The sequence below is a fragment of the Micromonospora sp. NPDC005203 genome, assembly GCF_042872705.1.
Classification (GTDB): Bacteria; Actinomycetota; Actinomycetes; order Mycobacteriales; family Micromonosporaceae; genus Micromonospora.
In genome coordinates, this window is the sequence record NZ_JBIAKV010000002.1 from 55,495 (window position 1) to 96,699 (window position 41,205).

At 71.5% G+C, this 41,205-nt stretch carries 36 protein-coding genes and 1 tRNA gene; 17 read left to right on the forward strand and 20 right to left on the reverse strand.

The genetic code is table 11. The annotated features are described in order from the left end of the window. Positions 1-729: 729 nt before the first annotated feature. Positions 730-2,013, reverse strand: coding sequence for an MFS transporter (locus ACFYPM_RS05465; RefSeq protein WP_387191572.1), 1,284 nt, complete (start codon positions 2,011-2,013; stop codon positions 730-732). A gap of 151 nt (positions 2,014-2,164) precedes the next feature. Between ACFYPM_RS05465 and ACFYPM_RS05470 the strand changes: the two genes are divergently transcribed. Then, positions 2,165-2,638, forward strand: coding sequence for a hypothetical protein (locus ACFYPM_RS05470; protein ID WP_387191574.1), 474 nt, complete (start codon positions 2,165-2,167; stop codon positions 2,636-2,638). Positions 2,639-2,707: 69 nt separating this feature from the next. Here ACFYPM_RS05470 and ACFYPM_RS05475 read toward each other — a convergent pair whose 3' ends face one another. From ACFYPM_RS05475 to ACFYPM_RS05485, 3 genes are all read right to left on the reverse strand, one after another. Further along, complete coding sequence (locus ACFYPM_RS05475) at positions 2,708-3,532, reverse strand: class I SAM-dependent methyltransferase (protein ID WP_387191575.1); 825 nt, start codon at positions 3,530-3,532, stop codon at positions 2,708-2,710. A 110-nt stretch (positions 3,533-3,642) separates the two neighbouring features. Further along, positions 3,643-5,103 carry a hypothetical protein gene (locus ACFYPM_RS05480; RefSeq protein WP_387191577.1) on the reverse strand — a complete coding sequence of 487 codons (1,461 nt, stop codon included), beginning with the start codon at positions 5,101-5,103 and terminating at the stop codon, positions 3,643-3,645. After that, entirely contained in the window at positions 5,100-5,666 is a 567-nt protein-coding gene (locus ACFYPM_RS05485; RefSeq protein ID WP_387191579.1) for a SigE family RNA polymerase sigma factor, read from the reverse strand. Before ACFYPM_RS05485 ends, ACFYPM_RS05480 begins: the two co-directional genes overlap by 4 nt. 260 nt (positions 5,667-5,926) lie before the next feature. Between ACFYPM_RS05485 and ACFYPM_RS05490 the strand changes: the two genes are divergently transcribed. Beyond that, positions 5,927-6,685, forward strand: a complete 759-nt coding sequence (locus tag ACFYPM_RS05490; RefSeq protein ID WP_387191581.1) for a DUF2071 domain-containing protein — start codon at positions 5,927-5,929, stop codon at positions 6,683-6,685. Then, a complete protein-coding gene (locus ACFYPM_RS05495; protein ID WP_387191582.1) occupies positions 6,682-7,596 on the forward strand; it encodes a TIGR01777 family oxidoreductase in 915 nt (304 codons plus the stop codon). The genes ACFYPM_RS05490 and ACFYPM_RS05495 overlap by 4 nt, the downstream gene beginning before the upstream one ends. A 118-nt stretch (positions 7,597-7,714) precedes the next feature. Here the strand turns inward: ACFYPM_RS05495 and ACFYPM_RS05500 are convergent, their stop codons facing one another. The 3 genes from ACFYPM_RS05500 to ACFYPM_RS05510 form a co-directional block, all read right to left on the reverse strand. Further along, on the reverse strand, positions 7,715-8,647 hold the full coding sequence (locus ACFYPM_RS05500) for a GNAT family N-acetyltransferase (RefSeq protein ID WP_387191584.1): 933 nt from the start codon (positions 8,645-8,647) through the stop codon (positions 7,715-7,717). Between the two features lie 174 nt (positions 8,648-8,821). Then, a tRNA-Pro gene (locus ACFYPM_RS05505) sits at positions 8,822-8,895 on the reverse strand. Between the two features lie 102 nt (positions 8,896-8,997). Continuing rightward, on the reverse strand, positions 8,998-9,891 hold the full coding sequence (locus ACFYPM_RS05510; protein ID WP_387191586.1) for a metallophosphoesterase: 894 nt from the start codon (positions 9,889-9,891) through the stop codon (positions 8,998-9,000). Between the two features lie 25 nt (positions 9,892-9,916). Between ACFYPM_RS05510 and ACFYPM_RS05515 the strand changes: the two genes are divergently transcribed. Beyond that, on the forward strand, positions 9,917-10,372 hold the full coding sequence (locus ACFYPM_RS05515) for a GatB/YqeY domain-containing protein (protein WP_387191588.1): 456 nt from the start codon (positions 9,917-9,919) through the stop codon (positions 10,370-10,372). Between the two features lie 693 nt (positions 10,373-11,065). Then, positions 11,066-11,380, forward strand: a complete 315-nt coding sequence (locus ACFYPM_RS05520; protein ID WP_387191590.1) for a hypothetical protein — start codon at positions 11,066-11,068, stop codon at positions 11,378-11,380. A 179-nt stretch (positions 11,381-11,559) separates the two neighbouring features. Here the strand turns inward: ACFYPM_RS05520 and ACFYPM_RS05525 are convergent, their stop codons facing one another. Beyond that, positions 11,560-13,989, reverse strand: a complete 2,430-nt coding sequence (locus ACFYPM_RS05525; protein WP_387191592.1) for a penicillin-binding protein — start codon at positions 13,987-13,989, stop codon at positions 11,560-11,562. A 406-nt stretch (positions 13,990-14,395) separates the two neighbouring features. Here ACFYPM_RS05525 and ACFYPM_RS05530 point away from each other — a divergent pair, with 406 nt between their 5' ends. Further along, positions 14,396-14,716 (forward strand): WhiB family transcriptional regulator, encoded by a 321-nt coding sequence (locus tag ACFYPM_RS05530; RefSeq protein WP_357253003.1) that lies wholly within the window; start codon positions 14,396-14,398, stop codon positions 14,714-14,716. Between the two features lie 6 nt (positions 14,717-14,722). Here the strand turns inward: ACFYPM_RS05530 and ACFYPM_RS05535 are convergent, their stop codons facing one another. Genes ACFYPM_RS05535 through ACFYPM_RS05545 form a run of 3 tightly spaced genes read right to left on the reverse strand, consistent with a single transcriptional unit; the run spans position 14,723 to position 17,702 of the window. Continuing rightward, positions 14,723-15,871, reverse strand: a complete 1,149-nt coding sequence (locus ACFYPM_RS05535) for an ArsA family ATPase (RefSeq protein ID WP_387191595.1) — start codon at positions 15,869-15,871, stop codon at positions 14,723-14,725. Between the two features lie 56 nt (positions 15,872-15,927). Further along, the gene (locus tag ACFYPM_RS05540) at positions 15,928-16,905 is read right to left on the reverse strand and encodes an ArsA-related P-loop ATPase (protein WP_387191597.1); all 978 of its coding nucleotides are present in this window, start codon (positions 16,903-16,905) and stop codon (positions 15,928-15,930) included. 26 nt (positions 16,906-16,931) lie between these two features. Continuing rightward, positions 16,932-17,702: a hypothetical protein gene (locus tag ACFYPM_RS05545; protein WP_387191599.1), complete on the reverse strand. Its 771-nt coding sequence runs from the start codon at positions 17,700-17,702 to the stop codon at positions 16,932-16,934. 354 nt (positions 17,703-18,056) lie between these two features. Here ACFYPM_RS05545 and ACFYPM_RS05550 point away from each other — a divergent pair, with 354 nt between their 5' ends. The 7 genes from ACFYPM_RS05550 to ACFYPM_RS05580 all read left to right on the forward strand — a co-directional run bounded on the left by ACFYPM_RS05550 (position 18,057) and on the right by ACFYPM_RS05580 (position 25,988). Continuing rightward, positions 18,057-18,539 (forward strand): hypothetical protein, encoded by a 483-nt coding sequence (locus tag ACFYPM_RS05550; RefSeq protein ID WP_387191601.1) that lies wholly within the window; start codon positions 18,057-18,059, stop codon positions 18,537-18,539. A gap of 45 nt (positions 18,540-18,584) precedes the next feature. Beyond that, positions 18,585-18,740 (forward strand): DUF4177 domain-containing protein, encoded by a 156-nt coding sequence (locus tag ACFYPM_RS05555; protein WP_007466198.1) that lies wholly within the window; start codon positions 18,585-18,587, stop codon positions 18,738-18,740. Further along, on the forward strand, positions 18,737-19,198 hold the full coding sequence (locus ACFYPM_RS05560; RefSeq protein WP_357252990.1) for a RidA family protein: 462 nt from the start codon (positions 18,737-18,739) through the stop codon (positions 19,196-19,198). Before ACFYPM_RS05555 ends, ACFYPM_RS05560 begins: the two co-directional genes overlap by 4 nt. A 122-nt stretch (positions 19,199-19,320) precedes the next feature. Continuing rightward, positions 19,321-20,157: an MBL fold metallo-hydrolase gene (locus ACFYPM_RS05565; RefSeq protein ID WP_387191603.1), complete on the forward strand. Its 837-nt coding sequence runs from the start codon at positions 19,321-19,323 to the stop codon at positions 20,155-20,157. Then, on the forward strand, positions 20,154-23,789 hold the full coding sequence (locus ACFYPM_RS05570) for an adenylate/guanylate cyclase domain-containing protein (RefSeq protein ID WP_387191605.1): 3,636 nt from the start codon (positions 20,154-20,156) through the stop codon (positions 23,787-23,789). Before ACFYPM_RS05565 ends, ACFYPM_RS05570 begins: the two co-directional genes overlap by 4 nt. Before the next feature lie 168 nt (positions 23,790-23,957). Then, complete coding sequence (locus ACFYPM_RS05575; protein WP_387191606.1) at positions 23,958-24,461, forward strand: hypothetical protein; 504 nt, start codon at positions 23,958-23,960, stop codon at positions 24,459-24,461. 30 nt (positions 24,462-24,491) lie between these two features. Continuing rightward, positions 24,492-25,988, forward strand: a complete 1,497-nt coding sequence (locus tag ACFYPM_RS05580) for a serine/threonine-protein kinase (RefSeq protein ID WP_387191608.1) — start codon at positions 24,492-24,494, stop codon at positions 25,986-25,988. On the opposite strand, the gene ACFYPM_RS05585 is transcribed toward ACFYPM_RS05580, so the two are convergent. From ACFYPM_RS05585 to ACFYPM_RS05605, 5 genes are all read right to left on the reverse strand, one after another. Continuing rightward, entirely contained in the window at positions 25,975-26,316 is a 342-nt protein-coding gene (locus tag ACFYPM_RS05585; RefSeq protein ID WP_387191610.1) for a hypothetical protein, read from the reverse strand. The two genes, ACFYPM_RS05580 and ACFYPM_RS05585, sit on opposite strands and share 14 nt — an antisense overlap. Before the next feature lie 103 nt (positions 26,317-26,419). Next, complete coding sequence (locus ACFYPM_RS05590) at positions 26,420-27,064, reverse strand: response regulator (protein ID WP_387191612.1); 645 nt, start codon at positions 27,062-27,064, stop codon at positions 26,420-26,422. After that, entirely contained in the window at positions 27,064-28,281 is a 1,218-nt protein-coding gene (locus ACFYPM_RS05595; protein WP_387191614.1) for a sensor histidine kinase, read from the reverse strand. The genes ACFYPM_RS05590 and ACFYPM_RS05595 overlap by 1 nt, the downstream gene beginning before the upstream one ends. Positions 28,282-28,391: 110 nt before the next feature. Then, positions 28,392-30,932 carry an ABC transporter permease gene (locus tag ACFYPM_RS05600; protein ID WP_387191616.1) on the reverse strand — a complete coding sequence of 847 codons (2,541 nt, stop codon included), beginning with the start codon at positions 30,930-30,932 and terminating at the stop codon, positions 28,392-28,394. Further along, positions 30,929-31,684 carry an ABC transporter ATP-binding protein gene (locus ACFYPM_RS05605; RefSeq protein ID WP_387191618.1) on the reverse strand — a complete coding sequence of 252 codons (756 nt, stop codon included), beginning with the start codon at positions 31,682-31,684 and terminating at the stop codon, positions 30,929-30,931. The genes ACFYPM_RS05600 and ACFYPM_RS05605 overlap by 4 nt, the downstream gene beginning before the upstream one ends. A 153-nt stretch (positions 31,685-31,837) precedes the next feature. Here ACFYPM_RS05605 and ACFYPM_RS05610 point away from each other — a divergent pair, with 153 nt between their 5' ends. Beyond that, positions 31,838-32,779, forward strand: coding sequence for a transporter substrate-binding domain-containing protein (locus tag ACFYPM_RS05610; RefSeq protein WP_387191620.1), 942 nt, complete (start codon positions 31,838-31,840; stop codon positions 32,777-32,779). A gap of 122 nt (positions 32,780-32,901) precedes the next feature. After that, on the forward strand, positions 32,902-33,969 hold the full coding sequence (locus tag ACFYPM_RS05615) for a hypothetical protein (RefSeq protein ID WP_387191622.1): 1,068 nt from the start codon (positions 32,902-32,904) through the stop codon (positions 33,967-33,969). Between the two features lie 23 nt (positions 33,970-33,992). On the opposite strand, the gene ACFYPM_RS05620 is transcribed toward ACFYPM_RS05615, so the two are convergent. Continuing rightward, positions 33,993-34,685: a hypothetical protein gene (locus tag ACFYPM_RS05620; RefSeq protein ID WP_387191624.1), complete on the reverse strand. Its 693-nt coding sequence runs from the start codon at positions 34,683-34,685 to the stop codon at positions 33,993-33,995. Between the two features lie 70 nt (positions 34,686-34,755). Between ACFYPM_RS05620 and ACFYPM_RS05625 the strand changes: the two genes are divergently transcribed. Together ACFYPM_RS05625 and ACFYPM_RS05630 are read left to right on the forward strand one after the other, a co-directional pair. Then, positions 34,756-35,103, forward strand: a complete 348-nt coding sequence (locus ACFYPM_RS05625) for a PadR family transcriptional regulator (RefSeq protein WP_387191626.1) — start codon at positions 34,756-34,758, stop codon at positions 35,101-35,103. Beyond that, a complete protein-coding gene (locus ACFYPM_RS05630) occupies positions 35,100-36,119 on the forward strand; it encodes a hypothetical protein (RefSeq protein WP_387191627.1) in 1,020 nt (339 codons plus the stop codon). Before ACFYPM_RS05625 ends, ACFYPM_RS05630 begins: the two co-directional genes overlap by 4 nt. A gap of 191 nt (positions 36,120-36,310) precedes the next feature. On the opposite strand, the gene ACFYPM_RS05635 is transcribed toward ACFYPM_RS05630, so the two are convergent. From ACFYPM_RS05635 to ACFYPM_RS05645, 3 genes are all read right to left on the reverse strand, one after another. After that, on the reverse strand, positions 36,311-37,501 hold the full coding sequence (locus ACFYPM_RS05635; RefSeq protein WP_387191629.1) for an acyl-CoA dehydrogenase family protein: 1,191 nt from the start codon (positions 37,499-37,501) through the stop codon (positions 36,311-36,313). Next, positions 37,498-39,498, reverse strand: coding sequence for an acetyl/propionyl/methylcrotonyl-CoA carboxylase subunit alpha (locus tag ACFYPM_RS05640; protein ID WP_387191631.1), 2,001 nt, complete (start codon positions 39,496-39,498; stop codon positions 37,498-37,500). The genes ACFYPM_RS05635 and ACFYPM_RS05640 overlap by 4 nt, the downstream gene beginning before the upstream one ends. A gap of 73 nt (positions 39,499-39,571) precedes the next feature. Next, on the reverse strand, positions 39,572-41,173 hold the full coding sequence (locus ACFYPM_RS05645) for an acyl-CoA carboxylase subunit beta (RefSeq protein ID WP_387193340.1): 1,602 nt from the start codon (positions 41,171-41,173) through the stop codon (positions 39,572-39,574). Positions 41,174-41,205 lie beyond the last annotated feature (32 nt).

The following is a 41,205-nucleotide window of genomic DNA, read 5'->3' on the forward strand; positions in this document are numbered from 1 at the left end:
GCTCGTCCGCGTGCCCTCGTCCGCGCGTGCCTGTTCCCGACGTCCCCTGCGCGTGCCCGTTCCGGGTTCCGCGTCTACTTGCGCCTGGGCTACCCGCGCCCGCACCGGACAAGATCCCGCTCGAACATGGATGTAGTGGCATCGACGCTCGGGGATGCCACTACATCGTGGATCCAGCACGATCTTGGTCCGCGACGAGATCAACGCTGGCTCAACTCGACGCCCTAACGACCGCAACGAAGATCGCGGAGTGGTGTTGCAACCACCGGCTGAGCCCGCCCGATGGGAGATCCGCGCAACATCAGGGATATTGCTGCCTTCCGCGCGCCCGAGGCAGCAATACCCCTGATGTTGGGAGGATCTTGGTGCGGGGTGCGGGGTGCGGGGTGCGGGGTGCGGGGTGCGGGGTGCGGGGTGCGGGGTGCGGGGTGCGGGGTGCGGGGTGCGGGGTGCGGGGTGCGGGGGCGCCGGCATGCCGAAGCGCTTGCCGCACGGCGGGCCGATGCGGGGTGCTTGGTAAGGCGTGGGCGTGTCACGGAGGCGGTGGCCGACCTGCTTGCTGCGACCCGGCTGCCGTGCTTGGTGCGGCGCGGGGGGAGAGGGCGGGGCCTTGGGCCTTGAGGGCTTGGGCTTCGGCCTTGGGGCTTCGGCCTTCGGGCTTGGGCCTCGGCCTTGGGGCTTGAGGGCTCGGCCTCGGCCTTGGGGCTTGAGGGCTTGAGGGCTTGGGGGTCAGGCGGCGACGGGGGTCGGGCCGGGAGACACCGCGGCGGCTGTCGCGCGGCCGTCCTGCTCCGCGCTGAGCAGTCGGCGCAGGGAGAGCGCGATCAACGAGGCGACCAGGCAACCGCCGACCACCGTTGCCACCCAGACCCTGCCGTCGGCGGCGCCGATGAGCGGTCCCGCGGTCACCGGGCCGATCACACCGCTGACTCCGAAGATCATCGAACTCATCGCGTTGTACCGACCACGAAGCTCGTCCGTCGCCAGGGCGTTCGTCAGGGCGGGCATCACCGGCGACAGCATCGTCTCACCGAACCCGAAGATCGCCGAGCAGGCCACCACGCACAGGGCAGCCAACACGGCGCTCTCCCCGGTGACCAGGCCGGCCGCGCCGAGGACCAACCAGGCGGCGGCGAACACCGCCCCCACCACCGCCAGTGCCCGGGTACGGCTGCGCCCCTCGATCCGGCGGATCACCAGCAGTTGCGCGAGCACGATCATCACGGTGTTGGCCGCGAGCGCCCAGGCCACCACGCGGGGGTTCACCTCGACCACCCGCATGGCGTACGCGGCGAAGCCCACCTCGATCTGCGCGTACCCGCAGGTGGTGAGAACCAGCCCGAAGATCACCAGCCGCCGGAACGGGCGGTCCCGCAGCACGGTCAGGTAGCCACCGGGCGACGGGTCGTCGACCCCTCGACGGTTGCCGAGGCGGTGGCCCACTCTGGGCAGGGTGAGCAGGATCAACGCCGGCAGCAGGTACGTCACCGCGTCCAGCAGGTAGATCGTCTGGAAGGTGCCGGGTCGGGCGGTGTCGACGATCGCGCCGGAGGTCATGCCGCCGACGCCGATACCGAGGTTGAGCAGGGCGAAGTTCAGCCCGAACACGCGTTGCCGCTCGTCGTCGTCGGTCAACGACGCGAGGATCGTGTTCTGCCCGGACCAGATCGCCGAGCTGCCGATGGCGATCACCGTCATCACCAGCAGAGCCGAACCGGTCGAGTGGACCAGCGCGAGCGAACCCGTGCCGATCGCCTCCAGCAGCAGGCAGGGCACCACCACCCAGCGGGCGCCGAATCGGTCTATGAGCGTCCCGCCCAGCGGTGACAGCGCCAGGGTGACCGCGCCGTACCAGCCGATCACGAGCCCGGCGCGGGCGTCGGTGAGCCCGCGTACGTCGGTCAGGTAGATGAACAGGAACGGCAGGGTCAGACCGCGCCCGATCGCCGACAGCAGAGTGCCGAGCATGATCCGGCGGGCGTCCGCTCGGCGGGGCAGGGCACGACGCAGCATGTCCGGCATTCTGATCCCCGGGTGTGACACCGCGCGAACCGTTTTGGCGGCGCTCCGCCGTCTCCGGGGCGCTCGGGTGACCAATCCCACGATGATCCACTGGTCTCGGTGGCGGTCGGTCGTTGTCCGCCGGGTCTGCGATGCTGGCCCGATGACCGGCACCTGGCGACATCTGCCCGCTACCGCCCGCGCCATCGCGGTGACCGCCACCGCGGCGGTCGTCGCCGCGCAGGCACGCGACGGTCAGGCGTACGACGAGGTCGTCGGTGGCCTCGCCGCCGACGAGCGATCCGGCCTGGTGCTCGGCGCGGTGGTCCGGCTGCTGCTGGAGGAGAGCCATCCGGAAGGGCTGGCCGGCGACGACATCCGCCAGGTGTTGACCCGATGCGTGCAGAGCGCGACGCGGTGGCGGTCGGACGTGGACCCGCACGTGGTGCTCGTTCTGCTGGCCGGCGCGCTCGGCGTGTACGACCCCGAGGGCGACGAGTCCCCGCCGGACGCGTCGGCGCTGGCCCGGCATGCCCCGCTCCTGGTGGCCGACCTGTTGGTGACGACAGGCGTGTCGTTTGACGACTATCTGGCCGCCGCCTTCGCCGAGATCGAGCGCACCGAACGACAGGACTGACCGGCGGGGCGGCCACCTCGGTGTGGTGGCCGCCCCGGTGGCGTACGGCAGAGGCCGGCAGTTGTCGTGTCAGTACGAGTTGGTGAGCCGTTGCGCCACGACCTCCAGGTACTCGGCCGGGATCCGTACCGTGCCGTCGCTGGCTCGGTTGTGCGTACGCGCCAGCTCGACCAGGTCGGCGTGCAGGTGCGGTCGCCGTTCCTCGGGCAGCGCCTCGAACGCCTTGAGCGTGGGCCCGTAGTTCGCCCGGAAGAAGTTGGCGAACTCCTCGGGTGTGCCGAAGCGGAAGACGAACTCCCGGCGTACCGTCCGCAGGTCGCCCACCGCCTCGCCGAGCAGCTCGCGGACCCGGGCCTCGTCGCCCCACTCGACGGGCGGGCGCAGCCCCGGCGGCGGGGGCACATGCCGGGCCACCGTGCGGAACAACTCGCCGATGAACCCCTGCGGCGTCCACGAGGCCAGCCCCACCGTGCCGCCGGGGCGGCAGACCCGGACCAGCTCGGCCGCCGCCCGCTGCTGGTCCGGGGCGAACATCACGCCCACGACGGAGAGCACCGCGTCGAAGGAACCGTCGGGGTGCGCCAGGCGCTCCGCGTCCCCGGTCACGAAGGTGACCGCGAGCCGTTCGGCCGCCGCCCGCTGGCGGCCCCGTTCCAACAGCTCGGGTACGTAGTCGACGCCGGTCACGACGCAGCCGCAGCGGGCGGCGGCGATGGCGGCGTTGCCGGAGCCGGTCGCGACGTCCAGCACGCGGGCACCGGCCGACAGGTCGGCCGCCGTCACCAGCAATTCGGAGATCGGATGGATGAGTGCGGCGACCGCGCCGTAATCGCCGCTGGCCCACGTCACCTGCTGGCGTGTCTTCACGGCGTCGAAGTCGAGTGCGATGCTCATGGGCGTCCCCCTCGGACGGTAGTGGTGCTGTTGACGCTAGGTGACCCACCGCCTCGGGGGATCGGCTGAAGTACGTATGTTGGCGGCGGTTTCCGCAGGCAGCGCCACTATCAGTCCTGGTTCCAGGTATCCGTCTCAAGTGTCATTGGCGCACCGTCGGTGGCCACCTGACCGGTGGCGAGCGTCCGGCCGGACGCGTCGAGCGCCTCGACGACGAGGTCCGTCATGGCGGGGGGCACACGCACCACCGCCCCCGAGCCGCTCACCGCAGCCGTCGCCACCTCGCGCCCGTTCTGCGCCACCCGTACCTGGGTGGCTGCCGCAGGCGTCACCACGAGCAGGGACCGTTGGGCTCCTTCGCCGATGACGCCGTTGTCGATCGACACCGCCAGGACGCCTGCGGGGTCGGTCGGGTCCGCTGCGACGCTGAAGGAGGTGCCGGTGCCGACCACGCCGTTGGACCGTGGTTGATCGAGGTCAATCGTCACCTCGCCGAGCCAGCCGCCGCCGGCCGCGGGAGCGGCCACGATCATCGTTTTGCCGCTCTCCACCGTGGGCCCGCCGGTCGGCGGCGAGCCGTCGTCGGAACGCACGGGAAGGAGACTGGCGTGCCCGCCCCACACCACGCTCGGCAGGGCGGTCAGTTGGTATCCCGCCGACTGGGCGTACTGCGACACCAACAGTCGGGCACGCGGTTCCGGGACACTACCGCGTACGCGGGACATCGCGGTCGCGAGCTGCGCGTCGGTGATCGGCTCCGACGCCAGCGAACCCGGTCCCGCGGTGATCTTGCGCGTCACCCCGCCGCAGTCGACCCGCCACCACTCGGGCCGCTGGGTCTTCGGGGTGCGGATCAGGTAGGACCCGGTCGGCTCCGGCGCCCACTGGAACGCCCTGCCGTTGGGCAACGGTGAAGTGAGGAAGACACACCCGGCGGGTGCGATCGCCACGTGGATATTTTTTTCCGGGCCGGACGGGTCTTCCACGGCGCGGCTCTCGTAGGGTTCCAGCCCGTCGCCGACGCCCCGATCGGCGGCGGTGCTGGTCAGCTTCTCGGCGCTGGCACCCGCCTCGGCGGCCAGCCAGATCGCGGCGCTCGGCCAGCCGGTGCCCGGATCGGGCTGCTCGCGGACGAAGGCGGCGAGGGCGATCCGCTGGCCCCCGACGTCGTCGACGAACAGCACCTTCACCGCGGTCACCGACACCCTCAGCTGGGGAAAGTCTCCTCGGCGCTGCGCGGCCAACAGGAGTTCGGAGAGCTGGCGGACGTACCCGCTGTCCTGGCTGACGACGCCGCGCGGTGGCGACTGGAGGAGCTTGTTCGACCAGGCCAGCACAGGCGCGATGGATTCCGTCGCGTCTGCGGGTGGTGGTTGGGTGGTCCGGTCCTGGTCGGCGATCGCGAAGGCGGTTCCGCCCAGGGAGAGCACCAGAGCGAGGGCCAGTCCGCCGAGGCGTCGCTGCCGGTCCCGTCGGTAACGCGCCCTGGCCCGACCGTACGGATCCGGTTGTGGGGTCAGGGTCCTGCTCAGCTCGGCCAGCGCCCGACCCACTTCCTCGTCGGCAGTCATGGTGTTACCCCCGTCATCGTCGTCGTCCCGGTCGGTGCTGGATCGGTTGCCGCTGGGGTCGTCGTCGGCACCTGGTTCGGCGTCGGCGCGTCCGACGCCAGCGCCAGACGCAGGCGAGCCAGTCCTCTCGACGCGCGGCTCTTGACCGACCCCACGGAGCAGCCGAGAGTGGCCGCGACCGCCACCTCCGGCAGGTCGACCACGTACCGGAGCACGATCACGGCCCGGGTTCGGGGCGTCAGCTCCCGCATCGCCTCGTACAGGGCGTGCCGTTCCGTCACCGCCTCCGTCATGTCCCGACCGGACCGGTCCGGCAGGAACGACGTCACCACCTCGTGCACCCGGTGGCGACGCCAACCGCTGATGTGGTGGTTGATCATGACCCGTCGCAGGTACGCCATCGGATCGTCGACCCGACGCCACCGACGCATCACCTTGACCAGCGCCGTCTGCACCAGATCCTCGGCATCCTGCGCCGACCCGGTGAGGTGGTACGCCACGCGCAGAAGATCCACGTAGCGCGTCTCGACGAACTCGCGAAAATGCTCGTCGTCAACTGCCATAAGCCCCCGCCTCGATTGGTTACCCATCACGACTCTGGCGGGGCGGTGAAGGTTGAAGGCTTGCGGGTGGCAATCCGCACACGACGCGGGCGATGGTGACCATCACCCCCCGCGCGAATCCGACACCGGAGTCGTAAGCTTCAGTTTGAGCGACCGCTCAACTCGGCCGAACGGGTGCGCCCGGCCAGGTGTCACTCCGGCATGTCAGCGGCGCGTCGGAGCAAGGCGTTCCGGCACGCCGCAACAGGGAAGGCGACCAGATGAGAGCCCCCCGATTGGTGAGCGTCGTCCAGCGCCGCCTCCTCGTGAACTACCGCACGGACCCTGAGGTCACCGCACGGCTGCTGCCCGCCCCGCTGCGACCGCAGGTCGTCAACGGGTGGGCCGTGTCGGGCATCTGCCTGATCCGGTTGAGCGGAGTCCGTCTCCCCTCCGTGCCCGCACCCTTCGGCCTGTCTAGCGAGAATGGCGCGCACCGGATCGCGGTTGAGTGGGACACACCTGACGGCGTCGCACAGGGCGTCTACATCCCACGCCGTGACACCGGTTCCCGGCTCAACTCCTGGGTCGGCGGCAGGCTCTTTCCGGGGCGGCACCACCTCAGCCGCTTCGACATCAGAGAAAGCGCGGACGAACTGCGGATCGCCCTCTCCGATCCGGTCGACAAGGTATGCGTCGGTGTCCACGTTCGCGTGGCAGCCGCCCTGTCGGGCAGCCACCTGTTCGATGACGTCGACCAGGCCTCGGAGTTCTTCCGGCGCGGTGCCACCGGCTTCTCGACCACCCCCGATCCGAGCCACCTCGACGGAGTGGAGCTGCTCACCCAGGGCTGGCAGGTCACGCCGGTGGACCTGGCCGCGGTGCAGTCCACGTTCTTCGACGACCCGGTCCGGTTCCCTCCGGGATCCGCGATACCCGACTGCGGGCTGCTGATGCGCAACGTCCCCGCCACGTGGAATCCGCTGCCATCGATGGCGGTGCGGCCCACCGGCGGCCCGGTCGCCAGCCGCAGCCGGTGAAGGTCGTCATCGCCGGCGGTTCCGGGGCGCTCGGGCAACGGATCGCCCGCGACCTGACCGCTCGCGGCGACGACGTGGTGGTGCTGAGCCGTTCGGCAACCCGGGTCCGGTGGGGCCGGCAGGTGCACTGGGACGGTCGGACCGTCGGCCCCTGGGCATCCGAACTGTCCGACGCCGCCCTGGTGAACCTTTGCGGCGAACTGGTGTTCCGGCGGCCAACACCGGCCAACGTCGTGTTGCTCACACGTTCCCGGACGGAACCCACCCGGGCGCTCGCCCACGCGTGCACCGGTCTGGACCGGCCGTTGCGGGTGCTCGTACAGATGAGCACGCTGGCCATCTACGGCGACGCCGGCGAGGCGGTGCTCGACGAGTCGGCCCCGCTCGCCAGCCATCCACCGCAGATGGCCGGTGTCGCACGGGCGTGGGAAGAAGCCGCGGCGGAGATCACCGCGGCGCGCCACGTCACGCTGCGTACGAGCATCGTGTTCGACCGCGACACCCCGGCCTTCGATCGACTGACCGGATTCGTGCGGTGGGGTCTCGGTGGCCGCATGGGCAGCGGCCGACAGTGGATCAGTTGGTTGCACATCGACGACCTGTGCGCGATCGTGCGCCACTGCACGGACGACCCCATGCTGTCGGGGATCGTTCATGCGACCTCCCCCAACCCCGTACGCAACAGCGATCTCATGGCCGCGCTCCGCCGGGCGATGGGTCGTACCGTCGGTGTTCCCACCCCTGCGCCTCTGGTCCGGGTCGGATCGGTGTTCCTGCGCGCCGATCCGCTGTTGGTGCTGACCGGCCGTCGGTGCGTCCCGAAGCGGCTCCGCGATGCTGGTTTCGAGTTCACCTATCCAGAGCTGGGACCCGCGGTCGCCGACCTGGTCAGCGAGGCAACCCGCCGATGACCGCATCCGTGGGCCCGACTGGGCAGGATTCGGCGAACAGGCCAGACCATCTGATCCACAGCTTCGGCGAGGCGGTCCGGACTCGTGCGTTGCAATGTCGGCACCGGCCTTTCCTCGTCTAGGGCTGGACGTCGTTGGAAAGGTTGATCCGGATTTCCGTGTTGCGGTATCCGGCGCGACCGAAAGCGGCCGCCATAGGCGCGTTGCCCATATCGGTGGTGGCGGTGATGCGCGACTCCCCGTTGGTCGCGTGAAGCCGGGTGATCTCGGCGAGCACCTCGTCCACGTAGCCGCGCCCGCGGAACTCCGGCACCACCCCGAGATAGCCGACGTTCACGTTGTACGGGGTCGCGGAGGGAATCGCCATGCCCGCCACCTCGCCCTCGCGCGTGTAGGCGATCCGCCACCACTCCCGCTTGCCCGGCGCCCCGAGATAGAAGTCCATCTCCTCACGCGCGGTCGCGTCCACGCCCTTGGCGGCCAGGCTCGCACGGGTCTGGGCATCCAGGCTGCCCTCGGCGATTCTCCTGAACACCGCGAGGAACTCCTCGTCGGAGGCCTCGCGGAACCGCAACCTGCCGGCTGCGGTGGGCACCCCGTCGGCGGGTGCCCACTCGAACTGCAGCCGCTCCACCTCGCGAGTGAGGCCCGCGGCATGCGCCGCCGCCCGCCGCCACTGCACGGCCGCCGAGGTGGCCGGATCGTCACGCCAGCCACCGGTGACCTTGATCATGTACTCCACCGGCTCCGGGAACCCGGCCAGCGCGGCCGTGATCAGCTCGGTGGCGACGGTGGCACGGTCGCCTACCGCCGGATCCACGTCGAGGCAGTCGAGCGCGACCGGATGCGGGCTGCTCTTCGGCCCCCACCACAATGCCCGCCCCACGACCTGGCCGTCGTGCTCGGCGATCCAGGTCCACTCCGGCCGGTACATGTCCTCGGCCAGTTCGGCCAGGTAACGGTCGGCGGGGATCCACCCGACGGGCTCGGTCACGATCCACGGGGTCACGCGGTCGAGGTCCGCAGGGGCGGTAGCGCGGTAGGAGATCACGGGCAGAGGCTAGCGAACCTCAGCACCATGATCCGTGCGGGCGAAGGGCTCCCCAGCGGCTCATTCGCTGACTTTCCGCTGACTTTCGAGGCCCGCGCCGGGGTTCGGAAGATCACTGCTGTACGGAAACACCAGAGGGCACATCCATCGAGTGGATGTGCCCTCTGACCTCGGTCGGGGTGGCCGGATTCGAACCGACGACCTCTTCGTCCCGAACGAAGCGCGCTACCAAGCTGCGCCACACCCCGAGGCGTGCCGACAAATAGTAGCCCACCCGCCCGGATGGTCAAACTCGGTACCCCGCCGCCCGGCCCCGCCCCGACCCATCACCAGGCGGGCGGGGGAGCCGGTCAGCGGGGGATGAGGGTGAGGATGCTGGCCTCCGGGGGGCAGGCGAAGCGGACCGGGGCGGTCGGGTGGGTGCCGAGGCCGGCGGAGACGTGCAACCAGGAGTCCGAACCGGGCCAGCGGTGCAGGCCACGCGCCATCGACCGGGGCAGACCGCAGTTGGTCACCAGCGCTCCGTAGCCCGGTACGCAGACCTGACCACCGTGGGTGTGCCCGGCGAGCAGCAGCCCGAAGCCGTCCGCGGCCATCTGGTCGAGCACCCGCGGCTCCGGGGAGTGCGTCAGCGCGATGGACAGGTCCGCCGAGGACGAGACCGCGCCGGCCACGGTGGGGTAGTCGTCCCGCTCGATGTGGGGGTCGTCCACGCCGACCAGGTCGAGCTGCCGACCGCCGGCCTTCAGCGTGGTCCGGGCGTTGTTCAGATCCGCCCAGCCGGCGCCGGTGAACACCTGTCGCAGCTCCTCGTAGGGCAACTCGACGCCCTCGGTGTACTCCCGGTCGGGCAGGAAGTAGGTGAACGGGTTCTTCAGCACCGGCCCGGTGTAGTCGTTGGAGCCGAACACGAACGCTCCCGGGTAGTCCAGCAGCGGTTGCAGGGCACGCAGCACGCCGGGCGCCGCGCCCGGGTGGGCCATGTTGTCGCCGGTCACCACCACCAGGTCGGGGTCGAGGGCGGCCAGCGACGCCACCCAGCGCTGCTTGCGCGCCTGGTCGGGCATCATGTGCAGGTCCGACAGGTGCAGCACCCGCAGCGGCTCCGCGTCGGCTGGCAGCACCGGCACGTCGTACCGCCGGAGGGTGAACATGTTGCGCTCGATGAGCGACGCGTACGCGAGGGTGGCCGCGCCGACCGTGGCGGTTCCGGCGGCAAGGCGGAATAGTGTGCGCTTTCGCATGGCGTTCAGGGTAGTTTGACCGTCCATGAGCACGCTGAAGGACCGCCTCACCGCCGACATGCGTTCCGCGCTCAAGGCGCGCGACGAGCTGACCACCTCCACGCTGCGGATGGCCCTGGCCGCCGTCGGCACCGCCGAGGTCGCCGGCAGGGCCAAGCGCGAGCTCACCGATGACGAGGTGCTCGCGGTGTTGACCAAGGAGGCCAAGAAGCGCCGGGAGGCGGCCACCGCCTTCGCCGACGCCGGCCGCGCCGAGCAGGCCGCGAAGGAGACCGCCGAGGGTGAGGTGCTGGACCGCTACCTGCCCCGGCAACTCTCCGACGCCGACCTGGCCGAGCTGGTGTCGGGGGCGCTCGCCGCGGGCGGCTTCACCGGGAAGGCCCAGATGGGCCCGGCCATGAAGGCGGCCCAGGCCGCGGTGGCGGGCCAGGCCGAGGGTGGTCGGGTGGCCGCCGAGGTACGCCGACAGCTCGGCCTCTGACAGTCGGCGCTGTGACACTTCGCCCCCGCCGATCTTGGTGGTTCGACGGGGGACACCGAGGGGCATGCCACTGACATATTGACGGCCTGGCTTGCGCTGATCTGGTCCAGATTATGGCTAGTTGGTGCCGCTGCGGCGTGCCTTCTTGGTGCGCATCGAAATCGTCCTCGTGCTGTTCGGGCGGTTTCTTGCTGCACTTGCCTGAGTGTTGTTGGCCCGCTCTGTCGCCAATCCGGAGTCAGTTTGCTAATTGCCGAGGCGCCACGATCGGTGCCGTGTCATCGGTCCCGAGCGTCTGGGATCTGCTATGACTGCATGTGACCGCTCAACAGCACGACGATCGCGACGGTCAAGGCGGCCGGTTACCAGCATATCGGTCGCCCGGGCCGGCCAGTGGATCGAGCATGGGCACAACGGTCGCGCTGGCGCACGGGTCTCAAGCTCAAGAAGAATGGTGTCCTCGACCTCCGCATGTCGAGCCGGATGGGGACTCCGACCGCAGGTCTGACCACTATCAAGCATCCACTGGTGGAGGTCGACGAGCTGAGCCTGGAGCCATCCCAGCATCAGACCTGACGCACTAGCCTTACCTGCCTGAACTCGGTCTGGGAGGCGTAATTTGATCCGCGAGCAAGGGAGTCGGCCGTAGGTATCCTCTGGTTTGATTGGCCGTACCTGGCGGTGACGTCCACGGTGCTGGTGGTGATCTGGATCGTTCTCGTGATCCGCAATCACCGCGTGGGCTGGCGCTTCTTCGCCTTTGGTGGAGGACTGGTCGTCCTGTGCTTTGTCGGGGGGCCGTTGGTGGGCAGGTTGGCGGCACCAGAAATTGCGTGCCGAGCTCAGGATGGGTTGGCCTGCGGCATGGGGGGTGTGACCGCAGCAGCCTGGGCGAACGGCGCAGTGGCGCTGTGCTGCCTGGTCGTGCTCCTGATCCTGACCCCGCTGGTCAGGCTCGCCGCCCGCGGCGGCTCGACGCCGTTGCTCAGGTCCGGTGACGGTTCGTAGGGCCGCCGCCTGACTCCGGTCTCGACGCTGACTGCCAGTAGCCACGATCGTGGGGCGTGGCTACTGGCACGTCCTCTCAGCGCGCTGCTACCGCACAGTCCTGCTGGATGCCAAACCAGCGGGCGGGCATCCCACCTGTCGGTGGAGATGCCCGCCCGCTGGCTTCGCTCTGCTGACGGTCAGCCGCCGGGACGGCCACCGGGTCGACCGGTGTTGCCGGGCTGGCCGCCAGCGGGGTTGCCCGGCGTGGCGCCGCCGCCACCGTTGCTGACCTGGATGGTGACCACGCCACCCTTGATGGTGCGCCCGTCCGGGCTGGTGCCGTGGGCGGTGTTCGGAGGGCAGGACGACTTCACCTTGGTGTCGGAGACCACCGGCTCGAAGCCCGCATCCTTGAGCCGGGACTTCGCCTGATCCACCGAAATGCAGCTCACGCCCGGGATGCTCCGTTGGTCACCCTCGGAGATCTTCTGGCCCGGCGGCTCGAACTGGATGCGGTCCTTGCCTTTCATGGCATCTCGCAGCGTCTCCTGGACCGGTGGATTGATGCCGTTGGGGACATCGTGGCCCATCTCGACGTTGGTCTGCGGCCAGTCCGGGTCGGCCATGATGCCGGCCACCGCGTACTGCTTGGTCATCGCGACCAGGGCTGCGGTCTTCTCCGAGTCGGTGGTGCCGGACTTTCCGGCCACCGGCGCGTCGACGATGCCCTTCACCCGGCTGGCGGTGCGGCTGCCACCGCACTTGCTGGTGCTGGAGTTGTCGCCGACCGGGCAGCGGGCGGCGTCCACGGCGGCTCGGGCCACCTCGGTGCTGAACCGCTTCTCACAGCGCGGGTTGGCGACGTCCAGCTTGTTGCCGTCCGGGTCGCGGATCTCCTGCACCGGGATCGGCTCGCAGTACTTGCCGTCCGCCGCCAGGGTCGCGTACGCGTTGGCCAGGTCCAGCGGGGTGGTCTGCGAGACACCGAGGGTGAAGGCGCCCCACTGGTGCGCGTCCTGCTTGGTGCCACTGAGTCGGAGATCCTCGTCGGTGCGGAACTGGATGCCGGCCCGCTTGGCGGCGTCGACCACGTTCTCCGCGCCGACCTGCTGCTGGAGTGGGACGAAGAAGGTGTTCACCGACTGGGCGAACGCGGTCCACATGTTCTGTGGGCCACCGGCCCTCAGACCGGAGTTGGTCGGGCAGTACAGGTTGGTGCCGGGGCAGGCGGCAGGGCCGGGCTGGATCTTGTATTCCGACCGGAACTGCTGCGGCGCGTTCATGCTGTAGCTGAGCGGGATGCCCTTCTCCAGCGCCGCCACGATCGTAAAGATCTTGAAGGTCGATCCGGCCTGGTAACCGGTGATGCCGTCACCACCGGTGAGCAGCGGGTTGACCGTCGCCGGGTAGTTGCCCCGGATGCCCTTCCTGCTCTTCGCCGGATCGCTGGAGATCTTGTTATTCGGGTTCCTCGGGTCGTCCAGCTTGAACTGCCGGTTGACCGCGAGCGCCCGGACCCGGCCAGAGCCGGGCTCGACCACCGCGACCATTGCCGCTTCCTTGCTCTTCTCGCTCTTGGCCTTGCGGACCGCCTTGTCGGCGCCCCGCTGCGCCTGCACGTCGATGGAGGTCACCACCGTGTAGCCGCCGCTCTTGAGCCGCCGCTCCCGGTCGTACGTGGTCGAACCGAACGTCTCCTGCTGCATCCACCAGCGGTAGAAGTAGTCGCAGAAGAAGCCCCAGCTGTTGACGTTCGCGGCTACGCAGCCGTTCGGGGTGCGCTTGTCCTTCACCTTCAGCTCGACGGCCTTGGCGGCGTCCGCCTCCGGCTGGGTGATGGCCTTGGTCTCGACCATGTTGTCGATGACGTAGTCACGTCGCTCCAGCGCGGCCGGGTAGCCCGACTCGGTGGTCGGGTCGTTCGTGGTGGGCGCCTTGACCATGCCGGCCAGCAGCGCCGCCTCCTCGATCGTGAGCTTGCTCGGCGGCTTACCGAAGTAGACCTGGCTGGCGGCGTAGATGCCGTACGCGCCGTTGCCGAACGCGGCGAGGTTGAGGTAGCGGGTGAGGATCTCGTCCTTGGAGAATTCCTTGTCGACCTGGAGGGCCAGCCGCATCTCGCGAAGCTTGCGGGCGCTGGTGTCCTCGGTGGCCGCGACCACGTCGGCCGGGTGGGTGGCCGAGTAGGCGATGGCCATCCGGACGTACTGCATGGTCAGCGTCGAGGCGCCCTGCCGGCCGCCGTCGCTCTGGTTGTTGACGAACGCGCGGGCGACACCGTTGATGTCGACGCCGTTGTGCTTGTAGAAGTCGTGGTCCTCGGCCGCGATGATGGCCTTCTGCATGTACGGAGAGATGTCGGCGAGCTTCACGTCGCGCCGGTTCTCGTCGTACATGGTCGCGAGCGGTGTCTTGCCGTCCGACGCCAGTAGATAGCTGATCTGTGGCGCGCGGGCCACCGTCAGCTCCGTGGGCAGGGCGCCGAACGTCTCGGCGCCGGCCTTCGCGGCCAAGCCGGACATCGCCACCGCGGGGAAGGCCGCCGCAGCGACCACCACGCCGGCCAGCAGGCCGCACACCAGCAGCGATGCGGCGTTGGTCAGCACATTGTGGTCACGTTTCCGCATCCAGGTCACCTCGGCATGGTACGCGAGTAGGGAACGAGGGGCGCCTGGGCATTCTTTCCCCATTTCCTGCACGCGCTGCCCTCGTTGTGCTAAACGCACGACCCCCGGTGCTTGGTTGCGTGTAGCCGGCGCGAGTCTCCTCCAATTTCCGGAGGTGGCGCAGCGTTATCGCCGACCTCGGCGGGGTAACCGGCGGTCGAAGGCCCGGGAAGCCGGGAGTGTCCGGAATGATGGATTTAGCCGACAACGTTGCGTAATCAGTCGACTACAGAGCATGATGGGGGCGGCGACAGCGCCACATGTCGTCCGTGCCGCCTTGGGGAAGGCGAGCCGGGCGATCGGGGGGAATTGCCGGCTGGCGTGCATCGACGAGGTCGGTAGGTACTGCAAGGGGGGACGTGTACACATGGGCATGATCACTGACTGGCCGTCGCTGGCGGCGTGTCAGAACGGGGACCCGGACGCGTTGTTCGTACAGGGCGCCGAACAGAACGTGGCGAAGCGGATCTGCCGGAGCTGCCCTGTTCGGTACGAGTGCCTGGCCGACGCGTTGGACAACCGGATCGAGTTCGGTGTGTGGGGCGGCATGACCGAACGCGAACGGCGGGCACTGCTGCGTCGACACCCGCAGGTGACGAGTTGGCGCAAGATGTTCGAAGCCGCGATGAAGAAGAACAGCAAGGAGAAGGCCGGAAAGGACAAGATCCTCGTCAGTGCGACCAACTGACGACGATCACGGCCGGCTGATCGCCGCGCCGATCGTCCGCAGCCCGTCGACGTCGTGCACGTCGGCGGGCTGTGCCGTCACCGACACCGTCGGCACCGCCGGGAACGCCTCGGTGAACCGCGCGGCCACCTGCTGCTCGCGTACCGCCTGGCGAGCCAGCGCCGCGTGCGCCCGCAGCACGTCGGCGGTGGCCTCGTGCCCACCCAGGTCGGTCAGCCGCTCGGCGGCGACCCGGCTCTGCTCGGCGTCCAACTCCGGTGCCGCGAGTCGGTGCACCCGGTTGAGCACCAGGCCGGCCAGTGGCATCCGCTCCTCCCGCAGGCGGCCCGCGAAGTAGGCAGCCTCCCGGACCGCGTCCGGCTCCGGCGTCGCGACCAGCAGGAAGGCCGTCTCCCCGGCCTGCAGGATCCGGTACGTCTGCTCGGCTCGCTGCCGGAAACCGCCGAACATCGAGTCCAGTGCGGCCACGAAGCCGGACAGGTCGGTGAGCAGTTGCGCGCCGAGGACCTTCTGCACCACCTTCGAGAACATCCCGAACGAGGCGGTGACCAGGCTGAACATGCTCCGTCCGCCGCTGCGCGCCGGGGCCAGCAACAGTCGCAGCATCCGGCCGTCGAGGAAACGGGAGAGCCGGGCCGGTGCGTCCAGGAAGTCAAGTGCCGAGCGGGACGGTGGGGTGTCCACCACGATCAGGTCCCATTCGCCCCGGGCGTGCAGCTGGCCGAGTTTCTCCATCGCCATGTATTCCTGCGTGCCGGCGAAGGTCGAACTCATCGCCTGGTAGAACGGGTTCGCGAAGATCTCGGCGGCCTTCGCCGGATCGGTGTGCTGCAACACCACGTCGTCGAAGGTGCGCTTCATGTCCAGCATCATCGCGTGCAGCTCGCCGCCGCTGCCCTCGACGTCGATCCCCTTGACCTGGCGTGGTGTGTTGTCCAGCTCGGTCAGGCCCAGCGACTGGGCCAGCCGGCGGGCCGGGTCGATGGTGAGCACCACCGTGCGTCGGCCGTGGTGCTCGGCGGCCCGCAGCGCCAGGGCCGCAGCCGTGGTCGTCTTTCCCACCCCGCCGGCACCGCAGCACACGACGATCCGTACGCCGGGGTCGGCGAGAATCTGGTCGAGGTCCAGCAGCGGCGCCGCGTCTTCGGAAGGCACCAATCGAGCGTATCGGGCTGGTGGGTCCGTGCGCCCGTGCTGCGCTCAGGTGTGAGTCAATCGGCGCGGACGAGGGACTGCGCCAGCGTCGTGAGCCCCGCCCGGTCCACTCCGTCGGGCAGCAACGGCAGTTCGACCATCGGCAGCCCCAACTCCACCAGGTCGGCGCGGAGCGAATCCTCCAGTTCGCGCCGGATGAGCTGGTCACGTGCCTCGTCGTGCAAACCGGTCACGGTGTCCCGATCGGCCGGCAGCCCGGCGGCGACCAGCCCTCGCCGCAACTCCCCGGCGGTGACCGGCTGGCCGGCGGGCAGCGCCGGGCGGGTGCCGTTGACGATCACCTTTCCGGTGCCGAAGCCGAGGGCGGTCAGGTCGGCGATGGCGTCCACCGTCTCCTGCACCGGCATCTCCTCCAACAGCGTGACCACGTGGACCGCGGTCATCGGGGAGCGCAGCAGCGCGGCGACCCCCTCGCTCTGGGTCTTGATCGGCCCCACCTTCGCCAGCCGGGCCGTCTCCGCCGTGACGTTGAGGAACCGACCGATCCGCCCGGTCGGCGGGGCGTCCAGCACCACCGCGTCGTACGCGCGCCGCTGCCCGGTGGTGCGGGTGGTCGCCTCCTTCACCTTGCCGGTGAGCAGCACGTCCCGCAGACCCGGCGCGATGGTGGTGGCGAAGTCGATGGCGCCGAGCTTGCGCAGCGCCCGGCCCGCCGCGCCCAGCTTGTAGAACATGTCCAGGTATTCGAGCAGCGCCTCCTCGGCGTCCACCGCGAGGGCGCGCACCGCACCGCCGTCCGGCGCGTCGGCGAGGTGTCGCTCCTCGTACGGCAGCGGGTCGATGCCGAAGAGTTGGGCGATGCCCTGCCGCCCCTCGACCTCGACCAGCAGGGTGCGCCGACCGCCAGCGGCGAGCGCGAGGGCCAGGGCGGCCGCCACGCTCGTCTTGCCGGTGCCACCCTTGCCGGTCACCACGTGGAGGCGGGCCGACCATCCGGTACCGGCCGGGTCGAACGGCCGCTCAGCTGCACACACCCGTCGAGCCTATCCACGCTCGGCGGTCAGGCGACCTCGCAGACCCACCAACCCGTCTTCTGCACCACGGTGAACCGCAGGTCCTGGTCGGCAACCTTCTCGTCCGCGGTGGTCATGGTGACCCGGGTGGAGACGGTGGCCCGGTCACCGGTCTGGTTATCCACCTTCGGGGTGGTCCACCGGAACCGGGGGTTCTGGTACTCGGACGCGTACTTCTGCACCTCGGCCACCTTCGCGGCGATCTTTCCGTCGTCGCGGGAGGCGGCGCACACACGGGTGGCGGCCTTGGTCGCGTCGCGATCCTTGTAGACCGCGGTGAGGAACTCGTCGACGGCGACCGCCGGCTCCTTGGCGCCCTCGCCGGTCTCGGTGTTGCGCAGGGTCAGGAACGCCAGCACGCCACCGCCCACGCAGAGCACCATGATCACGACGAGTGTGATCGCCGCGATCAGCAGACCGCGCTTCTTCTTCGGCGCGGCCGTCCCGGCATAGGGCGGGTACGCCGGCGGGGGTGGCGGGATGGTCGACGGACCCGACGTACCGGGTGGTGCCGCGGCCGGCGTGCCGGCAGCCTGAGCCCCACCTGTCGGCGCGGGAAAGGCCTGCTGGACGGGGATCGTCGGTGCGGCGGGGAGCGCCGCCGGTGCGGGCGGCGCGGGGAGCGCGAGTTGCCCGGACGGCGCGGCGGGGGCCGCTGGGGCGGGGGCTGTCGACACGCCGGGCTGATCGGTGGGTTCCGGCTGGGCCGGCGGGAGGGCGGGTGGACCGGCCTGGTCGCCGCTGGGCGGTTGGGTCATCGTCTTCCCCCGGGGGTCCGGCGCCCGCCGCCACCCCTGGCGTCGAGCGTGATCGAGCGGGCTGCCGGGCGCTGCGCGACCGCCCGACCGGAAGGGTAGCGGTCGATGACGGAAGTGGTCTCGCCCGTGCCGCGCGGCCAGCCGCCGATCCGGCCGACCGGACCCCGCGTGCGGAGTGTTATCGGGTCTCTTACCTGCCATGTGTCGTATATGTGACTGTAGGTGGCTATTCGGGCGCGTCTTGTTGGCGGGACTGCGGCCCCGGACCTACCTTTCGTCCCGGCGCGGGGGCCGGAACGGACGAATGGGTCCGGACCGGAAGAGCGATCCGAGCGGTACGACCGGAGGCAGTGCATGCGCGACGTGGACAACATCCCTCGCACCCAGTTCCCGACCAACGAACGGCCGCACCGGTCCGGGTCCATGTTCACGGCCGGTGGGCAGATCGGTGGCCAGCCGATCAACGAACGGTCGTACCGACGGATGCCGGAGCAGGCGGAGGCGGGCCGGGCGCCGGGTCACGCCGCCGAGCGGACCCGCGACGACGACGAGCCGGGCTTCGTCATCCACCTGCCGATCCGGGTGCCGAATCTGGTGGCGGCGACCGTACTGGCCGGCCGGGTCGCGGTGTCGCTGGGCTTCCTGCCCGAGTTGGACGCGGGCGAGACCACCGTGTCCAACGCCGATGATCAGAACAACAGGCACCGGGTCTTCTGCGACCTGCTGCTGCCCGACCGGTCCCGTTGCCCGCAGGGGTACGGACACGAAGGGCTCTGTGGGGAGGTGCCGGCCGCGCCGGAGCAGCGTCCCGCGCCTCGCCCGGCCAGCGGACCGTAGGCTGTCCCTCGAACGAATTCCGCACCGAGAGGGAGCCCTTCAGCGATGCAGAAGTGGGAATACTCCACGGTCCCGCTGCTGGTCCACGCGACCAAGCAGATCCTCGACAACTGGGGTGAGGACGGGTGGGAGCTCGTCGCCGTGGTCCCCGGGCCGAACCCCGACCAACTGGTCGCCTACCTGAAGCGACCGAAGGCGTGAGCAACGGTCCGCACGCGAAGCTCGCCGAGCTGGGGCTCGACCTGCCCGAGGTCGTACCGCCGGTGGCCAGCTACGTGCCGGCGGTGCAGTCCGGGCAGCACGTGTACGTCTCCGGCCAGTTGCCGATCGCCGAGGGCAAGCTGCTGGCGACCGGCAAGGTCGGTGCCGGGATCTCCGCCGAGCAGGCGAAGGACCTGGCCCAGCGGTGCGCGCTCAACGCGCTGGCCGCGGTCGACTCGCTGGTCGGCCTGGAAAATGTGGTCAAGGTGGTCAAGGTGACCGGTTTCGTGGCCTCCGCGCCCGGCTTCACCGGTCAGCCAGCAGTGATCAACGGTGCCTCCGACCTCTTCGGCACCGTCTTCGGTGAGGCCGGTCGCCACGCCCGCAGCGCCGTAGGGGTGGCCGAGTTGCCCCTCGACGCCCCGGTCGAGGTCGAACTGATCGTCGAGGTCGCCTGACGCTTCGCGACGCCCCGCGATCTTGCGCTTCCGGCACGGAGAAAAGCCCTGAACGGTGACGAATCAGGGGCTGCGCGGGCAAGATCGTGGGGTGTTGCGGGCGGGGTCGTACGATCGCAGCCATGAGCGGGCACGTGACGGCGCCGGCGGCGGCGGTCGCCGACGAGCTGCCGACCTGGGTGACACTGCTGCGCGCGCCGAACCCGGGGCCGATGACCCTCGACGGCACCAACACCTGGGTGCTGCGCGCCCCGACCGCCGAGGCGGCCATCGTGGTAGACCCGGGGCCGGCCGACGAGGGGCACCTGACCCGGATCGCCGAGCACGGCCCCGTCGGGCTGATCCTGATCACCCACGGCCACCCCGACCACACCGAGGGCGCGGCCCGGCTGAGTGAGCTGCTCGGCGGTGTCCACGTCCTCGCCGTCGACCCGGCGCACACCATCGGCGGCGCGCCGCTGACCGAGCCGGGCGAGCACCTCGGCGGCTTCGGCCTGGCGGTCCGTCTGCTGAAGACCCCGGGGCACACCGCCGACTCGGTCTGCTTCCTGGTCGAGCACGGCGACGAGCGGGTGGTGCTCACCGGTGACACCATCCTCGGCCGGGGCACCACCGTGGTCGCCCACCCGGACGGGCACCTCGGTGACTACCTGACCAGCCTGGAGCTGCTGTCCGCGTACACCGGGACTGCGGCGTTGCCCGGGCACGGCCCGGCGCTCGCCGACTGCGCCGCCGCCGCCGACTTCTACCTCGCGCATCGCCGGGCCCGGCTGGACCAGGTCCGGGCCGCGGTCGCGGCCGGTGCCGCCACGCCCGCCGACGTGGTCGCGGCGGTCTACGCCGACGTGGACCGCTCGCTCTGGTGGGCGGCTGAGTGGTCGGTCCGCGCGCAGTTGGAGTATCTGGGTGTCGGCATCGGGGAATCCGCGCCCGGGGTCAGTGGGTTGGAGCACATGTGACCTGCCCCGTGTGTGGAACCGTTGCCGTTCCCGGCGCGCGGTTCTGCCACAACTGTGGTGCCGCGCTGCCGGCCGCCGCCACGTTGCCGGCGGCCGAGCGTCGGGTGGTCACCGTGCTCTTCGGCGACCTCTCCGAGTTCACCTCCTGGTCGGAGGATCTCGACCCGGAACGCGTCGGCGCGGTCACCGACCGGGTGCTGGCCGCCCTCGCCGGTGCCGTGAAGACCTTCGGCGGGCACGTCGACAAGCTGACCGGCGACGGGATCATGGCGGTCTTCGGTGCGCCGGTGGCGCACGAGGACGACGCCGAACGCGCGGTCCGGGCCGCCCTGTCCATGCAGCGGGCCGTCCGCCGGGTGCTCGACGACGAGCGGGGCGGCGGCGCGCCGCTCGGGCTGCGGGTCGGGCTGAACACCGGCGACGTCATCGCCGGCATCCAGGCCGCCATCGAATACACGGTCATCGGCGACACGGTCAACACCGCCGCCCGGCTGGCCGACGCCGCCGCGGTCGGCGCGGTCTACGCCGGCGGACGCACCGCCGCCGCCACCCGGCACGTGTCCTCCTGGCGGGCACTGCGCCCGCTGCGGCTCAAGGGCAAGCGTGAGCCGGTCGAGGCGTACGAGCTGCTGGGTCTGTTGGACGCGCCCGGCACCCGTTCGGGGCTCGGCGACGAGGCGCCGTACGTCGGCCGGGAGACGGAGATCGGCCGGATCGCCGGGCGGCTGGCCGAGGTGATCGACCAGGGTGACCCGCGGGTGCTGCTGATGACCGCCGAGGCGGGCATCGGCAAGTCCCGGTTCGCCGCCGAGGTGGAGCGCCTCGCCGCCGGGTACGACGTGGGCGCCGGGCGGTACGCCGCGCACACGGGTGCCCGGGTGCTCTCGGTGCGCTGCGCCGCGTTCGGTGAGCGACGCCGCCTCGCGCCCCTGGCCGACCTGGTACGGGCCGCCGTCGGCCTGCCCAGTGACGCCGCCACCGCGCTGACCCGACCGGCGGTGGAGGAGAGGCTGCGGCGGCTCGGGCAGCGGCTCGCCCGCTCCGGCGGTGAGACCCCGCCGATCGCCACCGAGCAGTTGCTCGCCCTGCTCGGCTACGCCGAACTGGCGGCACACGGCGGCACCGACACCGGCGAGTGGAGCGGATCGGGCACCCCGGCCGCGGACGCCGAGGTGGTGCCGAACGCGGTCGCCGACCTACTCAGTGGGCTCGCCTCGGAGGCGCCGCTGGTGATCGTGGTGGACGACCTGCACGACGCCACCGCCGAGACGATCGGCGCGCTCGGACTGACCCTGTCCAGGCTCACCGGCCCGGTGCTGGTGCTGCTGCTCGGCCGCCCCGAGCTGGTGCGTACCGCCGGGGCGTTGACCCGGGTCGCGGACGCCGAGGTGCACTCGCTGCCGCCGCTGCGGGGTGCCGACGCGGCGCGGCTGCTCACCAGCTACCTCGGCGGCGGCAAGTTGCCACCGGCCGACGCGGACCGGCTGCTCGCCACCGCGCAGGGCAACCCCTTCTACCTGGCCGAGTTGGTCACCCTGCTCATCGAGCGGGGGGCGCTCACCACGGAGACAGCGCGCGGTGTCCGCGCCGCGAAGGAACGGCCCGGTTCCGGCGAGCGGGACCAGGGCACCTCCGCCGGTTGGCGGTTGGTGCCCGGTTCGCTCGGCAGCCGGCTGCTCTCCCGCGACCTCGCCGCCGTGCTCGCCGCCCGGATCGACGCGCTGCCGCCGGACGCCCGCTCGGTGCTGCGTGACGCCGCGGTGATCGGCGACACGGTGCCGACCGGCGCGCTGGGGGCGCTGCGTGAGCAGCGCGCCGGCCGCGACGGCCGGCCGTCGGCAGTGGTCGCCGTGGAACTCGACCGAGCAGTCGAGGAGCTGCTGCAGCGCCGGATGCTGCACCGCTCCCGGGTCGGCTACGCGTTCGCGACCCCGCTGATGCGGGAGGCCGCGTACGCCGGGGTGAGCAAGGCGGAGCTGGCCGAGCGGCACGCCGCGTTGGCCCGCTGGGCGGCACCGGCGGACGGCGCGACGGCCGGGTCGCCGGGAGGGTTCACCGACGAGGCCCGGGACGACTTCGTGGCGACGCACGTCGAGCGGGCCGCCACGCTCGCCGACGCGGTGAAGCTGCGCCCGGACGCGCCCGCCCGGGCGGTGGTGCCGCTCGGCATCGCCGCGCTCGGCCGGGCCGCCCGCCGGTCACTGTCCGCCGGTGAGCCGGTGCTGGCCATCGAGTACGCCGAACGCGCCACCGAGTTGGCCCGCGACGGGCTGTCGGCCGCCGACCGGGTGGTGTACGCGCGGGCGCTGCTGCAGGTCGGTCGCGTCGCCGACGCGCTGGCGTACGCGGAGAAGATCGCCGCGAACGCGGGGGACGAGGCCACCCGGGTCGGTGCCCTGCTGCTCGCCGGGCAGGCCCAGGAGACCCTCGGTGACCAGGGTCGGGCGATGATCGCCTGGCACGAGGCGTTGCAGGTCGCCACGGCCGGTGGGTTGCCCGTGCAGCGGGCGACGGCGATGCGCCGGCTCGGCATGGCCGACTTCGTGGCCGGGCGGCTGAGCCAGGCGAGCAGCCGGTTGGCTGCCGCGTACCAGGTCAGTCTCGGTGCACAGGACCGGCGCGGGCAGGCGTGGTCGTTGCAGAACCTGGCCTGGGTGACCACCACCCGGGGTGACTTCGCCGGCACCGACGCGGTCCTCGGCCGGGCCGCCCGGCTCTTCGCCGAGCTGAAGGACCCGTACGGGCGGGCCTGGCTGCGCGGCACCACGGCGTTTGCCCGGCTGCTCGCCGGCCGACTGCGCGAGGCGTGTCGGATGGCGCAGGTGTTCCTGCCCTTCGGTGAGCGGGTCGGTGAGGCGTGGGCGGTGGGCACCTTGCGTGCGGTCGCGGCGTTCGCCACCGCCGAGCTGGGTGACCTGGCCGAGGCGGACCGGGAGGCCCGGCGGGCGTACCGGGAGTTCGCCGCCGCCTCCGACGACTGGGGACGCGGGTTCGCGCTTGTGGTCCGGGCGGTGGTGGCGCGTGGGCTGGGCGAGCCGGAGCACGCGGCGGACCTGCTCACCGACGCCCTGGCGTACGCCGAGCGCACCTCGCACCCGCTGCTCACCGGGATGGCCGGCACGTTGCGCGGCTTCGTGGCGTTGGACCTGGGCGACTGCGAGACCGCCGAGCGGGTGGCCCGCTCGGTGCTGACGGCCGTGGAGCCGCACAACCCGCAGGCCCCGGCCCAGGTGGCACCCCGGGTGCTGCTGGCGGCGGCCCGTCTGGCCGCCGGTGACGCGGCGACCGCCGTCGGGCTGCTCGCCCCGGTGGCGACGGCCGCCGCGAACGCACCCTCGTTGCTCCTCTCCCGCCGCCAGACCATGGCCCAGTACGCGGCGGCCCTGCTCGCGCACGGTCAGCGGGAGCAGGCGTTGGACTGGGCCCGGCGGGCGGTCACCGCGCCGGCCGAGGACGTGCGCAGCCAGGTGATCGCGGCCGGAGTGCTGGCCGAGGCGCTGGCCGCCTGCGGCTACCTGCCGGAGGCGCAGTCGTGCGCGGACGAGGCGGTCCGCCTGGCGTACGCGACCGAGCAGCGCAGCGAACGCGCCGCCGCCAACGCTCTCCGCGCCCGTCTGACCACCTCGGCCTGACCCTTGGTGACGCCTCCCTGACCGAAACCTCTGATCGGCCGGTCAGGGGTGTTGGCGGCACGGTTTTTGCCGGTTCTGGGGATGTGGCGGTCGGGGTGAGGGGCTAGCGTGTCACCACCGTGTGCCGGTCCATAGTGGTGACCGTCGCCGTGCCTGGGGAGGCCCTTCATGAAGCTGCCGCGTTCCATCGCGGGCTGGACCATCGCGGTCTTCGGCGTGCTGGCGCTGGTGCTGGGCGCGGTCGGGCTGCTCTGGCCGGAGGCGCAGTTGCGCATGCTCGGGCTCGAGGTGCCCCAGACGCGTGCCGTCGGTGACCACACCGGCACGTTCCTGCTGGCGTCCTCGATGGCGGCGTTCAACATGGGCGTCTACTACCTGCTCGCCACGATCACCGAGTGGCGGGCGTTCTACCGGTTCACCGTCGTCTTCCGACTTGTCACGTTCACCGTGTTCACCATCGCCGTGCTCTCCGACATCGCTCCGGGCCGGTTCTTCGGGGTGGCGGTGTGGGAGGGCCTGGGGGCGGTGGCCACCGCCGTCGGTCTGCGTCTGGATGCCCGCCGGAGCGCGTCGGCCGGCGGAGTCCCCTCGCCCGACGGTGCCGGGGCGGCTGCGCCCGCCGAGGAGGGTACCGGCCCGTCCGGTGCCGCTCCGGCGGACACGGTGCGCTGAGCCGCCGGCCGGGTTGGGTATTTTCGAGCGGTGACCGACACCCCGACCGGTGGCCCGCCGGTGCCGATCGTGCCCGGTCTGACCGATTTGCGGGTCTTTGCCCGGGGCGGGTACGCGACCGTCTATCAGGCCACCCAGATCTCGGTAGGCCGCGAGGTCGCCGTCAAGGTGGAGAACCGGACGCTGGACAGCGAGCGGGACCAGGCCCGTTTCCTGCGCGAGGCGCGGGCGGCCGGCCGGATGTCGTCACACCCGCACGTGGTGGACCTCTTCGACGTCGGGGTCACCGTCGACCAGCACCCCTACCTGATCATGGAACTCTGTGACGGCTCGTACGCCGAACGGATGCGGACCTCGCCACTCGACCCGGTGGAGGCCCGCGACCTCGGCATCAAGATCGCCGACGCGCTGGCCCACTCACACGCGGCCGGGGTGCTGCACCGGGACGTGAAACCGGCGAACATCCTCCACTCGGCCTTCAACTCGGCGGTGCTCGCCGACTTCGGGCTGGCCGTGCTCGCGGAGCACCGCGACGCCTCGGTCACCCTGGAGGTGCTCACCCCGGCGTACGCGCCGCCGGAGATGTTCAGCCACAGCCCGCCGTCGCCGGCCGTCGACGTGTACGCGCTCTGCGCCACCCTCTACGCGGTGATGCACGGTCGGCCGCCCCGCTGGCAGTCCGAGCGCAACCCCAGCCTGATCACCGTCCTGGAGATGTTCAACCAGCCGCTCCCCGCCCTGCCCGGCGTCCCGGACGAACTGATCGACGTGCTGCGCGCCGGCATGGCCAACGACCCGGCCGAGCGCCCCTCCGCACTCGAGTTGCACGACCTGCTCGCCAACCTGCCACTCGGTCCACCGTCGGCCCCGGTCAGCGGCGCCCCGGTCAGCGGTGGCGCGAACCGCCCCGGCCCGTACCCGCCCAGCCGGCCGGTGCCCCGACCGCCCATCGAGGACACCCAGCAGGTGGTCCCCGGCGTCCGACGCTGGCGGCGCTGGTTCCTCGGCGGTGCCGGCGTCCTCGCGCTCGCCGGCTCCGCGACCGCCGGGGCGTGGTTCGCCGACCACGCGGCACCGCCGACCCCGACCTCGACGGCCACCCAGGTCGCCGCCCCGGCGACCGGGCCGCTGCCCGGCTGCACGACCGGCAGCGGCACGCCCACCGTGCTGCCCGAGGGTGCCCGGTGCCTGCCCGAGCTGGAATGCTTCGGCCCGATGCGCATCCGCGGCGACCGCGCCGAGGCGGCCCGGCTGTCCTGCACCGGTCGGCACACCTGGGAGACGTACGCCGAGGGCATCCTGCCGGTGTCCCTGGTCGGCGCCAACTACGACGACGTGGTCGCCGCCGCGCCGGTGCGACAGGTGTGCAGCGCCACGACCTTCCGGTTGACCACCGGGATCGCCGAGCCGAGCGGCTGGCACCTGGAGGTGCTCCCACCGGTCGACGGGAGCATCGACCGGACGTACCGGTGCCTGGCTGGGCGGGGCGTGGACGCACTCGCCGCGCCCACCCTCACCGGCCGCTGATCCCGTCCGACCCGCGTCGCCGGTCCCGCACCGCCCGCAGGGCATCCCGACTGTCCAGGGCGTCGAGGGTGTCCGCGTCGATCCCGTACGGCATCAACTCCGCCGGCCCGGTGGTCGCCGGCCGGTCCTCCGGCTCCGGGTCGTCGGCCTGACGGGCGGCGGAGAAGGCGACCCCGGCGACCATGGCCAGCAGGACGCAGAGCAGGGCGAGAACCACGCCGACCAGATCCTGTCGGCGCCAGACGGCCAGCAGGGCCAGTGGCACGAGGGCTCCGAGTGCCGCGAGCACCGCCACCGTCCGCGCATCGGGCCTGGACAATCGACTCATTCGTTCAGCATGTCGTGACATCGGCGGCTGTCAACCGCAGAGTCGGGTCGCCGCGCCGGTCGGCCGGTCCGTTCGACCTGGCCCGCCCCGCCAGGTGAACGTTTCAGTGGTTGAGGTAGGCGAGGACTGCGCGAACACGCCGGTTGGCGTCGTCGGCCGGCGGCAGGTCCAGCTTGGCGAAGATGTTGGTGATGTGCTTCTCCACCGACACCGGTGCCAGGACGAGCGCGGCGCAGATGGCCGCGTTGGACAGGCCCTCGGCCATGAGGCCGAGCACCTCCCGCTCCCGTGGGGTGAGCCCGCCGACCCCGTGGTTGTGGCTGTTGCGCGTGAACAGTTGCCGGACCACTTCCGGGTCCAGGGCGGTGCCCCCGTTGGCGACCCGCTCCACCGCGTCGAGGAAGTCGTCGAGGGCCGTTACGCGGTCCTTGAGGAGGTAGCCGACACCGCCCCGGCCGTCGGCGAGCAGTTCCACGGCGTAGGCCCGTTCGACGTACTGGGAGACGATGAGCACCTTGGTGTCCGGGTCCGTGGCCCGCAGCGTCAGCGCGGCGCGGAGTCCCTCGTCGCGGAAGCCGGGCGGCAGTCGAACATCGACGATGGACAGGTCAGGTCGGTGCTCGGTGACGGCCGCGAGCAGCGCGGGAGCGGTGTCGACGGCGGCGACGACGGTGTGGCCGGTGTCGGTCAGCAGTCGCACCATGCCGTCCCGGAGCAGCAGCAGGTCCTCGGCGATCACGATGTGCATCAGTGGGGCAGCTCCGCGGACAGGACGGTGGGACCGCCGGGTGGACTGGTGATGGTGAGGTGGCCGTCGAGTGCCTCGACGCGGCGTCGCAGACCGTCGAGCCCGGAGCCGGACGGGTCGGCGCCGCCCTGCCCGTCGTCGACGAGCGTGACGGTGACGGTGCCGGCGGTGCGGGCGAGGGTGACGACGCAGGTTCGGGCGTCGGCGTGTTTGCCCGCATTGGCGAGACCCTCGGCGATGACGAAGTAGGCCGCCGACTCGACCGCCGGCGGGTAACGATCGTCGGGTTCGCCGCGTACCTCGACGGCCAGTGGGCTGTCGCCGGCCAGGGCGGCGACGGCGGCGTGCAGTCCACGGTCGGTGAGGATCGGCGGATGGATGCCACGTACGAGCCGGCGCAGCTCGGTGAGGGCGTCGTCGAGCTGCCGACGGGCGAGGTGGACGTCGGACGCGGCGGCCGCGCCGGTTGGCAGCTTGCGTGCAGCCAGCGCCATGCTCATGCCGGCGGCAACGATCCGGGCCTGGGCGCCGTCGTGCAGGTCCCGCTCGATTCGACGCAGCTCTGCCGCCTGGGCATCGACGACCCGACGGCGGCTCTGGGCGAGGCGGGTGGTTTCCTCGACCAGGTACCGGTGCGCGCCGGGTGCCAGGAGGACCCGGGCCGTCCGGGCCTGGGCCAGGCCGGCGGTCCGCAGGAACCACGCGGTGACCGGCAACAGCAGCACGCCGAGGATGGTCAGGCCGAACCGGCCCGGCGTCGTCGTCATGAGGGGATCCATCGGGAACGGGGCGCGCGGGTTCGGCACCGCCCAGGCCCAGGCCGGCGCCACGACGGCCGCGAGATCGACGACGGTAACCACGATGGCGGCGATCCCGCCCGCCAGACCCAGCGGAAACAGCGCGACCAGCCAGGCCAGGTCCCGCCAGGTGGCCGGTTGCGTGGCCACCGCGCTGGCTCGCTGCCGGACGGTTGCGCCCTCGATCGGCAGGTACGGCGCGGCGATCGCGGTGCCGAGCACCCAACCGGCCCGGCGCCGCTCCACGTCGGCGATGCGGCGGGTCACCCAGGCGGCGCCGAGGAACGCCGGTCCACCGACCAGCGTGACCGACAGTAGACCGACGCCAACGATGGTCGCCACACTCCAGGCGAGGCCGACGAAGCCGGCGACGATGCCGCTGACCAGGTACGCCAACGCCGACGCCGTTGTGCGAATCATCGCGGCGATCCTACCGACGGCGAGCCGGTGCCGGAGCGTGGCCGCCGGCCGGACCCGGCACCCGACGATCCGGGGGACGGGTCCGAACGGTGTTCCGGCCGGGAGCACCGTCAGCGCCCGTCGCTCAGGGCCGGCAGACCCCGTCGTCGCAGCAGGATTCGTGCCGGTACGGCACCCGCGACCAGTCCCAGTGCCGCGACACCACCGAGCATCCCCGCGTACGTGGCAGCGTCGACGAACACCCACCACGTGCCGTCCTGGGCGCTGCCGAACGCGCCGACCACGATCGCGGTGACCAGGACACCCAGCGCCAGTCCGACGGTGACCGTGATCATGGCCTCGCGTCCGAGGAGCCGGTGCAGCTGCCTGGTCGTCGCACCGGCCAGGCGCAGGTCGGCGAACTCGCGGCGGCGCGCGGCGGTGGCGATGGCGAAGGTGTTGACGACCGCGATCGCTGTGAAGCCGAGAGAGATGACCACCATGAGTTCCCAGGCGCCCTGCTGGTTCTGGATGTCACCGGCGGGGGCCGCGCCGAGCGTGGGAGCCAGCCGCAGGCCGGGCCACGAGGCGGCGATCCGCTCCGGTACGTCGCCGCGGTAGCGCAGCCCCACAGTGCTGACCAGCCCACGTGGATCGTGGGCCGCCACCAGGTCAGCGGGGAGTGCCAGGTCGCCGAACCCCCGGGCTCGGGCGTACACCCCGGCGAGGCGCAGGTGGACCTGGTAGCCGTCGGCGAGCCAGACCGACACGTCGTCGCCCACCCGCCAGCCGTACTGTTCGGTCACGTACTCGCTGGCGGCGAACGTGCCATCGCCCGGCAGCGTTCCGGTGCGGAGGTCGAGGTCGAGCGCCGCCTCGGTGCCGGTGACCAGCAGACCCTGCGTCGCGTAGTCCTCGGGCTTGCCGTCCTGCTCGACGATCGCCCGGGTCGGCACCGTCGCTGCCGCGCCGGTCAGCCCGTCGAGGGCAAGAAGCTCTCTGACGGTACTGAGCGGCAGCCCGCCCGGTGCGGTCACCTGCGCCGTCGCCGGTGCCGTCCGGGCCGCCTGCTCCCGCCCGGTCAGTTCGTCGAGCAGGACGCTGTTGAGCAGCATGGTGGCATTGATCGCGAACATGAGCACGAGCGGGACCGCGACCGCCGCGACCCTTCGCCGCTCGGCCCGGGTGACAAGACCGGCCAGCCAGCCGGTCGCGCCGCCGATGCCGATGAGGCGGGACACCGGCGTCGTCAGCACCCGGACCAGCAGCGGGCCCAGGGCCGCGACAGCGCACAGCAACAGGGCGCTCGACACGAAGCTCATGCCCATTCCGAGCGGCCCGTCGAGCGGAACGAAGACGAGCAGGGCGAATGCGCCGGCGGTGGTCACCACCGCGAGGGCGGTCCGCAGGACGAGACCGCCGGTCGGTGCGTTCACGTTCTCGGCGAGTGCCTGCGTCGGTGCGATGCGCACCGCTCGGCGGCCGGCGACCCGGGCACCGACGAAGGTCACAAGCATCCCGGCCGCCGCGGCGGCGATGAGGACGATCACGTTGGTCTGGACGACGAACTGGGCCGGCACCGCGCCAAGTTCCTGGAACCGGGCAGCCACCACGTGGGCGAACACCACACCCAACGGTAGGCCCGGCAGTGCGGCGACCCCGGCGAGCAGGACACTTTCCAGACCGAGCAGGCGGCGCAGCTGTGCGGGGGTCGCGCCAGCGGTGCGCAGCAGGGCCAGCTCGCGCAGGCGTTGACGTACCCCGAGCGTGACGGTGCCGGTGAGGACGAAGACGGCCGCGAACGCCGTGATACCGATGACGAAGCCGAAGATCGAGATGGGGCCGATGTAGTCGGGCAGGGCACCGGGCAGGTCGGCCCGGACCCGGTCGGCGCCGGTGAGCACCGGCGCGTCCCCGGCGACCCCTTCGACGGCTTCGCGGAGCGCGACCGGATCGGTGCCAGGTCTGGCCAGGATCGCCACCGCGGTCGGCCCGGGCAGCCCCGACACCGACGCCACGTCGGAATCGGCGACGAACAGTGCGCCCTGGGCGGGCAATCCGTCCCGCCCGGCCGGCGCGGCGACACCGGACACGACAAGGGTACGGACGCCGGTCTTCGTGGTGACGACGAGACGTCCACCAACAGTGGTGCCCGAGCGGTTGGCAAGGTCGGCGTCGATCACGACCTGGCCCGGACCGGGCGCCTCGCCGGTGCGCAGCGAGTACGGGGTCAGCTGTGCGGAACCCCACCCGTGTCCGATCACGGGAGCGTCATCGGCACCGCGCAGTCGCAGCCCGTGCGGCGTGCCTGCCTGGACCGGGAAGGCGACGTCCGCGGTCGCGGCCGCGACGCCCGGAAGGTCGTCCAGCCGACCGGCGAGGTCCGTCGGCAGCGTGCCGGCGCCGGTGAGCTTCTCGGACTTGACCTTGACCTTGACCTTTACCTTGTCCTTCTTCTGCTTGGTGGTGCGCTTCTCCACTGTCACGTCGCGGTCGCCCGACACGACGATCGGCGCCGCCGCGAACCGGTCGGCCGGCGGCTTCGCGGTGAGCACGGAGGCGAGCAGCAGACCGCCGCCGGCGAGTAGGGCCACGGCGAGCAGCGCGGAGAAGAACGTGCCCGCGTAGGCGCCGCGGTGCTGGCGCAGCGTGCCGAGAGCGAGCCGGATCATCGGACGGTCACCGCCATCATCTGTTCCGCGATCTTCTCGGCGGTGGGGTCGGCGAGCTCCGTGACGATCCGCCCGTCGGCGAGGAAGACCGCGCGGTCGGCCCACGCCGCCGCGGCCGGGTCGTGGGTGACCATGACGATCGTCGTGCCGACACCGTCCACCGCTTCACGCAGCAGTTGGAGTACCTCGCGGCCGGTCGACAGGTCCAAGGCCCCGGTCGGTTCGTCGGCGAAGATGACCTCCGGTCGGCCGGCCAGGGCGCGGGCGAGGGCGACCCGCTGACGCTGACCGCCGGACAGGTGGCCGGGCCGAGCGTTCTCCCGTCCCGTGAGCCCGACGCGGCGCATCACCTCCTGCGCCCACTTCCGGTCCGGTCGTACCCCGGCCAGCCGCTGCGGCAGCAGGATGTTGTGCCAGACCGACAGCGAATCCATCAGGTTGTACGACTGGAAGACGAAGCCGACCCGCTGCCGCCGTGCCTGGGTGAGCTGCGGTTCACGCAGGCCGCCGATGTCCTGGCCGGCGAGGAGTACCCGTCCGCTGTCCGGCCGGTCCAGGCCCGCCGCGCAGTGCAGGAGCGTGGATTTGCCCGAGCCCGACGGGCCCATCACGGCGGAGAACGAACCGGCCTCGAAGGCGACCGAAACGCCGTCCAACGCCCGGACACCGCCCCCGCCTGGATAGGTCTTCGTCACGTCGAGTACTTCGACGACGACCGGCCCTCGACCGGCTGTCACATCGCTGTTTCGCATAGCGGAAAGCCTGGTCGAGGCGGCGTTTCTGGAACACACGGCGGCCCATGATCTCGGTGGTGGGGAAACCCCTACCACCGGCGACGTCCACACGAACTGGATGCGAACGACTACTCTCGGTGTCTCGCAGGCTCTACCGGCAGCGAGGTGCGCATGAACTCAGGCAGTTCCCGGTCCCGGCTCCGTTCGGTCGCGACGACACTGGCGGCCGCCCTCACCCTCACCCTGGCAGCCGCCGCCGGCTGCGACAGCCGGCAGGAGCCGGAGCTGCCGTCCGTGCAGCAGAAGATCCGTGAGTCGCACATCTACCGGCAGGCACAGTTGCGCATCGGCGTCGCCACCAAGGAGCCGTTGATGGGCGACCTGCGCAACGGCCAGCACGTCGGCTTCGACGTCGAGATCGGCAGGTACATCGCTGCCTCCCTGGGCTACGAGGGCGAGCAGCGGTTGGCGTTCGTGTCGGTGGCCACCGAAAATCGGATCCCGGCGTTGCAGGGCGGCACTGTCGACCTCGTGGTGTCCAGCTTCTCGATGACCGAGGAGCGGGAGAAGCTTGTCAGTTTCGCCGGGCCGTACTTCGTCACCACGCAGGAGGTGATGGTGCCGGTCCGCCTCAAGGACCGGATCCGCACCATCGAGGACCTGCGCGACCCGGCGTACAAGGTCTGTACCAGCGGCGGGTCCACCACGGAGGCCGAGCTGGAGAAGCACGGGGTCAAGACGTTCGTGGTGAAGGACGTCGGGGACTGCGTCGACGGCATCCGGGGCGGCCGGTACGACGCGGTCAGTTCAGACGAGACGATCCTCGCCGGTTTCCTGGCCACCTATCCCAAGGAGTTCGAGGTCGTCGACATGCCCTTCGGCACCAGCGAGCTGCTGGGCATCGGCGTGCCGATCGGCGACCCCGCGCTGCGCGACCTGGTCGCGTTCTTTCTGCAGAAGAGCTACGAGCGGGGCCGCGACGGGCAGGTGAGCCCCTGGCAGAGCGCCTACAACCGCACCCTGGGGCCGTGGCTGAAGGTCGAGAAACGCCAGCCTCAGCCGCTGCAGGTGCCGAAGCTTGTCGACTTCGACGACAAGGCGCCCTCGACGTGAGCACGGCGCCGACCGCAACCGGCGCGGACGGCCCGGTTCCACCACCCCGCGCGTCCGTGCCCGGTGTTGCCGCCGCGCCAGCCAGCGACGGTACGGCCCAAACCGAACAGCAGACTGCCGCGGTGGACCGGGCTGGCTGGCCGGTCGGCGTACCGGTCGCCGAACCAACCGACCCGGTCGTCGCCGACGTCGAGCCCGGTCGGGTCCGTTGGGACCCGGCGGAGCGCCGTGCCCGTGCCAGCCAGTCCTTCTGGACGGCGCTGGTGGGCGTACCGGCGATCTTCTCGGTACTCCGCCTCGGTGTGGAGGCGGGCGGCGAACTTCAGACCACACTGCTGCTGGTGGCGAACGTCGGCCCGGTCAACCTGCTCGCCGGCTTCCTGACCACGGCGGCTCGGCTGCTCTCCACCGGGATGGTCGCCGTGTTCGCGCTCGGGGCGGTGCTGGCCGTCGGGGCGGACCGGCTGCCACCGGGGACCCGCCGTCGCCCACTCTTCGCCCGCTGGGCCGACCTCACCCCGGCCTGGGTGGTGCTTGCCGCTTTCCTGCTCGCCCTGATCACCTGGCCGCTGCTCTACCTGCCGCTGCTGCTGCCCGCGTTCGTGGCCGCGTTCCAGCTGCGCCCCGGGCGACTGCACGAACGGTTGGCGCCACGACTGGTCATGATCGTCGCGCTGCTCGCCGGGTACGGCTGGCTGCTGCTGCCGACACTGCGGGACGCCGGGAAGCAGGGCGAGCTGTTGGTGTTGGCGCTGCTCGCGGTGCCGCCGCTGCTAGCTCTCTTCATCGCGGGACCGCTGCCCGGTGTGGTGATCCGGCCGCTGGCGTCGGTGACCGAGGTGGCGATGCTCGCCATGCTGGTCTGGGCCGCGGTGCCGGTGATCAGCACACCGGTGCTGCCGCTGACCGTCACGACGGTGGGCGCGCAGAGCGGACCCACCGAGGACGTACGCGGGCACGTGATCACCACGGACGACGTCAACATGGTGATCCTGCAGGAGCGGGGTGGGGTGCGGTACGTGCCTGTCGATCTGGTCCGCGCGCAGGTGCTCTGCCCGAGCGAGGAGGAGTTGCCCCGGTACCAGCTGCGCATCCGGGACTTCCACGTCGAGGACTCGCTGCTGGAGGGCATGGGCCGACGGGTCCGCCCGGTCCACCGGATCGACGCCGCCTGCCGGCTCCCCGGCTGAACCCGCGCCGGGTGGCCGGCCGATCAGTGCGACAGGCGTCCTGTCGCGTCGGCGGCGTCGGCCAACTCGTCGGCGACCCGGGCGTTGGTCGAGGTGATGGCGGCGGTCCACAGCACGTCGGTGGGCGTCGCGCCGGCCAGCCAGCGCCGCATCGACTCCTGCGCCCGGTCGGGCAGGGGACCCTGGTGTGACAGGCCCTCGATGACCTCGGCCAGGTGCCGCGCGGTGGCTTCGCCCGGGATGGCCGCGAACTCGGCCAGGTACGGCCCGAGGTCGATCTCCAGCCCGGCGACCGCCTCCAGCAGGCCCCAGGCCGGGGTGGTGGACGGGAACTCCGTGAGGGTCCGGTGCCACCAGCCGATGAGGAACCGCTCGACGGTTGCCCGCTCGGCGGCCGGCCAGTCGTGCCACTGGTCCCGCATCCGCCCGGTGACGGCCGCCGGCGGCAGGTACGACAGCTCACCACCGGCGGCCGCCTCGAACAGCCGGGGCAGCAGGTGCGGCACCTCGGTCCCGTCGCCCCAGGTGCCCCGGTTGCCCAGGTAGTCATCGATCTGGTCGGTGGTCAGTTGCCGCAGCGGGGTACGGACGAAGAGCGCCAGATCCGCCGGCTCCACGCAGTGCGGGCAGGCCTCCATGTCGGCGGGCATCTGGTGGTCGGCGAAGGCGGCATAGAGCCCGTCCACCAGCCGATCGAACTCGACGTCGTTGCGCACCCGCTCAGTATCTCCGACATTGCGCTCGGACAGGGCCCGCATATACATTCGGACTGTATATACTGCGGCCATGGCGAAGGCTACCCTGCACGAATCGACCTATCTGATCCTCACCGCGCTCGTCGAGGCCCCGCGGCACGGATACGCCGTCCTCGACGAGGTCCGCCGCATCTCCGATGGGCGCGTCGACCTGCGCGCCGGCACCCTCTACGCGGCGCTGGACCGGCTGCGTACCGAGGGCCTCATCGACATCGAGCGCGAGGAACAGGTGCAGTCCAGATTGCGGCGGTACTACCGACTCACTGCCGCCGGGGTGCAACGCCTGGCCGAGGAGTCGGCGCGCCTGCGGAGCAACGCCGACGCGGCGAGCGTGCGGTTGCGCCGTGCCGGCCTCCTCGTCGAAGGCGGTGCGGCGTGACGTTGCAGCAGGTCTACCGGTGGCTGCTGGCCTGCTACCCCCGCGCGTACCGGCGGCAGTACGAGGACGAGTTGATCGGGGTGTTGCTTGACGACGCCGCGCCGGGCCAGCGCAAGCCCCTGGCACGAGACGTGTCCGCCCTGCTCGGTGGGGCGTGTCGGGCGCACATCCGGCAGGTCGGCACCCGGTTCTCGGTCGACGCGTGGCGGGATGCGGCGCAGGTGTTCGGCCTGATCGCCGCGCTGCTGCTGTTCGTGCGCTCCGCGCGCGTTCCGGTGCTGCACCTCAGCATGTACGCGCAGAGCTATCCGGACGGGATCGGTGAACCGTTCGTCCTCTGGCCGCATGGTCTCGGGGCGGCGCTGTGGCTCGTCGTGGCGGTGTTCACCGTATTCGCGTGGGGCGGGGCGGCAGCCGCCATCGCCGTCGGCGGCGTGGCGTTCGAGGTGGTTCGGGTCGCCGAGGCCTACGGGTATTATTCGACGGTCTTCGACATCTGGCCGGTCGTGCTCGCCGCGATGATCCCGCTCGCCCTCGCCCTCGCCCTCCGCGCTCCCCGTCCCGTAACGGCTGTCCTCACCCGCTGGCGGCTCGGCACACTGGCGGCGGCGACGCTGGTCAGCGTCGGCGCGCCGAGCGTCGCCCTGGTGAGCGCCGCTGACGTTTCGACGTGGCCCATCTACGGCACGTGGATATTCACCAGCGGGGTCGGCCGTGTTGAGGCGATCCTGTTGATCGCGGGGTACCTGCTCTTCGCCCTCGTCGTCCTGTCGACGCCGACGGCGCTCCGACTGCGTCTGCTCGCGCTCGTCGTCCCGGTGGGGGTCACGCTGCTGCTCACCCGGGTGGGGCTCCGCACCACCGGGACGTTCCTGCAACGTACCAGCCACGACGACGTCCTCGACGCGCTCACCTGGGCGCAGTGGTCGACGTTGGTGCTGGCACCCGTGGTGCTCTTCGCGGTGGCCGTGGCGATCCTGCACCGCCTTGAGCGTTCGGGTCCGCAGCAGGCGTAGGCAGGGCACGGACCGCGGGTGATCGACTCGGTCTTCCTGAAGTCGGGGCATCGACGGGCCTTGGACGCCCCGGAACCAAGGAAACCGAGTCGATCACCCGCCCGAGACCGGCCGGCGACCCGGGCGCGGGCCGGCGACCCGGGCGCGGGCCGGCGACCCGGGCGCGGGCCGGCGACCCGGGCGGCCCCGGCTCAGTAGGACTTGTCCTGACCCAGGACGTGCTGGGCCACGAAGTTGAGGATCATCTCCCGGCTGACCGGGGCGATCCGGCCGGCCCGCACCGCGCCGAGCAGGGTCGCCACCCCGTACTCGGTGGTCATGCCGGCCCCGCCGAGGGCCTGGATGGCCGTGTCGACGGCGAGCGCGGCTGCCTCCCCGGCCGCGTACTTGGCCATGTTGCCGGCCACCCCGGCCTCCAGGTCGCGGCCGGCGTCGTAGAGGGTGGCGGCCTTCTGGATCATCAGTCGGGCCAGTTCCACCTGCACCGCCGCGTGCGCCAAGGGGTGCGACACCCCCTGGTGGGAGCCGATGCTCCGGCCACCCCAGACCTTGCGGGTGGCGGTGTACCCGCTGGCCCGCTCGATGGCGTACCGGCCGGTGCCGGCACCCATCGCGGCCACCGTGATCCGCTCCGGGTTGAGCCCGGCGAAGAGCGCCGGCAGCCCGGCGTCCAGCGACTCACCGAGCAGCGCGTCGGCGGGCACCCGCACGTCGTCCAGGTAGAGCAGGAACTGGTTCTCCGGGGACACGATCTCCATGTCCAGCTTGGACCGGGTCAGCCCGGCGGCGTCGGTCGGCACGAGGAACAGCGCCGGCTTCAGCTTCTGCGCAGAGGCATCCGCTGAGCCGGCTGAGCCGTCATCGACGGCGACACGTGCCACCACCAGCACGTGATCCGCCTCGTCGACCCCGGAGATGTAGCACTTGCGGCCGTTGAGCACCCAGCCGTCACCGTCCCGGCGAGCCACCGTGCCAAGCCGGTGGAAGTTGGAACCGGCCTCCGGCTCGGTGATCGCGAAGACGATCTTCGCCGAGCCGTCCGCGAGGCCGGGCAGGTGCCGTTTGCGCTGCTCCTCGGTGCCGTGCCGGGCGAGCACTGTCGCCGCGATGGCGGGGGAGACCACCAGCAGCAGCAGCGGGCACCCCGCCGCCGCCAGCTCCTCGCAGACGATGGCCAGCTCGGTGATGCCGCCGCCCCCGCCGCCGTACTCGGTGGGGATGTTGACCCCCAGATAGCCGAGGCGTCCGGCCTCCGCCCAGAGTTCGGTGGTGTGCTCACCGGCCTTGGCCTTCTCGACGAAGTAGCCGTGGCCGTAGCGCCGGCCCAACGCCCGCACGGCGTCGCGAAGCTGGTCCTGTTCGGGGGTGAGGTCGAAGGTCATCGGAGGTCCTCCTCGATAACGGCCAGCACGGCGCCGGTGCGCACCTGACCACCGGCTGGCACCGGCAACTCGGTGACCACGCCGTCGGTCGGGGCGAGCACGGGATGTTCCAGCTTCATCGCTTCCAGGGTGAGCAGCGGATCGCCGGCCGTGACCCGCTGGCCGACCTCGACGTGCACCCGGGTCACCGCGCCGGGCAGCGGCGCGAGCAGCGACCCGGCGGCCACCTCCGCCGTGGGCAGCGGGAGACGCGGCAGCTCGACCAGGCTCACCGCCCCCGCCGGGCCGTCCACGAAAACCGCTGACCCCACCCGATGTACGCGAAACGCCTGTCGCACCCCGTCGACGTCGAGCGCCACTCGGGCCCGAACGGCCTCGACCAGCGCGACAGCCGGCCGCCGGGCACCAGGATCGGCGGCGCTGCGGTCGGCGGCGCTGTGAACGGCGGACCACTCGGCGAGCCCGCCCGTGCGGTCCAGCCGGTAGCGGACCTCGATCTCGCCGTCCGGGCCGCTGAAGCGGCTGACCTGGGCGACGGCCGGCACGTTGCGCCACCCGGACGGCAGCCCGGCCAGCACCCGGGCATCGGCGCGACGGGCGGCGGCCGAGGCGAGCGCCGCCGCGAGGGCGGCCACCGACAGCAGGTCGGCGGGCAGTAGTGGCGCGAACACCTCCGGATGTCGGTCGAGGAAGCCGGTGTCGACCTCCAGCGCGCCGAACTCCCGGCTGCGCAGCACCCGCACCAGCAGATCCCGGTTGGTGGCCACGCCGTGCAGTTCGGCACGCGAGAGCGCGCCGGCCAAGGCCTGGGCCGCCTCGGCGCGGGTCGGCGCCCACGCGATCAGCTTGGCCAGCATCGAGTCGTAGTGCACGCTCACGATCGAGCCGTCCAGCACGCCGGAATCCAGGCGCAGGCCCTTCGTCGGCGTGAACTCCCCGGACAACCCGGGGACCGCGAACCGGTGCAGGGTGCCGGTGGACGGGCGGAAGTTCTGGGCCGGGTCCTCGGCACAGAGGCGTACCTCGATCGCGTGGCCGTCGGCCGGCGGAGTCGTCGTGAGCGGTAGCGGCTCGCCCTCCGCGACCAGCAGTTGCAGCCGGACCAGGTCCAGCCCGGTGACCGCCTCGGTGACCGGGTGCTCGACCTGGAGACGGGTGTTCATCTCCAGGAAGTGGAACTGGCCGTCGGGGGCGAGCAGGAACTCGACGGTGCCGGCGCCCACGTACTCGACGGCACGGCCGGCTGCCACCGCCGCCTCGTGCAGGCGGGCCCGCAGCTCCGGGGCCAGGACCGCGGGAGCCTCCTCGACGATCTTCTGGTGTCGGCGCTGGATCGAGCAGTCGCGCGCCCCGAGGGCCACCACCGTGCCGTGGGTGTCGCCGAAGATCTGCACCTCGACGTGTCGGCCGCGCTCGACGTACCGCTCGATGAAGACCGTGCCGTCGCCGAACGCGGCAGCCGCCTCGCGGCGTGCGGAAGCGACGGCCTCGGTGAGCCCGTCCGGGTCGCGGACCACCCGCATGCCCCGGCCGCCGCCACCCGCGCTGGCCTTGACCAGCACCGGGTAATCGGTTATCTGGTCGGTCTCGGTCCAGGTGGGCAGCATCGGCACGCCCGCGTCGGCGAGCAGCGCCTTGGCGGCCACCTTGTCGCCCATCGCGGCGATCACCTTGGCTGGCGGGCCGACCCAGGTCAGCCCGGCGTGGTCGGCGACCCGCGTCGCGAACTCGGCGTTCTCCGCGAGGAAGCCGTAGCCGGGGTGCACGGCGTCCGCGCCGGACCGGCGGGCCGCTCGCAGGATCTGCACCATGTCCAGGTACGTCTCGGCGGGCGTGTTTCCGGGCAGGTGCACGGCCAGGTCGGCCGCTGCGACGAACGGCGCGTCGGCGTCCGCGTCGGAGTACACCGCGATCGTGGTGATGCCGAGGGTCCGGCAGGTGGCAAAGATCCGGCGGGCGATCTCGCCCCGGTTGCTGACGAGAAGTCTGGTGATCACAGCGCCTGCCTTTCGTTCGCGACTGCGGTACTCCGCTTCGCTGCGTTCCTCGCGCGCACGGGGGAGAGCCCTCTCACATCCGGAAGACGCCGAAACCGTCGGCGCCCTTCACCGGTCCGTTGTGGATCGCCGAGAGGCAGAGCCCGAGGACGGTACGCGTGTCCCGAGGGTCGATCACCCCGTCGTCGTAGAGCCGACCGGAGAGGAAGAGCGCTCCCGACTGCGATTCGATCTGCTGTTCGACCATCATCCGCATCGCGGTGTCGGACTCCTCGTCGAAGGTGCGTCCCCGGGCGGCGGCGGCCTGCCGGGCCACGATCGACAGCACCCCGGCGAGCTGTGCCGGACCCATCACCGCCGACTTCGCGTTCGGCCAGGTGAACAGGAACCTCGGCTCGTACGCCCGACCGCACATGCCGTAGTTGCCGGCCCCGTACGAGGCGCCCAGGTTCACCGTCAGGTGCGGCACCGTCGAGTTGGACACCGCATTGATCATCAGCGCGCCGTGCTTGATGATGCCGCGCTGCTCGTACTCGGTGCCGACCATGTAGCCGGTGGTGTTCTGCAGGAAGATCAGCGGCGTGTCCGAGGCGTTCGCGAGCTGGATGAACTGGGCCGCCTTCTGCGCCTCCGCGCTGAACAGCACCCCCCGGGCGTTGGCCAGCACACCCACCGGGTACCCGTGCAGTTCGCCCCAGCCGGTGACCAGCGCGTCCCCGTACGCCGGCTTGAACTCGTCGAAGTCGCTGCCGTCCAGGATCCGGGCCAGCACCTCACGGGGATCGAACGGCACCTTTAGGTCGGCGCTGGTGATGCCGAGCAGTTCCTCCGGGTCGTACTTCGGCGGTTGCGGCACCGCCGTCCGCGGTGCCGGGCCATGCTTGCGCCAGTTCGACCGGCGTACGCACTGCCGGGCCAACCGGATGCCGTCGGACTCGTCGGCGGCCAGGTAGTCGGCGAGCCCGGACGTGCCGGCGTGCATCGCCGCACCGCCCAGCGACTCGTCGTCGGTGACCTCGCCGGTCGCCATCTTCACCAGCGGCGGCCCGGCCAGGTAGACCTGCGACCGGTCCCGAATCATGATCACGTGGTCGGACATTCCGGGCACGTACGCACCACCGGCCGTGGCGTTACCGAAGACCACGCTGACCGTGGGGATGCCCGCCGCCGAGAGCCGGGTCAGGTCCCGGAACACCCGACCGCCCGGTATGAAGATCTCCGCCTGGGTGGGCAGGTCCGCCCCGGCCGACTCCACCAGATTGACCATCGGCAGCCGGTTGGCCAGGGCGATCTCACCGGCCCGCCGGGTCTTGGCGAGGGACCACGGGTTGACCGCGCCGCCGCGTACCGTCGGGTCGTTGGCGACGATCAGGCACTCCACACCCTCGACCACCCCGATGCCGGTGACCACGCTGGCCCCGACCGGGAAGTCCGTGCCGTACGCGGCGACCGGCGACAATTCCAGGAACGGGCTGTCGGCGTCCACCAGCAGCTCGATCCGTTCCCGGGGTAGCAGCTTGCCGCGCCCGTGGTGCCGGGCCACGTACTTCTCGCCACCGCCCGCCCGCGCCTGGTCCAGCGCGGCATCCAGCTCGGCCAGCCTCTCCAGCAGTGCCGCCCGGTTCGCCGCGTAGGCCGGTGCGGACGGGTCGACCGCGCTGTCCAGGATGGTCACCGTGCCTCCCTCGTTCGCGACTGCGGGGCTCG

Excerpts from the sequence above, each read along its gene's own strand:
- ACFYPM_RS05625 (WP_387191626.1), top strand. The coding sequence starts at position 34,756 with ATGGCGAAGGCTACCCTGCACGAATCGACCTATCTGATCCTCACCGCG.
- ACFYPM_RS05485 (WP_387191579.1), bottom strand. The coding sequence starts at position 5,666 with ATGGCAGTTGACGACGAGCATTTTCGCGAGTTCGTCGAGACGCGCTAC.
- ACFYPM_RS05565 (WP_387191603.1), top strand. The coding sequence starts at position 19,321 with ATGAGCGGGCACGTGACGGCGCCGGCGGCGGCGGTCGCCGACGAGCTG.
- ACFYPM_RS05545 (WP_387191599.1), bottom strand. The coding sequence starts at position 17,702 with ATGACCCAACCGCCCAGCGGCGACCAGGCCGGTCCACCCGCCCTCCCG.
- ACFYPM_RS05595 (WP_387191614.1), bottom strand. The coding sequence starts at position 28,281 with ATGATTCGCACAACGGCGTCGGCGTTGGCGTACCTGGTCAGCGGCATC.
- ACFYPM_RS05475 (WP_387191575.1), bottom strand. The coding sequence starts at position 3,532 with ATGAGCATCGCACTCGACTTCGACGCCGTGAAGACACGCCAGCAGGTG.
- ACFYPM_RS05465 (WP_387191572.1), bottom strand. The coding sequence starts at position 2,013 with ATGCTGCGTCGTGCCCTGCCCCGCCGAGCGGACGCCCGCCGGATCATG.
- ACFYPM_RS05635 (WP_387191629.1), bottom strand. The coding sequence starts at position 37,501 with ATGACCTTCGACCTCACCCCCGAACAGGACCAGCTTCGCGACGCCGTG.
- ACFYPM_RS05510 (WP_387191586.1), bottom strand. The coding sequence starts at position 9,891 with ATGCGAAAGCGCACACTATTCCGCCTTGCCGCCGGAACCGCCACGGTC.
- ACFYPM_RS05530 (WP_357253003.1), top strand. The coding sequence starts at position 14,396 with ATGGGCATGATCACTGACTGGCCGTCGCTGGCGGCGTGTCAGAACGGG.
- ACFYPM_RS05470 (WP_387191574.1), top strand. The coding sequence starts at position 2,165 with ATGACCGGCACCTGGCGACATCTGCCCGCTACCGCCCGCGCCATCGCG.
- ACFYPM_RS05575 (WP_387191606.1), top strand. The coding sequence starts at position 23,958 with ATGAAGCTGCCGCGTTCCATCGCGGGCTGGACCATCGCGGTCTTCGGC.
- ACFYPM_RS05610 (WP_387191620.1), top strand. The coding sequence starts at position 31,838 with ATGAACTCAGGCAGTTCCCGGTCCCGGCTCCGTTCGGTCGCGACGACA.
- ACFYPM_RS05605 (WP_387191618.1), bottom strand. The coding sequence starts at position 31,684 with ATGCGAAACAGCGATGTGACAGCCGGTCGAGGGCCGGTCGTCGTCGAA.
- ACFYPM_RS05550 (WP_387191601.1), top strand. The coding sequence starts at position 18,057 with ATGCGCGACGTGGACAACATCCCTCGCACCCAGTTCCCGACCAACGAA.
- ACFYPM_RS05555 (WP_007466198.1), top strand. The coding sequence starts at position 18,585 with ATGCAGAAGTGGGAATACTCCACGGTCCCGCTGCTGGTCCACGCGACC.
- ACFYPM_RS05515 (WP_387191588.1), top strand. The coding sequence starts at position 9,917 with ATGAGCACGCTGAAGGACCGCCTCACCGCCGACATGCGTTCCGCGCTC.
- ACFYPM_RS05600 (WP_387191616.1), bottom strand. The coding sequence starts at position 30,932 with ATGATCCGGCTCGCTCTCGGCACGCTGCGCCAGCACCGCGGCGCCTAC.
- ACFYPM_RS05480 (WP_387191577.1), bottom strand. The coding sequence starts at position 5,103 with ATGACTGCCGACGAGGAAGTGGGTCGGGCGCTGGCCGAGCTGAGCAGG.
- ACFYPM_RS05525 (WP_387191592.1), bottom strand. The coding sequence starts at position 13,989 with ATGCGGAAACGTGACCACAATGTGCTGACCAACGCCGCATCGCTGCTG.
- ACFYPM_RS05490 (WP_387191581.1), top strand. The coding sequence starts at position 5,927 with ATGAGAGCCCCCCGATTGGTGAGCGTCGTCCAGCGCCGCCTCCTCGTG.
- ACFYPM_RS05590 (WP_387191612.1), bottom strand. The coding sequence starts at position 27,064 with ATGCACATCGTGATCGCCGAGGACCTGCTGCTGCTCCGGGACGGCATG.
- ACFYPM_RS05585 (WP_387191610.1), bottom strand. The coding sequence starts at position 26,316 with ATGAGTCGATTGTCCAGGCCCGATGCGCGGACGGTGGCGGTGCTCGCG.